Raw genomic sequence first — 57,671 nt, forward strand, 5'->3', positions numbered from 1 at the left:
GAAGCCACACTCCGCTCCGGCGGGCGGGTGACCCTGCTGCTGAACACGCCAGAGGCGGACGGCCACATGCCTCGCCCCTTCCAGCCCGGTGACCGCACTGCCCTGCAACAGTTTCTTGCCGGTCTGTCCCCCCACACATGGCCTGGGGACCGGCAGACCCTCGCCCGCCAGCTTCAGGCGCTCGCCCCGGACCTGCATGGAGCAACGGTCATCGCACTTTCCAATGGCCTGGCACAGCCGGGGGATGAGGCCCTGCGTGCCGCCCTTCAGCCTGCCCACCGGACCGAAGATGTACGCTGGCCCCGCTGCGACCTCATCCGTCTTTCCATCCGGCAGGAAAGCCAGCTGACGGCACAGGCGGAAACACTCCCCGACTGCCCGGAGCAGACACGCCGCCTGCTGGGCATGACGCTGGAAAAAGACGGACATTTCGCCGTCCTGGCCGATACGCCACTTCCTACCGGAACCTGGCGTACCCTGCCTGACCCGGACCATTTCGATGCCTTCAGCCTGCCATCCGTTTCCGGTCCGGCAGGCATGGTGCTTCTACCCGGCAGGATGGACCAGCACCGGGTTGGCCTTCTGCACATCAATGGTGATGATACACCGCTGACAGGTAGCGGCTTCTACCTGACCCGTGCCCTGCAGGCTGTCATCCCCTATCAGGAGGGCACTGTGGACAGTCTCCTGCCCCGCCACCCGGACATCATCATCGCCACGGATGGCACACTCTCCGATGCGGGGCTGAGCGACATACTCGGCTGGGTCCGCAAAGGAGGCATCCTGATCCGCTTCGCAGGGCCGGAACTGGCCCGCCAGAGCCAGCAGACCATGAAAGACGATGACGCTGCTCTTCTGCCCGTGCCCCTCCTCTCCGGCATGAGGCAACTGGGGGGCCCCATGTCGTGGGGCAGCCCGCAGAAACTGGCTCCCTTCCCGGGAGACACCCCTTTCGCCGGGCTGACCATCCCCGAAGACGCCACCGTATCCCGTCAACTTCTGGCCCAGCCCACGGGTGACCTGTCCCGGCATGTCTGGGCCACGCTGACCGATGGCACCCCCCTCGTAACTGCCCGGCAGGAAGGCGGCGGCCTGATCGTCTTCTTCCACATCACCCCGACGGCAGACTGGTCCAGCCTGCCACTCTCCGGCCTTTTCCCCCAGATGATGGAACGTCTCATCACCCGTACTCCCATCATGCAGACAAAGACAGGCACCAATCACACCACCTCGGACGCCCTGGCGCCATGGCGGGTCCTGACTCTCGACAAGACCCTCGTACCGCCATCCCCCGCCATCCGCCCGCTGCCCAGCACGACAGAACAGCCTGTCGATGCCCTCCATCAGGCCGGATTCTACGGAGGGGCTGCCCAGCATCACCCACTCAATCTGGCAGACCATCAGCCCCCTATGGCAGATGAAGCCGCTCTCGGTCCGATCAGGGCAGCAGGGCAGGCCACGCCAGAACAGCCCCTCTGGCCACCCCTCATGCTGCTGGCCCTCGGGCTGATCCTGCTGGACCTCTACCTCTCCCTCGGTCGGGCCGGACTGTTCCGCATGGCCCGCAACGCCACTCTTTCCCTGGGAGCCGGGCTGCTCATCGTGACGCAGTTGCAGGCCGCTACGACGGGGCAACCAGCCTCGGCCCCGCAGGCTCCTGTTCCTCCTGCGGCTCTGGCCATCCGTCTGGCCCATATACAGACCGGTAACGCAGACACGGATGAGGCAGTCCAACAGGGGCTTGAAGGGCTGACGCACTTCCTCAACCAGCGCAGCACCACACATCTGGACAGTCCCGTAGGGGTCGTGCCGGGACAGGATGATCTGGCCTTCTATCCTCTCCTCTACTGGCCTGTCATACCCGGCACCCATCTGGATCCAGCCGGGAAAACAGCGCTTGCCCATTACCTCCAGCACAATGGCATGATCCTGATTGATGAGATGGGCGCAGGCAGCGCCATGGACGGTACGGATGGCCAGGCTACCCGCACCGCCCTCAGACAGGCCATGGAGGGACTGCCCATCCCACCGCTTGCCAGACTGACCGACCAGCACACCCTCTCCCATACCTTCTATCTGCTGCACGATTTTCCCGGTCGCATTGCTGGACAGCCCGTCTATGTCGCCCGGCAGGGGAACAATGATGACAGCGAAACCGTAAGCCCTGTCATCATCGGCAATGCAGACTGGGCCCATGCCTGGGCCATTGACCAGAATGGAGAGCACCCTTTCGCCGTCATTCCTGATGGCGAAAATCAGCGGACACTGGCCTACCGCTTTGGTTTCAACACCATCATCTATGCCCTTACCGGCAACTACAAGAACGACCAGCGCCATTATCCAGAGATGCTGAAACGTCTCAGGAACGGGGATGATGACAGCCCTGATGACGCTGATGAAAGTGAGGCTCCATGACGGACGCCCTGTCTTCCATCATCTGGGCACCATTCCTGCCCCCTTGGCTGCTTGCAGCACTGGCGGGCCTATGCCTGCTCCCTGGTCTCTATGGTGCCCTGCGCGGAAGGCGGGATGTCCTCTGGCGGGTGGGTGCCATCCTGCTGGGGCTGCTCTGGCTGGCCAACCCCCGGCAGATACACCCCCACATGCAGACCCAGCCACAGGATGCCCTCCTCGTGGTGGATGTTTCCCCTTCCATGGACATCGGGCAACGGAAAGCCTTCGTCCAGCAGGCTCGTGCCCAACTGCTGCGCCAGGGCCGGGCACTGCATGACCTGACAATCCATGAGCTGGAAGTTTCTGGCGGGCATGGCCAGGGCACACGCCTTTTCGACGCCATGGACCATGCCGCCCTCTCCCTGAACAATCCGGCAGGCATCTTCCTGCTCACGGACGGAATGGATCACGACATTCCCGACCAGCTTCCCCCGTCCCTCAAGGACATGACAGGCCGCATCATTCCCCTGCATCTCCTGCTTTCCGCCAGAGGGGAGGAAACGGACCGGCGGCTGCGGGTTCTCAGTGCCCCCCCTTATGTCATCATCGGCCAGACGGCCCATATCCGTGTTCAGGTCGATGATCTGGGAACGCCTGGCGGGCAGCCTGTCGATATTCTGGACCATGGCCCTGACGGCCAGACGAACATCCTCGCCCATACGAAGAGCGGCCAGCCCGTGGAGCTGGATGTCCCCGTCACCCATGCCGGGCTTACCCTGAAGGAGCTCACGGCCTCCCCCCTGCCGGGTGAAGCTTCCCTGCGGAACAACAGTACCATCATCCAGCTTCAGGGCGTACGGGACAGGTTGCGTGTCCTGCTTGTTTCCGGTGTACCCAATCAGGGGGCCCGTGTCTGGCGCACCCTGCTGAAGGCCGATCCATCTGTTGATCTGGTCCACTTCACCATTCTGCGATCCCCCGATACGGAAGATGATACCCCCCTCTCCGACCTCGCCCTGATCCCTTTCCCCACGCATGAGCTTTTTGCCCAAAAGATCAACAGCTTCGACCTCATCATTCTGGATGGCTTCCGCAACCAGAACATTCTGCCGGAGAGTTATCTGGAAAATATTGCCCGCTATGTCCGCAAGGGCGGTGGGCTGCTTGTGGTTGGTGGGCCGGAAATGACACAGCCGGGCACATTGCAGGATACACCTGTCGGCGCCATCCTCCCTGCCCATGTCCCCTCTGAACAGGGTATCATGACACAGCCCTTCTCCCCCAGACGGACCACCCTCGGGCTGTCCCATCCCGTCACGCAGGCCCTGCCGGAACAGGGCCCCTGGGGCAAAGAATGGGGCCCATGGTACAGGGCACTCCGTACGGACCAGACGCAGGGCCGTACCCTTCTGGCCACACCTTCAGGGGCACCGCTGCTGGTGCTGGACCAGAAGGGACAGGGGCGTGTGGCCATGCTTCTCTCAGACCAGATCTGGCTCTGGTCCCGTGGAGAAAAAGGTGGAGGACCACAGGCCGAACTGCTGCGCCGCCTCTCACACTGGCTGATGAAGGAGCCGGAACTGGAAGAAAACCAGCTGGACGCCCATATCGAGCAGGGGCAGCTGCATGTCAGCCGCACCAGTCTGGCTCCTCTAGCCAATGTTCAGGCTGACATCATCGACCCGGATGGCCATCATGCTGTCCTTCCCCTCTCCCCCGTGCCGAGGCGTGACGGTATCTGGACAGGCAGCCTGCCCCTGCCATCACGGCCTGAGCAGAATGGCCGGATATGGACCGTCCAGCAGGGCGGGCTGAGCACGACCGTGGCCCTGCCTGAAACCAACCCGCTGGAAGACCAGGACCTGCGCAGTACCGCCACAAGGATGGCCTCCCTCGTGAGCCGCTCCGGTGGTGGCCTGTTCTGGCTCGGAACAGGGACCATCCCGGAGATCAGACAGGTCGCCGAAGGCCATCCCCTGCATGGAACAGGCTGGGCAGGGCTGCCCCTGCATCAGTCGGCCCTTGCAGCGGGCGGATCCAGCACGGCTTTTCTGCCAGGATGGCTGGCCCTCATCCTCATTCTTGCCATGATGGGCCTTGGCTGGTGGCGTGAAGGACGGTAAAATGACAGCAGTCCATGCTGTGGTGCCGTCACCCTGTGAAATTGACAGGCCCTGCCACTGCCTGACATGATGCCTGCGGCCTGTCCCCCGTAGCTGGTAGAAAAGAAAGCACTGTTCCCGATCATGCGTCCATTGAGTTCATTCCTGCCCCGTCTCGCTTTCGCCATCGGTCTTTCGGCTGCCTCCGTTGTGGTTCTGCCACACCGGGCCCATGCCCAGTCCGCCGATGAAGCCGAGGCCGAGCAGGAAGCCATGGACGCCCAGAAACAGGCCGAGGCCCGCAAGGATGCACGACGTGCAGCGCCACCTTCGGCCCTGCCCGGCGCAGAGACGGACAGCGGCGACAACAGCCATGCCCGGATGGACATCAACCCGACAGCCGCCCTGTTTGATGCCATCAACCGTGGGTCACTCATCGGCGCCAAAGAGGCCCTCAGCCGTGGTGCTGACATCAATGCCCGCAACGTGCTGGAGCAGACGCCTCTGGACCTTGCCATAGACCTTGGCCGCAATGACATCATGTTCCAGCTGCTTTCCCTGCGGACCTACAATCCCGATGGCAAGCTCATCACCAGCGCCACGCATGATGAGAACAGCAGCCATATTACCGTCAATGGCCAGGCCAGCCTTGCCGCACGTGCTCCTGCGCCTGTTGTGGAAAATCCGGGCCAGCCCGTCCCCTCGGTCGGCTTTCTGGGCTTCGGGGGGCCGGCAGCCCCTCCGGCACGGACTGGAACAGCCCATGCCCCACAGCGCAGGCCCCACGCTATCGTGCATCGCACATCCCATCCGCAGAAAGCTCCAGCCCCTCGGACTGCGCCCTGAGCCTCTTCCTTTGCTTTCACAAAGCATGACTGATCATGAAAAAAGCCCTTCCCGTGGTCTGACGGAAAGGGCTTTTTTCATGGCAGCTGCCGGATGGTCACGATGAAGCCATTAGCGGCAGAGCGCTATAATAGATGATGGAAATGCCCGCCAGACAGATGAGAAAAATCAGCAGGTCCCAACAGAAACAGACAAAAGCGGACTTCTTCTGCGGGCGCATGATGATGAAATGAAACAGAATGGCAAAAACCAAAGCTATGACGGCAATGACCAGCCCGGTATGTGTCTCCAGAAAATCCATGCGTCGTCCCTCCCCTTCACATCTCTGAAAAGCCGTTTTTCAGGCAGTTCGGCGCAGCAGATGTGTCTCCTGCCGCAATGTATCAATGGACAGGAACTGCCCGTCCCGTTCAAAATACCAGAATGTCCAGCCATTGCAGGAGGCCGCATTGGTCAGCAGGGCCCCCAGCTTGTGAATGGATCCCCGATGCTGGCCGGATACCAGCGTTCCATCCGGTGAGACACGAGCCTTCAGCCGCTTCTGGCGATCATATACCACCGTACCGGCGGGCAGGCTGCCATTCTCCACGAAAGACCCGAACGGAATGCGGGGCATCTCCCGTTTGGCCGGAGTGATCTCCAGCTGGTCTGCTGGCAGAACTTCCACCCGCTCCAGCCGGGCTTCTGCTGCCTTGATGTAATCCGGATGCCTCTCAATGGCGAGATAACGGCGCCCCAGCTTTTTAGCCACGGCTGGGGTAGTCCCTGTCCCGCAGAACGGGTCCAGCACCACATCATCTTCTACCGTTGCGGCCAGCAGGGTCCGGTGCAGCAGACTTTCCGGCTTCTGGGTCGGGTGCAGCTTCAGCCCGTGATCATTCTTCAGCCGTTCATTCCCCGTGCAGAGAGGCAGGTACCAGTCCGACCGCATCTGAAGGTCCTCATTGAGTGCCTTCATCGCCTGATAGTTGAAACGGTATTTGCTCTCCGGCCCCCGGGCAGCCCAGATCAGCGTTTCATGGGCATTGGTAAAGCGACGCCCCCGAAAGTTGGGCATGGGGTTCGACTTGCGCCAGATGATGTCATTAAGAATCCAGAACCCCAGGTCCTGCATGATCGCACCAAGACGGAAAATATTGTGATAGGAGCCGATCACCCAGATGGTTCCGTCCTTGTGCAGCAGACGGCGTGCCTCACCCAGCCAGGCACGCGTAAATTCATCATAAGCCTCATAGCCCGTGAATTTGTCCCAGTCATCATCCACGCCATCCACCACGCTCTCATCCGGGCGACGAAGCTCTCCCCGCAACTGAAGGTTGTAGGGAGGGTCAGCAAACACGCAGTTCACGCTGGCATCCGGAAGTGTCTTCATCACCTCCACACATTCCCCGCGTAAAATCCTGTTCAGGGGCATATCCGCTTTCATGCTGCGTGAACCTTTGCTGCGATCATCTGTCTCACAGGGGCAAAACTGCGCCTGTGATGGAGGGTTATCCCCTCTTCTTTCAGTCCCGTCAGATGATGTGCCGTGCCATAACCAGCATTCCGGTCCCAACCATAATTACCATGGCGCATGGCGAGACGGGTCATCAGCCTGTCCCGCACGACCTTCGCCAGGATGGAAGCTGCCGCAATGGACAAACTCCGGCTGTCACCCTTGACGACCGTCTCCACACGGCAAGGCAGAGATGGTGCCCTGTTGCCATCAATCAGGGCAACGGCGGGCCATTCTCCCAACGCCTCGGCCAGACGGACCATGGCCCGCCGCATGGCCAGATGGCAGGCCTGACCAATATTCAGCCGATCAATCTCCGGGACGGATGCCGCACCAAGAGCCGCACAGACCGTATCATCCTCCAACAGAGCGGCATAAGCCTTCTCCCGGCGGCGGGCCGTCAGCTTTTTTGAGTCATCCAGCAGTCCGGACAGCAGAGGAGATGGTGGCGCACGGAACACAACCGCAGCCGCCACGACCGGCCCAGCCAGAGGGCCACGGCCGACCTCGTCCACACCGGCTACAAGCCCGTCATACTGTTCTTCCAGGCTGTAATCCGGCATCGGGTCCTTCTTCCACTCGCCCCACACGGCACATCATCAACGTGAGGCCGATTCTGAATCACTCCGAGTCGAAAGGAAAGACCTTTTTTGAAATAAAATGAGTCAATAGGAAAAATTATGTCCTGCTGGCCGGACAGACAGAAGCCGTCTGGCCGTCAGAGCTCCACATGCCCGTTCTGGTCCGGACTTCCATCAGAAGATGCCCCGGGCCCTCCATCACCATGAGACGCCTGACCATCCTGCCGGGGAAGCTCACGAGGGGACGAAGCAACCGGTTTTTCTGCCTGTTTCAGCTTCAGGAGCGGTTCAAAACCCGGTGGAGGATTGGAGAGAAGAATTCCGGCTTCCAGGAACCCCAGGAAAAGGCAGGCAGCAAACAGCCCCACCCCACGGCGCAGCACTTTCATGCGGCACCAGAAATAACCCGGCAAGAACAGCCACCACCAGAAAGAAGGAGGTTTCACCCCAGCCCGGGCCAAGGTCTGGCGGTCCTTTATCAGCGTCAGAAACAGGATGACGTAAATACAGACACCCGTTACCGGCCGGTCCGGCGTGACCGCCCAATGTGTCCGCTGCCCGACAACGAGAAGAAGCAGGTCAACCAGCCCGGGAACCAGCATCAACCAGGCCCAGACGGACGACACCGCTCCCGCCACTCCTTCGTCCCGTGTGGATGACCGCCCACCCACGGTGACAAACAGCCGCACACCGGCGGAAGGCGACACAAGCCCAGCCTTGCTGGCCGGACGCCACTCATTCCCGAAACCCGGATGCCAGACGAGGGTTTGCGGCCGAATATGACGATGAATGATCAGCCGCACCATCTCGCTCTGCGATACTGGCCCAACCTCCCGACCATCCCGTTCGTAATACCAGTGCATGAACCCTCTCCGGCCTCCTGTTCCCTGTTTCAGCCACGCTTCCTGAAGAAGAGGCGTCCGATCACCAGCCCAACAAGGGAAACGATCCCCAGGGCAACGAAAGGACGCTCCTGAATGAAAGCGGCTACAGCCTCCAGGCGGCTTTCATTGGCATCGTAGAGATCCGCAAATTCATGTTTGGCACGACCACCCAGCTGGTCAATCTTCCCACCGGCCTGCATGGCAGCATCACCAGAGATCGCACCGACCGTGTCCTTCAGCCGACCTTTGGCTTCCTGCACGAAACCCTCGGCCTTCATCGACGTTGTATCAACCATTCCATCACTCCCAATCAGCGCCATGCATTTCCATGCACCGTTTCACCTGTGGGCCCCAGTGCACTGCATGACGGGGCCACCCCGCAGATATGTAACCCTCATGGATTTTCTTCAAGAGGGGGACAGCCGTCCTCCTCCCTCAGGAGGAAGGTATTTTTGTGACTGCCGAATGTTTAGGTGCAATTCTGGCCAATCATCTTTAATATGCGCCGGACTTTCTGACATAATGTCGATGATGTGCATGTCATGCACCGTTTCCCCAGCCTACAGGAGTGCCCTGCGACCATGAGCGCCGCCCCAGCTTCAGAAACCCGGCAGCCCGGCAGGGGGAAAAAATGGTGGATCATCGGGGCTGCCCTGGTCGCCATCCTGCTTTTCCTTGTCCTGCGTCCTCATGCCGGTGGTGGGCAGACCACCATGGCCCATGGCGACGTCGCCCAGGCCGTAGCCGTGGAGGCTGCCCACCGGGCCGATGTGCCGGTCATTCTCCAGCTGCTCGGTACGGTTGTCCCCATCACCAACGTCACCATCACACCCCGTGTCAGCGGGCACATACTGGCGGTCTATTATCAGGAAGGGCAGCACGTCCACCGTGGGGATGAGCTGGAACTGATCGACCCCCGCCCCTATGAGGCCACGCTGCACCAGTACATGGGCACCCTGGCCGCCGACCGTGCGCAGCTGGCCAAGGCCCGTGTGGACAATGCCCGCTACCAGAAGCTGATAAAGCAGAACTCCACATCGGCCATGCTGGCACAGGACCAGGCCTTCACCGTCCAGCAGCTTGAAGGGCAGGTCGCTTTTGACGAGGCCAATGTCCGCAATGCCGCACTAAATGTCCTGTACTGTCACATCGTCGCCCCGGTGGATGGCCGGGTGGGTATCCGTGCCCTGGATGCCGGCAACTATGTCACGGTCGGGCAATCCGGCGGGCTGACAACCCTGACCCAGATGCAGCCCATTTCCGTCATCTTCACCCTGCCGCAGAACAGCCTGCCGGATGTGCAGGACCAGCTGAACAGCCATCCCAGCCTGACCGTAGAAGCCTGGAGCAGCGACAACACCCGCCGCCTCGCTACCGGGACGGTCAATGCGCTGGACAGCCAGATTGATACGGCTACGGGGACCGTACGCCTGCGCGGCATCTTCCCCAACGAAACGGAGCGGCTTTTCCCCAATGAGTTCGTCAATGCCCATCTCCTCGTCCAGACACTGAAAGACGCCCTCGTCGTGCCCGGCAATGCCATACAGACAGGCCCTGACGGTGCTTTTGTCTATGCCGTACAGCAGGACATGACCGTGGCCATCCGCCTCGTGAAGACAGGCTATAACGATGACCACCACACCGTCATTCTTTCCGGTCTCCAGGAAGGGGACCAGGTCGTGACAGATGGCGTCAACCATCTGCGCCCTGGCAGCAGGGTCACCATTGCTGCCGGGCCCGGTTCCTCCCCGAACCCTGCCACCACCCAACCGCACTGATGCCTGCAAGGATGCCCACGCCCCTCTCCTGCCCGCCGACCGGAAGCCCGAGCCCGTGAATCCCTCACGCATCTTCATCGAACGTCCCGTTGCCACCAGCCTGCTCATGCTGGCCATCATGCTGGCCGGTGTGCTGGGGTACCACTTCCTGCCCATCTCGGCCCTGCCGGAAGTGGAATATCCCACCATCACGGTCTCCACCTTCTATCCCGGTGCCAGCCCGGACGTGATGAGCACCTCCATCACCGCCCCGCTGGAAACACAGCTGGGACAGATGGCCGGGCTGGACCAGATGACCTCACAGTCCTCCGGCGGCGCCTCCGTCATCACGTTGCGCTTCGGGCTGAACATGAAGATGGACATTGCCGAGCAGGAAGTGCAGGCCGCCATCAACAATGTCGGCTCCCTGCTGCCCAGCGACCTGCCTGCACCCCCCATCTATGCCAAGGTCAACCCGGCGGACACGCCTGTCATGACGCTGGGCATCACCTCCCGCATCATGCCGCTGCCGGAGGTGGAGGATTACGTCAACACACGGCTTGTCCAGAAGATCAGCCAGATTTCCGGCGTCGGGCTGGTGACGCTCTCTGGAGGCAACCGCAAGGCCTACCGGGTGCAGATCAATGTTCCAAAGCTGACCTCCTACGGCATTGCACTGGATACGGTCCGGACCATCATCGGCACAGTCAACGTCAACTCTCCGACAGGGACCTTCGATGGTCCCCAGCACGCCACCTCCCTGCGGATTGACGGGCAGATACAGTCTGTCGAACAGCTGATGGACCAGGTCATCGCCTATCAGAACAATGGGCCCATCCGCCTCCGTGATGTCGGGCGCGTGGTGGAGGGCGCAGAAAACAGCCAGCTTGCCGCCTGGGCCAACAGGACACCGGCTCTCATCCTCAACATCCAGCGGCAGCCCGGTGCCAATGTCATTGCCGTGGCGGACAATGTGCTGGCCATCCTCCCCCGCCTGAAACAGGAACTGCCACCGGGCATCGACATCATCCCCCTGACCGACCGCACGACCACCATCCGGGCGTCCGTCAAGGATGTGGGGTTCGAGCTTGTTCTGGCCATGCTGCTCGTCGTGGGGGTCATCTTCGTCTTTCTCTGCAATGTTCCGGCCACCATCATTCCGGGTCTCTCCGTCCCCCTCTCGCTGATCGGCACCCTGTCGGCGATGTACATGCTGGGCTTCTCGCTGGACAATCTGTCCCTCATGTCCCTCACCATCGCCTCCGGTTTTGTGGTGGATGATGCCATCGTGGTCATCGAGAACATTTCCCGCTTCGTGGAGGCTGGGGACGACCGCTACACTGCGGCCCTGAAGGGCGCAAAGGAAATCGGTTTCACCATCATCTCCCTGACCGTCTCCCTGATCGCCGTCCTCATTCCCCTGCTCTTCATGAGTGACGTGGTAGGCCGTCTCTTCCACGAATTCGCCATGACGCTGGCCATCACCATCACCATCTCGGCCCTGGTCTCCATCACGCTCGTGCCCATGATGTGCGCCCGGATGCTGAGCGAGCATGGCCCCACCAGACATGGCCATACCCGCCGTGAAGGTCGTCTGGCCATGTTCGCCCGAAAAACCGGCCAGATGATGGACTGGTGTATCCGCCATTATGACCATGCTCTCGGCATCGTCCTGCGGCACCAGCCCCTGACACTGCTCACCACGCTCGCCAGCCTCATCATTACCGGCCTGCTGGCCTGGTCCATCCCGAAAGGCTTTTTCCCCCCGCAGGATACGGGAGTGATCCAGGGTATTTCCATCATGCCAGCCAACATCTCTTTTGAAGGCATGAAGAAAAAGCAGGCCGAACTGGGAGCGCTCCTCCTCCAGAACCCGGATATTGTCAGCCTCTCCTCCTTCATCGGGATTGACGGCCAGAACATGACACTCAATTCCGGCCGTTTCCTCATCAATCTCAAGCCCAAGGAGATGCGGACCCACTCACTGGCAGAGATACAGGCCGGACTGGAAAAAGCCGCCACAGCCCTGCCGGGAGTTCACCTTTATACCCAACCCGTACAGGACCTCTCACTGGAATCATCCGTTTCGGCCATGCAGTACCAGTTCCTGCTGGAAACACCCGATTATGATGACTTCTCCCTCTGGGTGCCCCGCTTCCTTGATGCGCTGAAACATGAACCCTCTCTGGGAGGGGTCACCTCCGACCTTCAGGCGGATGGTCTGACCGCCATGCTGACGCTGGACCGGACCAACGGTGCCCGCTACTCCATCACCCCGCAGACGGTTGACAACCTGCTCTATGACAGTTTCGGCCAGCGGCAGGTGTCCACAATCTACACGCAGTCCAACCAGTACCGCGTGATTCTGGAGACGGACCCACGCTTCCAGAAACATGAAAGCAGCCTCTCCCAGCTCTATCTGCCCGGCATCTCTTCGGAGGCCGGAGGCAGCACGAGCGGCCCCAGCCGCCAGCCCACATCGGGACTGGTCCCGCTCCTCCAGGTCACGAGCCTTTCCCGCATCGTGTCTCCCCTGCTCATCACCCATTACGGGCAGTTCCCCGCCACGACGATCTCCTTCAATGTCGCACCGCATCATGCGCTGGGGGAGGCCACGACAGCCATTGACCATATCCGCCAGAAGATAGGCCTGCCCGCCACATTCCAGACAGCCTTCCAGGGGACAGCAGCCGCCTTCCGGAATTCCCTGACCAATGAGCTGGGGCTGGTCGTTGCTGCCATCGTGGCCGTTTATATCGTGCTGGGTGTGCTGTATGAGAGCTTCATCCACCCCGTGACGATCCTTTCGACCCTGCCCTCGGCGGCCATCGGTGCCCTGCTCGGGCTGTACGCATTCGGTATGCCGCTGGACATCATGGGCATCATCGGCATCGTGCTGCTCATCGGCATCGTGAAGAAGAACGCCATCATGATGATCGACTTCGCCCTCCAGGCCGAACGTCAGGACAGGCTGGCACCTCCCGAAGCCATACGCCAGGCCGCCCTGCTGCGCTTCCGCCCCATCCTCATGACAACCCTTGCTGCCCTCTTTGGGGCGCTGCCATTACTTCTCAGTGTCGGGACAGGGGCGGAGCTGCGCCGCCCACTGGGCGTGGCCATCGTCTTCGGGCTGATGCTGTCCCAGCTTCTCACCCTTTTCACCACACCTGTCATCTATCTCTTCATGAACCAGTGCAGCCTGAGGGTGAAGCGCTTCTTCCGGACCTCAGCCGATGACAGCGGCCTGCCTGCCGATACACCGTGAGTCTGATCCGCCTCTTCGTCACCCGGCCTGTCGGCACCATCCTCATGACACTGGCCATGTTCCTTGCAGGCTGCATCGGCTATGTGAACCTGCCTGTCTCCGACCTGCCTGATGTCGATTTTCCGGTTGTCATGGTCATTGCCAACCAGCCGGGCGGGTCTCCCTCCGAAATCGCCAGCACGATTGCCGAACCACTGGAGCGCCACCTTGGCGCCATCGCTGGAATCCGGGAGATCACCTCCCAGTCCACCGTGAACCAGACCCGGATTCTTCTCCAGTTCGATCTGTCCCGGGACATTGACGGGGCTGCCCGGGATGTACAGTCCGCCCTGCGGGCCGCCCGGCAGGACCTGCCCACCACCCTGCGCAGCGACCCAAGCTACATGAAGGCCAACGCAAACGGGCCGCCCATCATGGTCCTTTCGTTGACTTCACCCACCCGCACGCCGCAGCAGCTCTATGATTTTGCCAACAATGTCATCATGCCCGGCCTCAGCCAGGTCGAAGGGGTAGGCAATGTGGACATCCATGGCAGTGCGCTGCCTGCTGTCCGGGTGGAAATCAACCCCCTGCGCCTCTTCCGTTACGGCATCGGCTTTGAGGACATCCGGGCCGCCCTGACCTCCGCCAACGCCCATACACCAAAGGGCTTCATAGAGCTTCAGGGGCAGCGCCTCATCCTTGCCACCAACGACCAGGCCACGAAAGCAGGTGCCTACCGGTCTCTCATCATCGCCTACCGCAACGGCCAGCCTGTGCGTCTCTCCGACGTGGCTGATGTCGTGGACAGTGCAGAGGACCTCCGACAGGCCGGTTATGTCAACGGTGAGCCGGACATCATCTGTACCGTCTATCCCCAGAGCGGGGCCAATGTCATCAGAACAACCGATGGACTGAAAGCCCGCCTGCCCCAGCTGCGCACGGCCCTGCCGGGCAATACGAAACTGGACCTCCAGCTGGACAGGTCCATCACCATCCGGGCCTCTCTGGCCGATACGCAGCGCACGCTCATCCTGTCCGTCATTCTGGTCGTGTTCGTGGTGCTGCTCTTCCTGCGGGACGGTATTGCCGTCCTCATCCCGGCCATTACTGTTCCCGCCTCCATCGTCACCACATTCGCCCTGATGGATCTCCTTGGTTATCAGCTCGACATCATGTCGCTCATGGCCCTGACTATCGTGACCGGCTTTGTGGTGGATGATGCCATCGTCGTGCTGGAAAACATCACCCGCCACCGGGAAATGGGCAAGACAGCCCAGCAGGCTGCCATAGAAGGCACCGGAGAAGTCATTTTCACCGTCATTTCCATCACACTGTCGCTGATCGTCGTGTTTGTGCCCATCCTGCTCATGGAAGGGGTATCCGGCCTCTTCTTCCACGAATTTGCCATGACGATCATTCTGGCACTCTGCGTCTCCATGCTGCTCTCCCTCAGCCTGACCCCCATGCTCGGGGCCCTGCTGCTCGCCCCGGGGGACAGATACCGCCCCAGTCTGGTCCGGCGAGGCCTGCGCTGGTGTGGGACCAGGCTGGATGATGGCTTCCGGATGCTGACAGCAGGCTACATGAGGTCACTCCATGCCATCATGCGCCATCCCGTACCCGTACTGCTCTCCCTGCCTCTCAGCCTGCTGCTGGCAGGCTGGCTCTTCGTCATCCTGCCGAAGGAACTGTTTCCCCAGCAGGATGAAAGCATGCTCATGGGACGGCTGGTAGCTGACCAGGACATTTCCTTCCATGCCTTGCAGGCCCTGACCATCCGGGTGGAAAAGCGGCTGGCAAAGGACCCGGATGTCGTCAGTGTCATTGGGGGGCCGGGCAAGCGTTCCGCCAACTCCGTGAATCTCTTCGTCACGCTGAAGCCAAAAGCCGAACGGAACGATGATATTTCCGCCACGGTCAACCGGCTGAATCACATATTCCGACACAGGGCCGGTTTTTCCATCAGGTTGCGCCTGCCCAGCATGATCGGCGGGGGGGCACGATCAACAGACGGCGCTTATCAATACAGCCTTCAGGGCGACTCTGCGGAGGAGCTGTATCAATGGACACCCCGGGTCGTGACGGCGCTCTCCCACCTGCCCATGCTCTCGGACGTGACCTCCGACGTGGAGGAAGGTGGCCGTGGCATCACGCTGGCCATCAACCGGGACATGGAGGCCCGCTACAGCATCACACCACAGCTTGTCAGCAACGCCCTGTACGACGCCTTTGGCCAGCGGGCTGCCTCCATCATCTATGAGCCCCTCAACCAGTACCGTGTCATCATGGAAGCTGCGCCCGTTTTCTGGGCCGATCCCGCTTTTCTGGAACAGATGCGTGTCAGTATTACAGGGGGAACGGCCAACGGGGCCTATGCGTCCAACAACATCCGTGTCCGGGCCAGCAGCCGCCCTGCCACCATGTCGCAGAGCCAGCTTTCCTATCTGAATTCCGTGGCCAATGCTCTGGCCGGTGGCCGGTCAGCCTCCAATGGTTCGGCTGTTACCACCAGCAGCGAAACCATGGTCCCCCTGCCATTGCTCGGACCGCTGAAAGCAGTCAATGCGCCGCTTGCTGTCAACCATCAAGGCCAATTTGTCGCCACGACCATCTCCTTCAATCTGGCACCGGGGGCCAGCCTGGGACCCGCCATACAGGCGGTGGAAGGCACCATGGTCCGCCTTCACCTTCCCCACACCATACAGGGGGGATTCACCGGCAACGCCGCCAGTCTGAAAAAATCCGTCAGCCGGGAGCCACTCCTGATCCTCACAGCACTGGTAGCCGTCTATGTCGTGCTGGGCATCCTGTATGAAAGCCTGATCCACCCACTCACGATTCTCTCCACACTGCCTTCTGCCGGTGTGGGGGCTCTGTTGACCGTTGATCTGTTCGGGCAGCCTTTTTCACTTCTGACCCTGATCGGCGTCATTCTGCTCATCGGCATCGTCAAGAAAAATGCCATCATGCTGATCGACTTTGCCACCCATGCCCGCCATCAGGGCAAGACGGCAGAGGAAGCCATTCTCACAGCCAGCCATCTGCGTTTCCGCCCTATCCTCATGACAACGGCAGCCGCTGCCCTCGGAGCCGTTCCACTGCTTGTCGGTGGTGATTATGGCAGTGAAATGCGCCAGCCCCTTGGCCTCGCCATCCTGGGGGGGCTCTGCCTCAGCCAGCTTCTGACACTCTATACGACACCACTTGTCTATCTGTCACTCGACCGGCTGAGCCACAGGGTGCAGCGTTCACTCTTCAAGAAACATACATGACGTAATCTGCCCTCCGTATTGGAAAAACAAAAATCTCCTCCAATACGCCATGACAGATGTGATCGAATCATTCCCTAGAAAGAAAATTGCTTCAGAAAGACTGAAATACCTGATGGTTGTATGCATCGTATCTTATATATTCTTTTTTTGGATCAAACAGATGAAGAAATCATAAATTCAGCCATGCGTGGGGACCGACAGACCTGTGACGGAAGGAATAGGCATCCACATACAGACCTGTCATCACACCACATTCAGACAGGCTGAGCTTGTTAAAAATTCTACTGCACATCTTTTGCCATCCTGGCTCAGTCATGCAAAACATCACATCCTGCCTTTCTTTCCCCACAAGATACCGCTAGCACCTTACCGGGCTTCCCTCAGCTCGCTGATATTCTTTATTCCAAAAACGTAATAATGCTCATGAACGTGCCTCCATCTGATATAACACCTCCTCACACAACACATTACCTTATCCATCATCACGCCCGGATTTTCATGTCGCTTCCCTTTCGTGCCCTTCGCTCTGCCGTTCTGACAACAGGCCTGCTTGCTACACTGGGGGGCTGCATGGTCGGGCCGGATTATCACCGGCCAAAAGCGATCATCTCCTCACGCTTCAAAGAAGCCCCTCCACCTGAGGGCTGGACAAAAGCCAATCCGGCCATGAGTAACATGCCCAAGGGAAACTGGTGGACCGTTTTCAATGATCCCACGCTGAACGGACTGGAAGAGGAAGTCAGCCGTTCCAACCAGAGCCTGAAGCAGTATGAGGCGCAATACCGCAAAGCGCGGGCCATGATCGACTCCGTGCGGGCCAGCCTTTTCCCTACCCTCAACGGCAAATTCGGCTTCAACCGCAATTCCAGCGGGGGCAGGACCATCAGCGGCCTGAATGCCGAACCCCATACCTTCGTCAACACCACCAACACCTGGACCATGGGGCCCAGTGCCAGCTGGACGATTGACGTCTGGGGCATGATCCGGCGGCAGATAGAACAGCAGGTCAGCTCGACACAGTCCAGCGCAGCCCTGCTGGCCAACATGCAGCTCTCCTACCAGCTGGAGTTGGCCACCGATTATATGAACCTGCGTTATCAGGACAGCCTGATTGACCTCTTCACACGCAATGTCGGCCTGTACCAGCATAATCTGGAGATTCTCAGCAACCAGCTGGCCGCCGGTGTCGCCGACCCCACCAGTGTGCTACAGGCCAAATACCAGCTGGAATCAACCCAGGCCAGTCTGGCCAACGCCCATGTGGCCCGTGCCCAATACGAGCATGCCATAGCCGTGCTGATCGGCCGTCCTCCGGCTGACCTGACCATTCCCCATGCACCGCTGCCCTTCACGCTGCCACCCATTCCACAGTTCCTCCCCTCCGACCTTTTGCAAAGGCGACCAGACATCGCCCAGGCCGAGCGGGAAATGGAAGGATACAATGCTGAAATCGGGTACGAGATCGGGGCCTTCTATCCGCAGATCACCCTGTCAGCCAGCTATGGCTACAGCGGAAATCCTATCCAGCATCTGATCCAGCTGGCAACACGCACATGGTCGCTCGGTGCAGCCGCCAGCGAGACCCTCTTCAATGGTGGGGCCCGTTCCGCTGCCGTACGGGAAGCCGAAGCCGACTACGACAACGCTGTTGCCAATTACAGACAGGTCGTGCTGAAGGCCCTGCAGGATACGGAGGACCAGCTCTCCAACCTGCATTATCTCGGCGACCAGATGACCTACCAGAATCAGGCTGTAGAGAGCGCACAGCGGGCCGTGGAAGTCTCCATGAACGAGTATCTGGCCGGAACACAGATATACACCACTGTCATCACGGCGCAGCAGACAGCCCTGCAATATGAAGAATCCCGCCTTCAGATACAGCAGCAGCGCCTCAACAGTGTCATCCGCCTCATCACCGATATTGGTGGCGGCTGGAGCACAGACCAGCTACCCAGCAAGGATTCCCTCCAGACTGACAATCCCTTCCTGCCCAGCTTCATCCAGAAAGACAAAAACTGACCGCATCAAAAAAGGCGCCCTCTCCTCTGGGGAGAGAGACGCCTTTCCACGAGGACATGATTCTGTCCCGTGCCTTCAGGAAGGCTGCTGCTCCTGACAAGGCTTCTTCTTTCGGCCCAAAAGTATCCCTACGAAAAAAGCAAATCCAGTCCATCCCCAAGGATGGTCCATTACCAGATCCTCAATTACGTCCTGCACCATCCCCAGAATCGGGCTGCTTACGTCTTTCAGATTAGAACTCATGGCATTACCTGCTTTTCTATCGGGTACTCTTACCCCGTGAAAAAAGGCCGATGCCTGATGGCACCGACCTTTCCTTTATTCTCCCATTGGAGAAAAAGCTCAAGCAGCTTCCTGATCTTCTTTCTGAACAGGGCCGCTATCTTTGCCCTTGGCCTCGACATCACGCTCGACCAGCTCAATCACGGCCATGTCGGCATTGTCGCCATAGCGGACGCCAGCCTTCAGCACACGGCTGTAGCCACCTGCACGGCCTGCATAACGCTTGCTCAGCTCAGAGAAGAGCTTGGTGACGATGGCATCATCACGCAGCTGGGCAAAAGCCTGACGGCGTGCATGAAGTGTGCCACGCTTGCCCAGCGTGATCAGCTTCTCGACAACCGGGCGAAGCTCTTTGGCCTTCGGCAGAGTCGTGGAGATCTGCTCATGCTTGATGAGCGCAACAGCCATGTTGCGGAACATCGCAGCGCGATGAGTGGAGGTGACGCCAAGTTTACGTCCGCTCAGATTATGACGCATGTTGTTTCCCTAATCCTTCTACCCGAACTTCCCAGCCGGGGTTCTTAGAATGTCTCGTCGAGACGCCGGGCCAGATCCTCGATGCTCTCCGGCGGCCAGGCCGGGACATTCATCCCCAGCGAAAGCCCCATGCCTGTGAGCACTTCCTTGATCTCATTCAGCGACTTACGACCAAAATTCGGAGTCCGCAGCATTTCCTGCTCGCTCTTCTGCACGAGGTCGCCAATATACACAATATTGTCGTTCTTCAGGCAGTTTGCACTACGCACGGAAAGCTCAAGCTCATCCACCTTACGCAGAAGGTGACGACTGAACGGCAGATCATCCTGCGGCTCTTCATTCTGAACCGGACGCGGCTCATCGAAATTGATGAAGAGCTGAAGCTGATCCTGCATGATACGGGCAGCCAGTGCCAGTGCGTCTTCCGGAGTGACGACTCCGTTTGTCTCGACACTCAGCAGCAGCTTGTCATAGTCGGTGACCTGTCCAACACGGGTCGGCTCCACCTTGTAAGACACACGCTGCACCGGCGAATAGATCGCATCAATGGGGATAAGCCCGATCGGTGCATCATCCGGACGGTTGGCAGAAGCAGGGACATAACCCTTGCCCATGTTCACCGTGAATTCCATGCCAAGCTTGACATCATCGTCAAGCGTGCAGATCACCAGCTCCGGATTCATGATCTCAATGTCATGGCCCGTCTGAATCTGCCCAGCCTTCACTTCTCCCGGCCCTGTTGCCGTGAGAACCATACGCTTCGGGCCCTCACCATGCATGCGCAAAGCAAGCTGCTTCACATTCAGCACGATGTCGGTCACATCCTCACGCACACCCGCAACGGATGAGAATTCGTGAAGGACCCCGTCAATCTGGATGGCCGTAACAGCAGCACCCTGAAGGGAGGAAAGAAGAATACGACGCAGGGCGTTGCCCATCGTCAGGCCAAAGCCACGCTCAAGCGGCTCTGCAACGATGGTTGCCATACGGGAAGGAACCGGGCCAGGCTCGACTTCAAGCTTCTCCGGTTTGATGAGAGACTGCCAATTTTTCTGGAGAACCAAGATCATGGCCTTTCAAACAACGAAGCCCGCCACAGGATGGCGGTGCCAGGCCCGCACTGTCGTGCGGTACGAACTCACCAAGGTCAATCTGGCTGCACCATCCATTCGTGACAGCCAGACCTACCAGATTTTTGCGTCCAGATCAGACGCGGCGACGCTTGCGCGGACGGCAACCGTTATGCGGCACCGGCGTCATGTCGCGGATGGATGTGATCGTGAACCCGACAGCCTGAAGGGCACGCAGAGCGCTCTCACGCCCTGAACCAGGACCGGAAACCTCAATCTCCAGCGTTTCCATGCCGTGCTCGCGGGCCTTGCGCCCTGCATCCTCGGCAGCAACCTGAGCTGCATACGGGGTGGACTTGCGGGAGCCCTTGAAACCCTGTGCGCCGGAGGAGGACCAGGCGATGGCGTTGCCCTGGGCATCAGCAATCGTGATCATCGTGTTATTGAAGGTGGAAAGAACGTGAGCAACACCGGAAATGATGTTTTTACGTTCCTTCTTACGGATACGCGGTGCGGCAGCCTTGGCCATAGTATGCTTGTCCTATTAAATCTGCGATAGGGTGAAAGAAGCGGCGCCTATCAGCGCGTTGCCTTCTTCTTACCTGCAATGGCAACAGCCTTACCCTTGCGGGTACGGGCGTTGGTATGCGTACGCTGACCACGAACCGGCAGACCACGACGATGACGCAGGCCACGATAGCAGCCAAGGTCCATCAGACGCTTGATGTTCATCGCCGTCTCACGACGGAGATCACCCTCCACACGATAATCGCTATCGATCAGGTCACGAATCTTCGTCACCTCATCATCAGACAGCTCATTCACGCGCTTGGCATTGTCGATACCGAGCTTCTCACAGATAGCCTGTGCGCTCGAAGGACCAATGCCATAAACATAGCGCAGACCGATGACCACCCGCTTGTTGGTCGGAATGTTTACGCCGGCAATACGTGCCACGCCAATTCTCCCATCCACACGGCCCAAAGCCGTGTTTACAAAAATCTTTGTCTGACCGGACCATGGCCGCTCACCGGCGTCGGTCCCCAGAACGATTCCAGCCCCACCATCAGGGCCGTACGCTCACCTTATGCTGGGCGAATATACTGCCCTGCCAGACAAGTCAAACCATAAAGATCACTTTTTCGTGATCGGCTCATTCATTCAGGAGCCTGCCCGATCGAGAATGGCATCAATCGCCCTCCCGACTGTTTCGACATCCTGCATACCATCAATGCGGTTCAGACGACCATTCTGCTCATAATAGGGCAGGATAGGGGCCGTCTGCTTCCGGTACATCTCCAGCCGGGCATGGATCACCTCAGGATGATCATCAGCCCTGCGAGAGCCATCTTCATGCTGCCGTTCAGACAAACGCTTCACCAGCGCTTCCTCACTGACCTCCAGAAGAATGACTGCATCAATCTTAAGCCCCTGCTCCTTCAGCATGGAGTCCAGAATCTCTGCCTGGCTTTCAGTCCTCGGGAAACCATCAAGGATGACACCCTTTCCACAGTCAGGCTGAGCGATACGGTTTTCAATCATCTGAACGATGATCGGATCAGGAACAAAATGCCCCTTCTCCATCAACGCCTTCACCTCCATACCAATCGGTGACTGCGCCTTCACCTCGGCACGAAGCATGTCCCCTGTTGAGATCTGCTTCATGCCCCGGCTGTCTTCAAGACGTTTTGCCTGTGTCCCTTTGCCCGCACCCGGCGGGCCAAGAAGAATGATGTTCACCGTAAGTTCCTTCTTTCCTTGCCCGCCCGGCCACGGGCTCCCTTCCGGCCACGCTGCTTGCGGATGAGCCCCTGATACTGATGGGCCACCAGATGGGACTGGACCTGTGTGACCGTATCGATCGTCACGGAGACAATGATGATCAGACTGGTTCCCCCAAAATAGAACGGCACATTATATTTGTTGATCAGGAACTGCGGCAGCAGACAGACCAGCACCATGTAGGCGGCACCGATAGTCGTCAGCCTTGAGAGAATCCGGTCAAAATAACGGGCCGTATTCGCACCCGGTCGGATACCCGGTACAAAACCACCCTGCTTTCTCAAATTCTCAGCTGTCTCTTCAGGATTGAAGGTTACCGCAGCATAGAAATAGGAGAAAAAGACGATCATGAAGGCATAAAATGCCATGTAAAGTGGCTGCCCCTGGGAAAGCCACTGCCCGACATGCCCCAGAAATCCACCATTGTTATGCATGAAGCCTGACAGCGTTGCCGGCACCAGCAGAACGGATGAGGCAAAGATCGGCGGGATGACCCCGGCTGTATTGACCTTCAGCGGCATGTGCGTGGAATCGCCACCATAAATGCGGTTACCCACCTGCCTCTTGGGATACTGGATCACGACACGCCGTTGTGCCTGCTCCATGAACACGATGAAGGCAATGACAGCCAGCGCCAGCAGCAGGAAAACCACGACAAAAACCGGAGACAGCGCGCCAGTACGTCCCAGCTCCAGCAGGCTCCCCAGCGCATGAGGCAGGTTGGCCACGATACCTGAGAAAATGATCAGGGAAATACCGTTCCCGATACCCCGGGAGGTTATCTGCTCACCCAGCCACATCAGGAACAGGGTTCCCGTTACCAGCATCACGACATAAGAGACGAGGAAAGTCGGACCCGGCGAGATGACAGCACTGAGCCCTGCCTGCGTATGCATGCTGCTCAGCCCCATGGCAAAGCCATAGGCCTGCACGATGGCGATCAGCACCGTCAGATAACGGGTATACTGGTTCAGTTTTTTGCGCCCACTCTCCCCTTCTTTCTTCAGCGCTTCCATGGAAGGCAAAGCCGTGGAAAGAAGCTGGATGATGATGGATGCACTGATATAGGGCATGATGTTGAGAGCAAAAATGGTCATGCGCCCCAAAGCGCCACCCGTGAACATGTCAAACATGCCCAGGATGCCACCCTGCTGCTCCCCAACAAGCTGCCCCAGCACAGAGGCATCAATCCCCGGAACCGGGATGAATGTTCCCAGTCGATAAACAATCAACGCACCCAGCGTGAACCAGATCCGTTTTTTCAGCTCCGTCGCCTTCGCGAAGGCACCCATATTCAGGTTACCGGCCAGCTGTTCTGCGGCAGAAGCCATCTCCCCGTCCTTTCATGAAAACAGCGCCACCGCACATCGTACGGGACGCTGTTCACTAGTTCACCGTCGTCCCAGCAGGCTGGGCAGGACAGGCTCAGGCTTCAGCCTGAGCATCCTTCTTTGCGGCCAGAACCTTCACAGAGCCACCGGCCTTCTCCACTGCAGCCACAGCAGCAGCAGAGGCACCGGACACTTCAAAGTTCACGCCTTGAGACAGTTCACCTTTTGCCAGAAGACGCACACCAGCAACCTTGCGGCTACCGACCAGACCAGCCTGGTACAGTGCTTCTTCCGTCACAGGAGCAGAGGCGGAAAGCTTGCCAGCCTCCAGAGCCTTGCTCACTGCACCGATATTCACCGCAGCATATTCCTTGCGGAAAATGTTGACGAAGCCACGCTTCGGCATACGGCGATAGATCGGCAGCTGACCACCCTCAAAGCCATTGATGGCCACGCCGGAGCGTGCCTTCTGACCTTTGTGACCCTTTCCGGAGGTCTTGCCCTTGCCGGAACCGATACCACGCCCGAGACGCTTCTTGTGATAGCGTGCCCCGGCGTTGTCGCGCAATTCATTCAGGTTCATATCAACCCTCCACCTTCACCAGGTGGGACACCTTGCGGATCATGCCACGGACAGAAGGGGTATCCTCCAGCTCACGGCTGGAACCGATGCCACGCAGGCCCAGCCCCTTCACCGTTTCCGCCTGACCCGGTTTGGAACCGATCACAGAAGCGATCTGCGTCACCCGGATTGTCTTGCCTTTTGTCTCAGACATTGGCAGCCTCCGTCTCTGACTGCTCACGACGTCCGAACAGCTCGAATGTCTTCTTGCCACGGCGGGCCGCAACCTGACGCGGGCTGCTTGCACGCTCAAGAGCGTTGAAAGCAGCTTTGATCATGTTGTGCGGGTTCCGGGTCCCGAGGCTCTTGGCAACAACGTCGCTGATGCCCAGGCTCTCGAAGACAGCACGGATCGGACCACCAGCGATGATCCCCGTACCAGCCTCAGCTGCACGAACGACAACCTCACCAGCACCGAAATGGCCCACTGCATCATGATGCAGAGTCCGGCCTTCTTTCATCGGTACACGGATCATGTTGCGACGGGCGCGCTCGGTTGCCTTACGAATGGCTTCCGGCACCTCACGGGCCTTGCCAGCACCGTAACCGACACGCCCCTTCTGGTCGCCAACAACGACCAGAGCCGCGAAGGCGAAACGCCGACCACCCTTAACAACCTTGGCGACACGGTTGATGGTTACCAGCTTGTCAACCAGCTCATCACCCTGCTCGCGCTCACGACCACCACGGCCGCCTTCTCTTGGCTCACGTGCCATGTGTGATCCTCCTTAGAAAGACAGCCCGCCCTCACGGGCAGCCTCTGCCAGGGCTTTCACCCGGCCATGATAGAGATAGGAGCCACGGTCGAACACGACTTCCTTGACCCCAGCCTTGACAGCGCGCTCGGCAACGAGCTTACCGATAACGGTAGCTGCTGCGATATTCGCACCCGTTTTACCGGCTTCACGAACACTCTTCTCAAGCGTAGAGGCGCTGGCCAGCGTAATTCCACGGGCATCGTCGATGACCTGGACGTGGATATTCTTGCTGGAACGGAAGACCGACAAACGCGGCCGGCCGCCGCTCTTGCGACGAAGCTGGAAACGCAGCCGCTTGCGGCGGCGTTCCTGCAATCCTTGCAGCGATGCCATTACTTCTTCTTACCTTCTTTCTGACGCAGAACTTCGGTCTCATACCGGACACCCTTGCCCTTGTAAGGCTCGGGCTTGCGGAAGCTGCGGATATCCAGAGCTACCTGACCAACGCGCTGCTTGTCGTTACCTTCAACCAGAATGGCTGTCGGGCGGGGCGTCGTGATTTTCACATCGGACGGGATCGGATAGATCACATCGTGAGAGAAACCGAGGTTCATGACCAGATTGGAACCCTGAACAGCAGCACGGAAACCCGTACCCTGGATCTCAAGCCCCTTCTGGAAGCCCTCAGAGACACCTTTGATCATGTTGGCGAACACCGCACGGGATGTCCCCCACATCGTCCAGCTCTTGTTGGTACGACCACCCAGCGGAGACACGGTAACCTTGCCGTCGGCAATCTTCACATCAACATGAGAAGATACCGGCACGCTAAGCTCACCACGTTTACCCTTGACGCAGAACATACCGTCCTTGACAGCTGCTTCCACGCCTGCGGGGAGGTCAATAGGATATTTACCTACGCGAGACATATTCCCTCCTTAGAAGACGCGGCAGAGGATCTCGCCACCAACATTGGCAGCCCGAGCCTCGACGTCTGAAAGAACACCGCGCGGCGTGGAGAGGATGGAAACACCCAGACCAGCATAAACACGCGGCAGCTCTTTGATTTTGGAGTACACACGGCGCCCCGGACGGGACACGCGATGAATCTCGCGGATCACCGGCTGACCATCTGTGTACTTCAGCTCGATACGGAACTGGGAAATGCCCTTGCGGACTTCCTCGGTCGTGTAACCGCGGATATATCCTTCGCGTTTCAGTGCTTCAAGAACACTGGCACGCAGCTTGGACGCCGGAGCAACGCAGGCAGCATGGCGGGCACGCTGAGCGTTACGGACCCGGGTGAGCATATCACCCAAAGGATCAGACATAGACATTCAGACTACCCTTTTACCAGCTGGACTTGACCATGCCGGGGATCTGCCCCGTAGAAGCAAGGTCACGCAGAGCAATACGGCACAGTTCAAACTTGCGGTAGTTCCCACGGGGACGACCGGTCAGTTTGCAACGCAGGCGCACACGGGTCTGGGACCCATTACGCGGCAGCTTGGCCAGTTTAAGTGTCGCTTCGAAGCGCTCCTCCATGGAGAGAGAGCGGTTCTTGATAGTATTTTTGAGAGCGGTCCGCTTTTCAAGGTCACGCTGCGCCATGGCAGCACGACGATTATTACGGTTCACCGCAGAGACTTTCGCCATCTCGAATCTTCTCCCGGAACCTGTCAGGCCTATCCCGACGGTTTTCCAATCACCGGACTTGTAACGGAAACTCCCCCCTCATGTGAAGGGGGAAAGTCCATTTTCCCGTGATTGATACGAAAAATTGTCGCTCAGGACACGAACGGCAGATCAAATGCCTTCAGAAGAGCCTTCGCTTCTTCATCAGTTTTTGCCGTTGTCACAAAGATGATGTCCATACCACGGATGGCATCAACCCTGTCATAATCAATTTCCGGGAACACGATCTGCTCTTTCAGACCCATGGCAAAATTGCCACGGCCATCAAAGCCCTTGTTCGCCGGAAGACCGCGGAAGTCACGGATACGCGGCATGGCGATCGTCACCAGACGATCCAGGAACTCGTACATGCGAGCCTTGCGCAGCGTTACCTTACAACCGATCGGCAGCCCTTCACGAATACGGAAGCCCGCAACAGCCTTGCGTGCCACAGTCTTGACCGGCTTCTGACCAGAGATCAGAGCCATCTCTTCAACAGCGGCATCCAGCTTCTTCTGGTCAGCAGCAGCCTCACCGACCCCCATGTTCAGGACAATTTTCTCCAGTTTGGGGATCTGCATGTCGCTCTTATACCCGAACTGCTCACGCAGCTTGGCGCGGAGCTTGTCCTGATATTCCTGCTGCAGACGGGGCAGAACGGCACTCTTGTTATCGCTCATCGTTCGCTCCTCAGCCTTCGATCACTTCGCCGGTCACCTTGGCAACACGGACCTTGCGACCATCTTCCAGAACACGGAAACCAACACGGGTCGGCTTACCACTCTTCGGGTCGATCAGCTTCAGATTGGACAGATGAACAGGCATCTCACGCTCGATGATGCCGCCACCCTCGCCCATACGGTTCGGCTTGGAGTGGCGCTTGGCAACAGCCACGCCACGCACCACAGCCTTTTCCACCTTCGGCAGAACGGAAAGGACTTCCCCACGCACACCGCGGGAACGCCCTGTCAGGACCAGAACCTGATCACCTTTTTTGATACGTGCAGCCATTACAGCACCTCCGGAGCCAGGGAGATGATCTTCATGAACTTGCGGGCACGCAGCTCACGAACAACCGGGCCAAAAATACGCGTACCAATCGGCTCCTGCTGCTTGTTCAGCAGGACAGCAGCGTTCCGGTCAAAGCGGATGGCGGAGCCATCTGCACGACGCACCGGGTAAGATGTGCGAACGATGACAGCCTGATGGACGTCACCCTTCTTCACCTTCCCGCGGGGAATTGCTTCCTTGACGGATACGACAATGATGTCGCCGACCGAGGCGGTCTTCCTCTTGGAGCCACCCAGCACTTTGATGCACTGCACCCGACGTGCACCGGAGTTGTCAGCTACGTCAAGGTTGGTCTCGGGATGAATCATGTGTCTACCCCCTTATGCGCCGACAGAAGTCGAAGCGGCCTCGGCAACATCGACTCCATTACGGGAAACGACCGTCCACGTCTTACGCTTGGAGAGAGGTGCGCACTCAACGATGCGAACCACATCACCAACCTTGCATGCATTGGCGCCATCATGCGCTGCATACTTCTTGGAACGGCGGATAAACTTTTTATAGAGCGGATGCATGACACGACGATCAACAAGAACGGTCACCGTCTTGTCCATCTTGTCACTTGTCACCCGCCCTGTCAGGACGCGCCTGGGCATCGTCCGTCTCCTCTCAGGACTTGGCGGCGGACGTTTTTGCGCCCGCACGGTTCTTCGACTGGTTCAGCAGTGTCTTGATGCGGGCGACAGCACGACGCACGATCCTGACACGGCTGGTGTTCTCGGACTGGCCTGTAGCCGCAGAGAAACGCTGGTTGATCTGCTCACGCTTCAGATCCAGCAGGAGAGCCTTGAGCTCATCCTCGCTCTTTGCGTGCAGCTCGGCAACCTTATAGGTCGTCTCAGCCATTCTCAAGCCTCCCCGATACGCTGAATGAACTTGGTCTTGATCGGCAGTTTTGCAGCTGCCAAGCTAAGAGCCAAGCGAGCAACCTCCGGCGGCACCCCTTCAATTTCGAAGAGGATACGACCCGGCTTCACACGGGCTGCCCAGTACTCGGGGTTACCTTTACCGGAACCCATACGCACTTCTGCCGGCTTTGTCGAGACCGGAGTGTCAGGAAAAATACGAATCCAGACACGTCCGGCACGCTTCATGGCACGCGTGATGGCACGACGGGATGCCTCGATCTGACGAGCCGTGATACGCTCAGGCTCCAGAGCCTTCAGACCATACGCACCGAAATTCAGCTGCGTACCGCCCTTGGCCATCCCATGAATGCGGCCCTTGTGGGCCTTACGAAACTTTGTCCGCTTTGGAGAAAGCATGATTTTCTATCCTCACATCAAGCACCTCGGATAAAAGACGGGGGAAGCCCCCCGCCCCTTAACGCTGAGGAGCCTGCTCCGCAGCACGACGGTCCTGGGCCATCGGGTCGTGAGCCAGGATCTCACCCTTGAAGATCCAGACCTTCACGCCGCAGGAACCGTAAGTGGTGTGCGCTGTAGAAGTCCCATAGTCGATGTCGGCACGCAGCGTATGCAGCGGTACACGACCCTCACGATACTGCTCGTCACGAGCGATCTCGGCGCCACCAAGACGTCCACTGCATGTCACGCGGATACCCTGGGCACCCAGACGCATTGCAGACTGGATGGAGCGCTTCATCGCACGGCGGAAGGCCACACGGCGCTCCAGCTGCTGGGCGATGTTGTCTGCCACCAGAGTCGCATCGATTTCCGGCTTGCGGATCTCGACAATATTCAGAGCGACATCAGCCTTGGCCATGGCGCTGAGGGTCTTGCGCAGGGCATCAATGTCCTGACCCTTTTTGCCGATGATCACGCCAGGACGTGCAGCGTAGATCGTCACACGAGGCTTCTTGGCAGGACGTTCGATGACCACACGGGAAACACCAGCACCCGAAAGCTTCTTGCGCAGGAAAGAGCGCAGCTTCAGATCCTCATGGAGCAGACGGGCATAATCCCCGCCTGCATACCAGCGGCTGTCCCATGTACGATTGACACCGAGCCGAAGCCCGATCGGATTAACCTTATGTCCCATAGATCAGGCTGCCTTCTGCTCTTTTGAGTTCTTGCCGGCCTTCGGAGCTTCCTCAGCTTCAGCGCGCTCAGCAACAACAATCTTCAGGTGGCTGAAAAACTTCTCAACACGAGCAGAACGACCACGGCCCCGTGCATGGAAGCGCTTCATCACGATCGACTTGCCAACCTCAGCAGTCTTCACCACCAGCTTGTCAACATCAAGCTGATGATTGTTTTCTGCATTGGCCACGGCACTCTCAAGAGCCTTCTTGACCTGCTGGGCGATACGGCGACGGGAGAACGTCAGCGCAGCGATTGCCTTGCCTGCCGGCTGGTTGCGGATCGTGGCAGCAACCAGATTCAGCTTGCGTGGGCTGACACGGATGTTGCGGGCAACAGCCTGTGCCTCTGTATCAGCTAGGGTACGGATATGCTTAGGCTTACTCATGCTCAGCCTCGCTTCGACTTCTTATCGGAACCATGACCGGTATAAGTACGGGTGGGTGAGAACTCACCAAACTTATGACCGACCATATGCTCCGTCACCTGCACAGGCAGGAACTTCTGACCATTATAGACGCCGAACGTCAGCCCGACGAACTGCGGCAGGATGGTGGAACGACGGGACCAAATCTTGATCACCTCATTCCGGCCCGATGCACGGGCCTTCTCAGCCTTGCCAAACAGATACCCGTCGACGAACGGGCCTTTCCAGACGGAACGTGCCATCTTCTATGCCCCTCTCTTACTTGCCGGTTTTACGACGACGGATAATCAGGCTGTCCGTCTTCTTGTTGGTACGGGTCTTGTAGCCCTTGGTCGGCACACCCCACGGTGTGACAGGATGACGGCCACCAGAGGTACGACCCTCACCACCACCATGCGGATGGTCGACGGGGTTCATGACCACACCACGGTTGTGTGGACGACGCCCCATCCAGCGACGACGACCTGCCTTACCAAAGTGCTGGTTCATGTTGTCCGGGTTGGAAACCGCACCAACAGTTGCCATGCACTCGGCACGCACGATACGCAGCTCACCGGACTGCAGCTTGATCTGTGCGTAACCGGCATCCTTGCCAACGAGCTGGGCATAGTTGCCAGCCGAACGGGCCAGCTTGCCACCAGCACCGGGCTTCAGCTCGATGTTGTGGATGATCGTACCAACCGGCATGGAAGCCAGCGGCATGGCGTTGCCCGGACGGACGTCAGCATGATGGGCAGCAACCACACGGTCACCAGCCTTCACGCGCTGCGGAGCCAGGATATAGGCCAGCTCACCATCCTCATAGCGGACCAGTGCGATGAAGGCCGTACGGTTCGGGTCATATTCCAGACGCTCGACCGTGCCGACAACATCGAACTTGCGACGCTTGAAATCAACATAACGGTAGGACTGCTTGTGCCCGCCGCCACGGAAGCGCACGGTTGTACGCCCGTAGTTGTTACGGCCACCAGTCTTGTTCTTGCCTTCCGTAAGCTGCTTGACGGGCTTGCCCTTCCAGAGCTCGCTCCGGTCAATCAGCACGGTACCACGAGTGCTTGGTGTCGTGGGATTAAAGTGCTTCAATGCCATGGTATCTTACCCCGCGCCTCAACCAAGCTTCGCTGTGAGGTCAATTGACTGACCTTCAGCAAGCTGGACATACGCCTTCTTGATGTCAGAACGGCGACCCGGACGACCTTTGACGCGCTTTGTCTTACCTTTCTGGATCAGGGTGCTGACACCAGCCACCTTGACGTTGAAAAGCTTCTCGACAGCGACCTTGATCTGCGGCTTCGTTGCTTCCAGAGCCACCTTGAACACAACCTGGTTCTTCTCAGAAGCCATGGTTGCCTTTTCAGTGATCAGCGGTGCACGCAGCACATCAAACAGAGCTTCCTGAGACAGGCCAGCAGCCGCCTTGCGTGCATTCAGAACTGTTTTCGTTGTCATGCCAGACGCTCCTTGAGACCCTCAAGAGCAGCGTGGGTAATCACCAGCACATCATGCTTGAGAATATCATAAACATTTGCCCCGATCGTGGGCAGGAGATCAATCTTGGGCAGATTGGCAATCGCACGGGCAAACGGCTGGTCAGCAACCTGATCCACGATCAGCGCAGACGAGCAGCCAAGAGCCTTCAGACGGGCAGCAGCCTCACGGGTCTTCTCAACGCCAGCCAGATCCTTCAGGATGATCAGCTTGCCTTCAGAAGCCTTCTGGGAAACGGCAGAGCGCAGCCCGAGACGACGCACCTTCTTGGGGAGGTCGAAACCATGATCACGGGCGACCGGACCATGCACAACACCACCGGTACGGAACTGCGGAGCTCTCAGAGAGCCCTGACGGGCAGAACCTGTCCCCTTCTGGCGATACGGCTTCTTGGTTGTGCCAGAAACGACACCCCTGCCCTTTGTTGCGTGTGTGCCAGCACGACGTTTGGCAAGCTGCCAGTTCACGACGCGGGCCATGATGTCCTTGCGGGGAACAATCCCGAAAATCTCTTCCGGCAGTGCGATTTTACCGGCACTTCCGTTTTCGAGGGTTTTGATATCGTATTCCATATCCCTCACCCGGCGGCCTCAACGGTCGCTGCCGGATATGGCGCGTCCGCATTACGGGCCTTCTTGATTGCATCGCGAACCAGAACAACACTGTTCTTGGCACCTGGGATAGCACCGCGCACCATGATCAGGTTACGCTCTTCATCCACAGCAGCAATTTCGAGGTTTTGTGTTGTCACGCGCTTGTCACCGAGGTGACCAGCCATCTTCTTGCCCTTGAAGACCTTGCCAGGATCCTGGCGCTGACCTGTAGAGCCGTGAGAACGGTGACTGATGGACACGCCGTGTGTCGCCTCAAGACCGGCAAAGTTGTGGCGCTTCATGACACCAGCAAAACCTTTACCCTTGCTGCGGCCCGTGACATCCACTTTCTGACCAACCACGAAATGGGCAGCAGAAAGCTTCGTCCCCGGTCCCAGCAGGGCATCCTCTGCCACACGGAACTCGGCCAGCTTCTTCTTGGGCTCAACCTTCACACGGGCAAAATGCCCACGGTTCGCTTTTGTGACGTGCTTGGCCTTTGCAGCCCCCATACCAAGTTGGACAGCCGTATAGCCATCACGCTCCTGTGTACGGGCATCCACAACCTCGACAGCATCAAGGTGCAGCACCGTCACCGGCACATGTGTGCCGTCTTCTTTAAAGAGCCGGGTCATCCCCAGCTTTTTTGCAATCAATCCGGTACGCATCGTCTGGACCTTAGAGTTTAATCTCGACATCTACGCCAGCGGCGAGATCGAGCTTCATGAGGGCGTCCACGGTCTGCGGGGTCGGCTCGACAATGTCGAGCAGCCGGCGGTGCGTTCTCATTTCGAACTGCTCGCGGCTCTTCTTATCCACATGCGGTGAACGATTCACAGTAAACCGGGCAATATGCGTCGGCAGGGGAATGGGACCCCGAACCCGCGCACCCGTACGCTTCGCCGTATTGACGATCTCTTTCGTGCTGTTATCCAGCACGCGATGATCATACGCTTTAAGGCGAATGCGGATGTTCTGGTCGTCCATGATTTCACTTCATCCTTAATAAACCGGATGCCGTCCTACTGCATTTCTCCTAGAAATGGAACCCCGGCCGAAAAAAATTCGACCGGGGCACCAGATTCCGAAGTCAGCAGGGACTTAGGCGCTGATGGAAGCCACCACGCCGGCACCCACTGTACGGCCACCTTCACGAATAGCGAAGCGGAGACCTTCGTCCATGGCGATCGGAGCAATCAGCTCGACATCCATGGTAGCATTATCACCCGGCATCACCATCTCGGTGCCTTCCGGCAGGGTCACAACACCCGTCACGTCCGTCGTACGGAAGTAGAACTGCGGACGATAGTTGGTAAAGAACGGCGTATGACGGCCACCCTCTTCCTTCGTCAGGATGTAGGCCTCAGCCTTGAACTTGCTGTGCGGGGTGATGGTGCCCGGCTTTGCCAGAACCTGACCACGCTCAACATCTTCGCGCTTCGTGCCACGCAGCAGAGCACCGATGTTGTCACCAGCTTCACCGCGATCCAGCAGCTTGCGGAACATCTCGACGCCCGTAACTGTCGTCTTGACGGTAGGACGCAGACCAACGATCTCGACCTCGTCACCGACGTTGACTTCACCACGCTCGACACGGCCAGTCACAACCGTACCACGCCCGGAGATGGAGAACACGTCTTCGATCGGCATCAGGAACGGACGGTCAACCGGACGCTCCGGCTGCGGGATGTAGCTGTCAACAGCCTTCATCAGCTCCAGGATGGCTTCCTTGCCCTGTGCCGGGTTACCATCTTCCAGAACGGCCAGAGCAGAACCCTTGACGATGGGGATATCGTCACCAGGGAAGTCGTAGGAGGACAGAAGCTCACGAACTTCCATCTCCACCAGCTCCAGCAGCTCCGGATCGTCAACCTGGTCAACCTTGTTCAGGAAGACCACCAGAGCCGGCACACCGACCTGACGGGCCAGCAGGATGTGCTCACGTGTCTGCGGCATAGGGCCGTCAGCAGCGGAGACAACCAGAATGGCGCCATCCATCTGGGCCGCACCGGTGATCATGTTCTTCACATAGTCAGCGTGGCCGGGGCAGTCCACGTGAGCGTAGTGACGGTTTTCCGTCTCATACTCAACGTGAGCTGTGGAAATCGTAATACCACGAGCGCGCTCTTCAGGAGCCTTGTCGATCTGGTCGTAAGCACTGAAGGTTGCACCACCGGTCTCAGCCAGTGTCTTTGTGATTGCAGCCGTCAGCGTGGTCTTACCATGGTCAACGTGACCAATCGTGCCGATGTTAACATGCGGCTTTGTACGCTCAAATTTAGCCTTTGCCATCGTCTCTCTCCAAAACCTTGACCCACAAGGGCCAGAGGTATGACTGAAACTTCATGCTGGCCACTCTGGAAACCAGAAAATGGCCAGAAGCCTTATTACCGGTAAAAATTACCAGCGATAATGACTGAATGCCTTATTGGCTTCAGCCATACGGTGAGTGTCTTCCCGCTTCTTGACGGCTGCACCGCGGTTGTTCACCGCGTCCATCAACTCATTGGAAAGACGGTCCTGCATGGTGTTCTCACCACGCTTGCGGGACGCCTCAATCAGCCAGCGGATAGCCAGCGCCTGACGGCGTTCTGCACGAACCTCTACCGGAACCTGATAGGTCGCACCACCAACACGGCGGGAACGGACCTCAACGGCCGGCTTTACATTATCCAGTGCTGAGTGGAACATGGCCACCGGGTCCGCAGAAGACCCGCCACGCTTACGCAACACTTCCAGTGCTCCATAAACGATGCGTTCAGCAGTAGATTTCTTACCATCATACATCAGCGCATTCATGAAGCGCGTAATGACGGCATCTCCGAATTTTGGATCGGGAAGGATCTCACGCTTAACAGCGCGATGACGGCGACTCATTCCAAATACCCCTTATTTCGGCCGCTTTGCGCCATACAGCGAACGGCGCTGACGGCGTTTTGCGATACCCTGCGTATCCAGCACACCACGAAGAATGTGGTAACGCACACCGGGAAGATCCTTCACGCGACCACCGCGGATCAGAACAACGCTATGCTCCTGGAGGTTGTGCCCCTCACCCGGAATATAGCTCACCACCTCATACCCGTTGGTCAGACGCACCTTGGCGACCTTACGCAGGGCGGAGTTCGGTTTTTTCGGCGTTACAGTATAAACACGTGTGCAAACACCACGCTTCTGCGGACATCCCTGCAGAGCAGGAACCTTGTTCCGCTTTGCGGCCGGCTCACGGCCCTTTGCGATCAACTGGTTGATGGTCGGCATGCGCCCTTCCCAATCCTTGTCCATATGCTGACGGGGAAACCCCCGCCACGACATTCCGTTCTAACCGACATGCGGCTGAACCGCCTGTCTTCGCACGATTGCACAGAAGAAAGGAAAGAATCTTCCCTCCTCCAAAGCTACTTGCCTCTGGACTTAACCTTTTTTTCCAAGAAACAAAAGTAGTGCCAGATGCTATTTTTTATTCTGGGACGATTCCTTCACCTTAACAGGCGGGAACTGTCTAAGGCGCGGACCCTAAGTTGGGTTGGCCCGAGAGTCAAGCCTCTCTGCCATAACAGAGAGGCTTGACCCCAGAATTCCTCACTCAGCAGCGTCTTCTACCTCAGCTCTCCCCTTATCGAGGCGAGCCGGGGCCTGGTCTGCTGCAAGATTACGCAGACGCCGCATGGCACCGCCCGTCCCTGCCGGGATGAGACGGCCCACGATCACATTCTCCTTCAGGCCACCAAGCGTATCGATTCTGCCAGATGTGGCGGCATCGGTAAGCACACGCGTTGTCTCCTGGAAGGAGGCCGCAGAGATGAAGGACTGCGTCTGTAGAGACGCCTTGGTAATACCCTGAAGGATCGGCATGGCCTTTGCCGGCTCACGCCCCTGCTCCAGAAGCATCCTGTTGTCCCGCTCGAACTCGATCCGGTCCACAGTCTCACCAATGAGATAGGTGGAATCACCCGGCTCCAGAACCTCAACCTTCTGCAACATCTGACGGACGATCACTTCAATATGCTTGTCGTTGATCTTCACGCCCTGCAGGCGATAGACGTCCTGAATCTCATTGACCAGATAGTCGGACAGGGCTTCCATCCCCATGACCTTGAGGATGTCATGCGGCACACGGGGACCATCGACCAGCGGGTCACCCTTCTGGACAAAGTCACCTTCCTGCACGGAAATATGCTTGCCTTTGGGTATCAGGTAATCCGTCCGCTCACCCGTCTCGTCATTATGTACGATGACACAACGCTTCGACTTGTAGTCCTTGCCGAACTCGATGCGGCCATCACCTTCGGCAATGATCGCATGGTCCTTCGGACGGCGGGCTTCGAACAGCTCGGCCACACGTGGCAGACCACCGGTAATGTCACGGGTCTTGGAACCCTCGCGCGGAATACGGGCCAGCACATCACCGGCATGGACCACGGCCCCATTCTCCACGGACAGAATACTGTCAGGAGACAGGAAGTAGCGGGCCTCGTTGCCATTGGCGAGACGGACCACATTGCCATCCGCATCCTTGAGCTGGAGGCGGGGACGCAGATCAACACCCTTGGCGGCCTGCTTATAGTCCACGACAACACGTGAGGTCAGACCGGTCACCTCGTCAACCCGCTCGACCAGCGTGATGCTGTCGATCAGGTCCTGATATTCGACCGTCCCAGCCTGCTCCGTGATGATCGGCAGCGTGTAGGGATCCCACTCTGCCATCTTGTCACCACGCTTGACCTCCTGCCCTTCGGACACCATCAGGCGGGCACCGTAAGGCACACGGTAGCGGGCCTTCTCCGCCCCGGTTTCGTCAATCAGCAGAATCTCACAGTTCCGGGACATGACCACAGGAACGTTCTGGGAATTCTGGACGACGTTGCGGTTACGGATGGTCACCTTGCCGTCACGGAAAGCCTCGACCATGGACTGCTCGGCACCACGGGTCGCCGCACCACCAATGTGGAAGGTACGCATCGTCAGCTGCGTTCCCGGCTCACCGATGGACTGGGCAGCGATCACGCCAACGGCTTCACCGATGTTGACCGGCGTACCACGGGCCAGATCACGGCCATAACAATGAGCGCAGATGCCTGCCTTGCTGTCACAGGTCAGGACAGAGCGAATTTCCACCGCTTCAATCCCGGCACCTTCGAGCATCTCGACATCAGCTTCTTCCAGCAGACGGTTGCGCTCCAGCAGTTTCTCACCCGTCATCGGATGGAACACATCCTGGGACAGGGTCCGCCCGAGGGCACGCTCTGCCAGAGAAGCCACGACCTCACCGCTATCCGTCACCGCACGGACAACGAGGCCACGCTCGCTACCGCAATCAGTTTCGGTAATGATGCAGTCCTGCGCCACGTCGACAAGACGACGTGTCAGGTAACCAGAGTTGGCGGTCTTCAGCGCCGTATCAGCCAGCCCCTTACGGGCACCATGGCTGGACGTGAAGTAATCGAGAACTGACAGACCTTCTTTAAAGTTGGCCACAATCGGCTGCTCGATGATCTCACCAGACGGCTTCACCATCAGGCCGCGCATACCGGCAAGCTGCTTCATCTGGGCCGGTGACCCACGGGCCCCGGAATGGCTCATCATCCAGACAGAGTTTGTCGGCTTGCCCGGTACCTGCTTGGAAATCTCCTTGAGCATGGCCGCCTGCACTTCATCCGTACAGCGGGACCAGGCATCCACCACCTTGTTATAGCGCTCACCAGCGGTGATCAGACCTTCCTGATACTGCTGCTCGAACTCCTTCACCTCTTCGGTGGTTTTGTTGACCAGAGTGGTCTTTTCGGCTGGAACGATCATGTCGTCCTTGCCGAAGGAGATGCCAGCCTTGGCAGCGTGGCGGAAACCAAGAGCCATGAGACGGTCACAGAAAATGACAGCCTCTTTCTGCCCGCAGTGACGATACACGGTATCAATCACGTCGGACACCAGCTTCTTCGTCAGCTGACGATTGATCAGGCTGAACGGAATGGCCGGATGCTTCGGCAGGATCTGGGCAATCAGGGCGCGACCCGGTGTCGTCAGGATCATCTGACGGACCGGCTTGCCTTCCTCATCCTGAGCATCCAGACGCAGACGGATCTTGTCATGAAGCTTCAGCGCACCGGAAAGCAGGGCCGCCTCAATCTCGGCCACGGCCGCATAGGCAGGCGGAGCCGCCTTGATGACCTTGCCATCCTTGATCTCGGCTTCATCCGGCGTCAGACGGTACTCGGGCACCTCGAGGCTCAGATAGTACAGGCCAAGCACGATGTCCTGGGAAGGCACAATGATCGGCTTGCCGTTGGCCGGGCTGAGGATGTTGTTGGTGGACATCATCAGCACACGGGCTTCCAGCTGGGCTTCCAGCGAAAGCGGTACGTGCACGGCCATCTGATCACCGTCAAAGTCCGCATTGAAGGCGGTGCAGACCAGCGGGTGCAGCTGGATGGCCTTGCCTTCCACGAGGCTCGGCTCAAACGCCTGGATGCCGAGACGGTGCAGGGTCGGCGCACGGTTCAGCATCACCGGATGTTCACGGATGACCTCTTCGAGGATATCCCAGACTTCCGGACGCTCTTTCTCGACCATCCGCTTTGCGGCCTTGATGGTCGTGGCGTGCCCGTACTTCTCCAGCTTGGAATAAATAAAGGGCTTGAACAGCTCCAGCGCCATCTTCTTGGGAAGACCACACTGATGCAGCTTCAGCTCCGGCCCCACCACGATCACGGATCGGCCGGAATAGTCAACACGCTTGCCGAGCAGGTTCTGACGGAAGCGGCCCTGTTTCCCCTTCAGCATGTCGGACAGGGACTTCAGCGGACGCTTGTTGGCCCCGGTGATGGCACGGCCACGGCGGCCATTGTCGAACAGCGCATCAACGGCTTCCTGCAGCATGCGCTTTTCATTGCGGACAATGATGTCCGGCGCACGCAGCTCGATCAGCCGCTTCAGACGGTTGTTACGGTTGATGACACGGCGATACAGGTCATTCAGGTCGGAGGTGGCGAAACGCCCACCATCCAGCGGCACGAGCGGACGCAGCTCCGGCGGAATCACAGGCACGATGTCCATGATCATCCATTCCGGACGGGCACCACTCTCGACGAAGGATTCGACCATCTTGAGGCGTTTGACCAGCTTCTTGCGGGCTGCCTCGGATGTCGCCTTGCGCAACTTCTTGCGCATGACCGTTTTTTCCGAATCGCCGTCCATCACCTCGGCGTCGTAATCGAACGGATCCGGCTCGCCACGCTCCCGGGCAGCACGGCTCAGCTCGGCCTCCTGAGCGTTCGGCAGACCCCAGTCATAGCTGGACAGCGCACGCTTGATGGCCTCGGCACCGATACCGACATCCAGACCGTCATCAGCGAATTCATCCATCAGCTCTTCGCAACGGATTTCATCCAGCAGATACTGGTCACGACGCTTGCCGTGCTTGTAGGACTCGACCTGATCGGACTCGCAGACGCCCTTGTCGAGCACCAGGAACTTCTCGAAATACAGGACCGGCTCAACATCCTTGAGCGGCAGGTCCAGCATCGTGGCAATGCGGCTCGGCAGGGACTTCAGGAACCAGATATGAGCGACAGGTGAAGCAAGGTCGATATGGCCCATCCGCTCACGGCGGACCTTGGCCAGCGTCACCTCGACACCGCACTTCTCACAAACGATCCCACGGAACTTCATCCGCTTGTACTTGCCACAGAGGCACTCGTAATCCTTGGTCGGACCAAAAATCCGGGCACAGAACAACCCGTCACGCTCCGGCTTGAAGGTACGGTAGTTGATCGTCTCCGGTTTTTTGATCTCGCCATAGGACCATGAGCGGATCTGCTCACTGGAGGCGAGCTGGATGCGGATCTGGTCAAACGTGCCTGACTGACCAGACTGACCCAGAATCTTCATGAGTTCGTTCATTTGCCGAAACCCCACTGTGCCGGGCGGCGTCCCGCCGGCACGTTAAACATGAACAATGAAGAAGAAGCGGAAAGCACTGCCCTCACAGCCCTCCCTGCTCAAGTTCGACATTCAGACCAAGCGACTTCAGTTCCTTCACCAGAACGTTGAAGCTCTCTGGAATACCAGCTTCAAAGTCGTCCTGCTCACGAACGATCGCCTCATACACCTTCGTCCGGCCGGACACATCGTCCGATTTCACCGTCAGCATTTCCTGCAGCGTGTAGGCAGCACCGTAAGCCTCCAGTGCCCAGACCTCCATCTCACCGAAACGCTGACCACCGAACTGGGCCTTACCACCAAGCGGCTGCTGGGTGACCAGCGAGTAAGGACCGATCGAGCGGGCATGAATCTTGTCATCAACAAGGTGATGCAGCTTCAGCATGTAGATGTAGCCCACCGTGGACTGACGCTCGAACTTCTCGCCCGTACGCCCGTCGATCAGCTGGGACTGACCACTCTCGCTGACACCAGCCTTCTTCAGCATCTCCTCGATGTCAGGGATGGAGGCACCATCAAACACCGGAGTTGCGATCGGCACGCCCTTGCGCAGGTTGTTGGCCAGCTCGATCAGCTGATCGTTGTCCATCGTGGCGATATCTTCATCGAAGATCTTCTCACCATAGACATCTTTCAGACGGTCCAGCAGCTCCTGCCGACGCTCACCCGTGCGCTGATATTCATCAACCATCGCACCGATGCTCTGGCCGATATTGGCACAGGCCCAGCCCAGATGCGTCTCCAGAATCTGCCCCACATTCATGCGGGACGGCACGCCCAGAGGATTCAGCAGCAGATCAACCGGCTGACCATTCTCGAGGAACGGCATGTCCTCGACAGGAACGACACGGGACACCACACCCTTGTTACCGTGACGGCCAGCCATCTTGTCACCCGGCTGAAGCTTGCGCTTCACGGCAATGAAGACCTTGACCATCTTCATCACACCAGGCGGCAGCTCGTCACCACGCTGGAGCTTCTCGACCTTGTTGTCGAAGCGGTTGTTGATGCGCTTGATGGCACCATCAAACTCACGGCACAGCGTTTCCAGCTCGGCCATGACAGCCACGTCGGCAACAGGAATGTTGCGCCACGTCACACGGGGATGCTCACCCAGCAGCTCGGCCGTGATCGGTGTGCCAGCCCGCACGCCCTTGAAGCCTGCAGCAGCTTCCTGCCCGACCAGACGCTCCTTGAGGCGGTTGTAGAAACTGCGCTCCTGGATGGCACGCTCGTCATCACGGTCCTTGGCCAGACGCTCGATCTCGGCCCGCTCAATGGCCATGGCACGCTCGTCCTTGTCCACACCACGGCGGGAGAAGACACGGACATCAACCACCGTCCCGCTCGTGCCCGGAGGCAGCTTGAGGGAGGTGTCACGTACATCAGAGGCCTTTTCACCGAAGATGGCACGCAGAAGCTTTTCTTCCGGTGTCATCGGGCTTTCACCCTTCGGCGTCACCTTGCCGATCAGGATGTCACCCGGATTGACCTCGGCACCGACATAGACAATGCCGGCCTCATCGAGGTTGCGCAGGGCTTCCTCACCGACATTCGGGATGTCACGGGTGATTTCTTCCTGACCCAGCTTGGTATCACGGGCCATGACCTCGAACTCTTCAATGTGAATTGAAGTGAAGATGTCATCCCGGGCGATACGCTCGGAGATCAGGATGGAGTCCTCGAAGTTGTACCCGTTCCACGGCACGAAGGCCACGAGCACATTACGGCCCAGAGCCAGCTCACCCAGTTCGGTGGACGGACCATCAGCGATGATGTCACCGGCAGCGACCAGATCGCCAACCTTCACCAGCGGACGCTGATTGAGGCAGGTAGACTGGTTGGAACGCATGTATTTGCGCAGACGGTAGATGTCCACGCCCTGGGTGGCCCCCTGCTCGTCCGTCGCACGGATCACGATACGGGCACCATCCAGCTGGTCCACCACACCGCCACGCTTGGCAATGATGGTCGCACCAGAGTCGTGCGCCACAGGGCCTTCCATGCCGGTACCGACCAGCGGGGCATCAGCCTTCACCAGCGGCACGGCCTGACGCTGCATGTTGGAACCCATCAGCGCACGGTTGGCGTCGTCGTTTTCTAGGAACGGAATAAGCGCAGCAGCCACGGAAACCAGCTGCTTCGGCGACACGTCACAGGCGGTAACCTGTTCCGGCGGCACAAGACGGAAGTCACCGGTCTGGCGGACAGCCACCAGCTCATCCGTCAGACGATTGTCGCTCTGCTTGGCATCGGCCTGCGCCACCAGAAGGCGTTCTTCCTCCATGGCGGAGAGATACTTCCAGCCGTCCTGGAAAACGCCATCCTTCACCAGACGATACGGCGTCTCGATGAAGCCGTACTTGTTCACCTTGGCATAAGTGGCCAGGGAGTTGATCAGACCGATGTTCGGCCCTTCCGGCGTCTCGATCGGGCAGATACGGCCATAATGGGTCGGATGAACGTCACGGACTTCAAAGCCTGCACGCTCACGGGTCAGACCGCCCGGACCAAGGGCCGACAGGCGACGTTTATGTGTCACCTCGGAGAGCGGATTGGTCTGATCCATGAACTGGCTGAGCTGGGAGGAACCGAAGAACTCACGTACGGCAGCAGCAGCAGGCTTGGCGTTGATCAGGTCATGCGGCATGACCGTGTCAATATCGACAGAGCCCATACGCTCACGGATGGCACGCTCCATGCGCAGCAGGCCGATGCGGTACTGGTTCTCCATCAGCTCGCCGACGGAACGGACACGACGGTTACCGAGGTTGTCGATGTCATCGACCTGACCACGACCATCCTTGAGATCGCAGAGAATCTTGACCGTCCGCAGGATGTCTTCCTTGCGCAGCGTCCGCAGCGTATCGGGCGCATCCACATCCAGCCGCATGTTCATCTTTACACGGCCAACGGCAGACAGGTCATACCGGTCCTGCGAGAAGAACAGACCATGCAGCATGGCTTCTGCCGTCTCACGGGTCGGCGGCTCACCAGGGCGCATGATGCGATAAATATCGATCAGCGCCTCTTCCCGCGTGGTGTTCTTGTCCGCCATCAGGGTGTTGCGGATCCACGGGCCATGCGTCCCGTCAATTGCGAGAAGCGGAAGCTCCTTCAGGCCCAGCTCTTCCAGCTCGGCCAGTTTCTCTTCCGTCAGCTCCTCGCCAGCCTCGGCATAGATTTCACCGGTCTTTTCATTGACAAGGTCATGGGCAATGAAGCGACCCAGAATATCCAGACGCCCCACCTGCACAACACGGGTCTTCTCGGCGATCTTGCGAACGACACGGGCTGTCAGTTTGGTCTCGGCATCTGCCACAACCTCGCCGGTATCAGCATCCACCAGCGGGCTGAGCAGCTTCAGGCCACGGAAGGCATCCGGCTCAAACGGGCGGGCCCACTCGCCACCCATGCGGGTGAAGGGCACGACATCGTAGAAAGTGGAGAGAATCTCGTCCTCATCCATACCGGCAACTTCGAGTGTATCGACGTCACCACCCTCGGCCAGCTTGGCTTCACGAGCCTTGAGGTAATTGTCACCTTCCAGTGCATAGAGCAGCGTGGTAACCGGCAGCTTGCGCTTGCGGTCGATGCGGACATGGATGATGTCCTTGGCATCGAACTCGAAATCGAGCCAGGAACCACGGTAAGGGATGATACGGGCAGCAAAAAGATACTTCCCGGAAGAGTGTGTCTTGCCCTTGTCGTGATCGAAGAACACGCCGGGACTACGATGCATCTGGGAAACGATGACACGTTCCGTCCCGTTGATGATGAAGGTCCCGTTGTCCGTCATGAGCGGCATGTCGCCCATATAGACCGGCTGCTCCTTCAGGTCGTGAATGGAGCGGGTCCCCGTATCCTCGTCAATATCCCACGTTGTCAGACGCAGAATGACCTTCAGCGGGGCCGCATAGGTCAGGCCACGCTGGATGCACTCTTCCACATCGTATTTCGGTTCTTCGAATTCATAATACTGGAAATCCAGCCGCCCACGGCCAGCAAAATCATGAATCGGAAAAACTGAACGGAACACCTCCTGAAGGCCAGCCGGCTCCCGGCTGTCGGGGCGCACATTCATCTGCAGGAAAGCTTCATAGGAAGCCCGCTGCACGTCAATCAAATTAGGCATCGGCGCAATTTCGGGAATGCGCCCGAAGCTCTTGCGGATCCTCTTACGCCCTGTGAACGATTTTGTGATCGCCATCTTATCCTGCCTCTGAACCAGACCTTCAAGTCGTCCGCTATGTGACCATCCCATTAACCCCATGGAATATCAGACGACTTGAACGGCTGGCTTAATCCTGTCTATGACGCGTGACGGAATGCCTTACTATAGACAACTTCCCTGTCAACGGCAAATGGGGCGGGCACCATAAAGCACCCGCCCACTCGCTCCAACGGCTCCCCCAAAGGGGACCGCATGGATACAGCTCTTACTTGATCTCGACGGTAGCGCCGTTCTCTTCCAGAACCTTCTTGATCTTCTCGGCCTCGTCCTTCGTGGCGCCTTCCTTGATGGTCTTCGGAGCGCCCTCGACCAGGTCCTTGGCTTCCTTCAGGCCCAGACCCGTGATGCCACGGATTTCCTTGATGACGTTGATCTTCTTGTCACCAGCCTTGGCCAGAACAACATCGAACTCTGTCTTCTCGGCAGCAGCTTCACCACCAGCAGCCGGAGCAGCAGCAACAGCAGCAACCGGAGCAGCAGCGGAAACGCCCCACTTCTCTTCGAGCAGCTTGGACAGCTCGGCAGCTTCCAGAACGGAGAGAGCGGACAGTTCGTCAACCAGTTTTGCCAGATCGGCCATGATAATATCCTCTAAGATGCGTAAATGTCAGGCGGCGTCGCTCATGCGGGCCACCCCGTTAATCAAGCGGCTTCCGTGTCGCCTGTTCTGGCATAGGCACCAAGAACGCGAGCAAGCTGCCCAGCCGGAGCCTGGGTGACGCCTGCGATGCGGGTTGCCGGGGTACTGATCATACCAACCAGCTGTGCACGCAGCTCGTCCAGAGATGGCAGGGAGGCCAGTGCCTTGACGCTATCAGCCGTAAGGGTCTGATTGCCAAGGGCACCACCAAGTACCACCAGCTTGTCATTCTTCTTGGCGAACTCGACCAGCACCTTCGCCACGCCAACCGGCTCATCCGACCAAGAAATGGCCGTCGGGCCTTTAAGCAGCGGCGCAATGCCGTCGAACTGGGTCCCATCCAGAGCACGGCTGACCAGCCGGTTCTTCGCAACCCTGTATGTCGCACCTACAGCGCGGATGTTGCGGCGCAGTTCTGTCGCATCGGCAACCGTCAGACCCAGATTCTGGGTGACGACAACCATGGACGTGCTACCAAACACCTTGCTGAGGGACTCGACAAAGGCCCGTTTTTCCGTACGGTCCAAAACCTGTCTCCTCGTTAGTCCGATTGCTCGGACCAGGTTACCCATAGGCCCTGCCCTACCCAAAGGCACAACAGAGCCCGCTCGCCTGTCCATGATAAGGAAGACCGCATCGCACCCAGAGGGCCTGATACGCTCTGCCCGTCTCACGCCTGCGCCCGAAAAGGGCTTTAAGGGATGACACCCACATGCGTTCTAGGACAGGAAAGGAGCAGCCTGGGCTGCTCCAGAACACCACCCTGGAGGGTGGCGATTCCATGATCTCCCCTCAATCAGCCTTCAAAGCTGGAGAGATCAATACGCACACCTACCCCCATTGTGGAGGAAAGTGAAGCCTTTTTCAGATAAGTCCCCTTCGCACCGGACGGACGGGCCTTCTGGAGTGCGTCCACCAGAGCCTTCACGTTCTCAGCCAGCTGGGACTCGGAGAAAGAAGCCTTACCGACGCCAGCATGAACGATACCGGCACGCTCGGCACGATATTCCACCTGACCGGACTTGGCAGCCTCAATGGCACCCTTGACGTCCATCGTCACGGTACCGAGACGGGGGTTCGGCATCAGGCCGCGCGGACCAAGAATCTTACCCAGACGTCCAACCAGAGCCATCATGTCCGGGGTGGCAATGCAGCGATCGAACTCGATCTCACCAGCCTGCACCTTCTCGGCCAGGTCTTCCGCACCGACAACCTCGGCCCCGGCGGCGGCAGCTTCCTCAGCCTTCGGGCCACGGGCGAACACACCGACACGCAGCGTCTTGCCCGTACCGTGCGGCAGGGAGATCAGACCACGGACCATCTGGTCAGCATGACGGGGATCAACACCGAGACCGATGGAGAATTCAACCGTCTCATCGAACTTGGCCGTTGCGTTGCTCTTCACCAGAGCGACAGCGTCGTTCAGGGAGTACAGCTTGTCACCATCAACCTTGGCGCGCAGGGCGGCAATACGTTTGTTCTTGGCCATGTTCTCAGCCCTCCACCACATCAAGACCGATGGAACGGGCAGACCCTGCCAGCATACGCACGGCACCATCGATGTCGTTTGCGTTCATGTCCTGGAACTTCTTCTCAGCAATCTCACGCAGCTGGGATGTCGTCACGGACCCGACGGAAGACGCACGGCCAACCGTCTGGGAACCCTTGGTGATCTTCGCTGCCTTCAGCAGGAAGTAGGTGTTCGGCGGCGTCTTCGTAATGAAGGTGAAGGTACGGTCCGCATAGGCGGTGATCACGACCGGGATCGGCATCCCCGGCTCAAGACCCTGCGTCTTTGCGTTGAATTCCTTACAGAACTGCATGATGTTCAGACCGCGCTGACCCAGCGCCGGACCGACCGGCGGAGACGGGTTAGCCTTGCCAGCCGGAATCTGCAGTTTGATGTAGCCAACTACTTTTTTGGCCATATCCGGGACTCCCTAATTTACAGTTCCCGAACCGTGGTTGAGACGGCAGGGATCATCCCCGCCTCCCACGTTCGACTGAGAGGGTGCCTAGACCATTCCCCCCATACCGTCAAGCAGGAATCAGGGGTGCGCTGGCACGGCAGCTGCCCCCGTCAGGTCACGTTCCGCAACGGGTGGTTCGATCTCAGAACCCTTCTGCGGGGTTCCCACCGGCACCTCACCGGCGGGGCGGGCATGGTGCAGCCCCTCATACTGCAACGGCCCAATCGGATCGATGCTCTTTATGTCCGGCAGGAGCCTGTCCGACCAGCCGCCGCCAAGGGCACGGATGAGCCTGACCGTGGACTGGAGCTGCCGTGTCTGCGCCTGCACCTCCAGCAGGCGGGCCTTCAGCGCATCCTGCTGGGCCACCAGTGCATCCAGATAGTTCGTCAGCCCCCCCGTATAAAGAGCCATCGTCATGGCCTGTGTCCGCAGTGCAGCATCCACTGCCTGATGCTGCTGGAGCCGTTCCTGATGGTACAGGGCTGTCTGGCTCAGCCCATCCTCAACATCCTGAAAGGCCGCCAGAACCGTCGCCCGATAGGCGTCCACGCGTTCCCGATATTGCGACCAGGCCCGTTGCAGGGCCGCACGCCGCATCCCCCCCGTGAAAAGCGGCTCCACAGCCTGCACGGCCACCCGCCAGAACGCCTTGGAGATGCTGGCCAGATCAAACCCAGCATCCTCGAAGCCACCCGTCGCACTGATGGTGATATGGGGATAGAAAGCTGCCCGGGACACACCAATGGCCCGTGCAGCGGCAGCCATCTGCCGCTCGCTCATGGCCACGTCGGGCCGTCTCTCCAGCAGTGTGGATGGGATACCTTCCTTCACCCGGATGGTATCAAAATGCAGCCGGAAATCCTTGACCGGCTGGATGTGGAAACTGGCAGGCACCATGTTCACCATGACAGCAATGGCATGTTCCTGCACCTGCCGGGTCGCCTCCAGATAGCTCCTTGCCGCCTGTGCGGAGTACAGCTCATTCTCCGCACGGGAGACATCCAGCCCCGCACCAATGGCCCCACCCTGCCGCAACCTCGTGATCTCCACGGCCGTACGGAAATACCGGATGGAATCATCATAAACAGCCAGCTGGGCATCAATCCCACGCAGTGCCATGTAGTTTGATGCCAGCTCGGCCTGGAGACTCAGCCTCGTCAGTGCATATTCAGCAGCCCCGGCCTGCGCCAGATTTTTCTGCATGTGCGTCTGGTTGCGGATGGCATCCCAGAAATCCGGCTCCCACGTGGCGGCACCGCTATAGGCGACGTTGGATTCATAAATGGGCGTATTGTTGCTCCGCCGCAGGAAGAGCCGCCCATCAGACTGCTTGTTCCGGCTCATCTGCGCCCCACCGGCCAGCTGCGGATACAGACGACTTTCCGTCTCACGGGCGATGTCACGCTCCTGCGTGAAAACCTCCGCCGCTGCCTGAAGGTCCGGATTATAGACGTTCAGCCGCTCTTCCAGCTCATCAAGCTGGGGATCGTGGAACAGCTTCCACCATTCTCCCCGCACGACTGCATCGGCCGGCTTGGCATCCCCCATGATGCCTTTGCCTGCCCACCCCTCCGGGTAAATGAAATGTGGCCTGTGATAGTTCGGAGCCAGATCACATGATGTCAGAAAAAAAGAGAGCCCTCCTGCCAGAAGGGAGACTGTCTTCCACACCCCTGTTGCCATCAGTGCTGCCCCTGTTCCTGTCTGACAGGCGCAGAATCGGATGCCGTTGCCCCTCTTTCGCCCGGCTTTGCCTGATCATCAGGGCTGTTTTCCTCCGGTGGTGGCATCGCACCGACACGCCTCAGATCATTCGATGTCACATTCGGCACTGGCTTCTCAGTATCCTTGGGTTTGACATCATTATATCCACGGGTGGGTGTCACAACCCGGACCTCATCACCATCCAGCATGTCGGCTGTCGGATTGGCCACAATCTCATCATCCAGGGACATGCCGGAAAGAACCTGTGTCGTCATGCCAAAATTCGTACCGACCTGCACAGTCTCCAGCCGGACATGATGATTCACAACCTTGGCCACCTGCATCCCCTGGGCACGGAAGATGAGAGCACTGGTAGGCACGATCAGCACGTTCGGGTCGCCAGGAGCCTGGATATGCGCCGTGGCATAAGAATTGGGCCAGAGCAGTCCATCAGGATTGTCCAGCACCAGCTCGGTCGTCACGGTCCGGGTTGCAGCATTGAAGGCATTGGCCGTGGCCAGAAAACGGGCCTTGAACACACGCCCCGGATATTGTGGCACGCTGAGCTCCGCACTGATGCGGGGCGAAATGACACTGGCAAAATCCTGCGGTACCGATACGAACACACGGATCCGATGCACATCCGCCACGGAAAACAGCTCGGCGATCGCCCCCCGTGAATTGAGATTGCCCCCGGCCGCGTTCACATAATCCCCGACATTGACCAGACGGGACGTCACGATCCCATCAAAAGGGGCTACGATACGTTTGAAATTCTCCAGCGCCTCCACCCGTTCAACTTCATGGGCGGCAGCGTCAAGCTCGGCCTTCTGGGCAGCGGCATTGGCAGCCTGCACATCCACCTCCTGCCGGGAGACGGCCTGTGTCCCCCGCAGGGCTGTCCAGCGCTGCGTGGTAATCAGCGCCAGTTTGTAACGGGCATTGATGACCTCATAATGCGCCTTGGCCGCCGCGTACTGGGCATCAATGCTCGGTGTGCTGACCTCCGCCAGAAGGTCGCCCCGCTTCACATGGGCCCCGTAATCCTTGTACCACATCTTCACATAACCAGAGACCTGCGCATAGATCGGCGCCTCATACCAGGCTGCCAGATTGGCAGGCAGGTCCACGGTCCGGGTGGCAGGACCCGGCTGCGCCTTTATCAGCACGACACGGGCAATGGCACTGTCCTGCGTCTCCCGCACCAGCTCTCTCCTGTGCAGGGCACGCTGTACAAGCCCCAGTACAACCAGCCCTGCAAGCACCGCCAGAAGGATGAGAATCAGCAGGCGCCCCCTGCCACGAGCCGGAGATGGAGTCTGATGGGGGGACGGATTCATGAAGGTTCTCCTTCTGGAGTGGCCCGGTCACTCTTCGGGGCACCACCATGGATCAGGGCAAAAACGCAGGGGACAAACAGCAGCGTAGCCACCGTGGCCATCATCAGCCCGCCGATCACGGCCTTGCCCAGTGGCGCATTGGAGGAATTGCTGATGGACATGGGGATCATGCCGATCATCATGGCAAGGGCTGTCATCAGCACGGGCCGGATGCGTTCAAATCCGGCTTCCGAGGCGGCAAGAACGGCATTGCCGTGTTCCTCCAGCCGCTCCCGGGCAAAAGCCACAACCAGCACGGCATTGGCCGTGGCTGTCCCCATGCACATGATGGCCCCTGTCAGCGCCGGAACGGACAGGGTCGTATGGGTCAGGAACAGGCTCCACGCAATCCCGCCCAGAGCGGCAGGCAGAGCCATGACAATGACGAACGGATCCAGCCACGACTGAAAGTTCACGACAATGATCAGATAGACCAGCACGATGGAAAGCAGCAGCCCGCCAATCAGCTGGACATAAGCATTGTTCATCGTCACGACCTGCCCACGCACCACCATGCTGGACCCATGCGGCAGGTCAGGCCGGACGCTTTCCACCTCCCGGTTCACAGCACGGGACAGAGCCCCGAGGTCGATCCCCTCTGCCGCCACGTAGATGTCAAACACCGGCATGATGTTGTAATGGGAGACTTCCGCCGGTGTCCCTGTCTGTTCGATATGGCTGACACCACCCAGTATCTGCATGGTCCCGTTCTGCGGGTTGCCATCCCCCTTGTCGAGCGGCATCTTCTCCAGGTCATTGAGGGTCTGGAGATACATGGCCGGGGCCTGCACGTCGATCAGCTGTGAAGTGCCCTGCGGGTTGAGGTAATAAGTCTGCCCGACCTGCGAACTCCCCGAAAGGGTTGTCAGCACATTGAAGGCGATATCACGCTCCGTGATGCCGGTGCCCATGGCGAAACTGCGATGGGCATTGATGAGCATGGTCGGCTGGGTCATGGGTTGCTGGACACTGACATCCACCGCACCGGGAATTCTGCGCAGACGCTGGGCCAGACGGACGGCGAAGGCATAATTATGCTGGAGATCCCGCCCGACAATCTGGACATCAATGGGAGATGGCAGGCCAAAATTGAGAATCTTGGCTGTCAGATCGCCCGGCTGGAAGGTGAAGCCTATCCCCGGGAAAGCCGTGCTGAGGGCCGTACGCAGGCGCTTGCGGTATTCGGCGATCGGACTTTCATCATCCTCCAGCTGAATGGTGACATCACAGTCCTGTGTTCCTGTCGTGGGAGAGGGCACCATGGCCTGGTTCATCTGGCTCATCGGCAGGCCGCAGTTATTGACGATCAGCTTCACCTGACCCGGCAGGGCCTCACGGATTTTCTTTTCAATCAACCCGCTGAGTTTGGCACTTTCCTCAATACGGGTTCCGACCGGAGCCCGGAAATGCATCTGCATGGTCCCGGATTTGATCTCCGAGAAAAAATCCTGCCCGACAAAGAAAAGCAGAAGAAGAGACGCCAGCGCACCGGAGAGGAAAAGAATGATGAACCGGGTCCGTATCGCCAGTACGGCCAGAAGAACATCATGATAACTTTGGCGGAACCGCTCGAAATATGCCTCAAACCTCTCCTGGAACCTGCCAAAGAAACCCTTTTTCCGGCTGGCATGGTCAGGATGGCGCTGCTGCTCCACCTGTGCGGCCAGAAGCCAGTTCGCCATCGTCGGGACGAGCGTTCTGGAAAGAACGAAAGAGGCGATCATCGCAAAAATGATGGCCTCGGCCATCGGCATGAACAGCCATCCCGCCACACCTGTCAGCTCAAAGAGCGGGAACCAGACAATGCAGATGCAGGTGGTCGAAACGAATGTCGGGATGACGATCTGGTTGGCAGCATCGACAATGGCAGGCTCAAGCTCCTTGCCCATATGAAGGTGGGCATCAATATTCTCGATCATCACCGTGGCATCATCCACGAGAATACCGACAGCCAGAGCCAGACCGCCCAGCGTCATCACATTGATGGATTGCCCGGCCAGGCTGAGGCCAATCAGAGCCGAAAGCATGGCCAGCGGAATGGAAACCGCTACGATCACGGTCGAACGCCACGACCCCAGAAAGAGCAGAACCGTCAGGCTGGTCAGGATGGCAGCGGTGATCATTTCCCGCACCACATCGACCACGGATTCCTTCACGAAGCTGGATGCATCGGTGAGAATATCCATGCTTGTGCCGGGGGGAAGCGTCTTCTGGATATCCGGCAGAAGTTTCTTCACCCCGCTCACCACATCCAGCGTGGAAGCGTTCCCGCTCTTCAGGATGACGATCATCACCGCCTGCTTGCCTCGCACCAGCACGGCGTTCGTCTGCGGCGGCCCACCCTTGTGGACCCAGGCCACATCCCGCAGATAGATGACGGAATTACCCACCTGCTTGATGGGCATCCGGTTGAAAGCGGCAATATCCATGGGGGCAGAATTGGTCCGCACCATGAAATCCATGGCACCGACCTTCTGATCCCCGGCCGGAAGCACGATATTCTGCCTGTTCAGGGCGCTGGCCACATCCACGGCAGAGAGACGGTGCGCCAGAAGCTTCACCGGGTCGATATCCACCATGATGTCCGCTGCCACACCACCATAAGGATTGGGGATGGCCGTCCCCGCTACGGAAACCAGCTCCGGCCGTATGAGGTTGGAGGCCATGTTATAGACCTCCGAAGCGGACATGTTGGGATTGTTGACCTGCAGGGTCAGGACAGGGACGGATGATGCATCCAGTGCCAGAATGAGCGGCGGCGTGGCCCCGGTGGGCAGCTGCTTGATGACCGTCTGGGACACGGAAGTGATCTGCGTCTGGGCAACGCTGGTATCCGTACCGGGCTGGAAGAAGATTTTGACAATCCCACGCCCGTAATAGGAGTTGCTCTCAATGTGCTCGATATTGTTGACGGTCGCCGTCAGGGCGCGCTCATAATAATAGACGATACGGCCGGAGACTTCCTCTGGCATCAGCCCTGTATAGGACCAGACAGCTGCCACCGTCGGAATCCTGATGTTGGGGAACACGTCCGTCGGCGTGCCCAGGATGGCCCTCACCCCGAAAATCAGGATCATGATGGACATGACCACAAACGTATAGGGCCGCCGCAGGGCGGTCAGAACAATGGCATTCATGACGGGCAGGACCCCATGTCGGATAGGGGCAGTCCCAGCATGAAGGCCCCCTCACCCATCCCCGCTTTCATTCGATAGGCTGTCTTCTCTGTCTCGATACTGCTGGGCAATCTGTCTCTCCACCTGGACGGGCCACAGGTGCCCGAAGGCCCCAACCCTGCGTCCGGGGGATTATAACGACGCAACCCAAAGAAAAAATGCTTTTCATCTGAAAAGATTTTTAAGAACACGGTTCCGTTACCAGCCTTTTATCTGCCACGGCCCATCACACCTCACCCTGCGCACTGGGCCTGTTCAGGAACCGGGAAAACAAGACGGAACACGGTTCCGCTGCCAACATCCCCCTGACGGTTCTCATCAATCACGAGACGGGCCTCATGCAGCCGGACGATGGCCGCCACAAGGCTCAGCCCCAGCCCGCTGCCGGGCACGTGGCGGCTCTTGTCTGCCCGGTAGAAGCGGCCCATCACGGCATCACGCTCCTCCACCGCAATACCAACCCCGGTATCCCGCACCTCGAACCACGGTTCCCCCAGCTCGTTCCGCCCTGCCCGTAGAGTGACAGCTCCCCCCTCCCCCGTGAATTTCAGAGCATTGTCCAGAAGATTGGCCAGAACCTCGTTCAGCAGGTCGGCATCCCCCCAAAGCTCCACGGGGCCTTCATGAGGTATCACGGACAGGGTCAGCCCCTGCGTTTCTGCATTGGGCTCGTACAGATCAGCCATGTCGGCAATGAGAGGCATGATATCCATGCGCCTGAAACCAGCCCTGCGCTGACCATTTTCAATCTCCCCGATCCTCAGCAGGGCCGTAATGACAGAAAAACACTGCTCGAGATCCCTCTGGCACAAAGCCATTGCCTGCTCGAAGCGGAGCTCCTCCTCCGGGGTCGATGTCAACGCCTGTACAAAACCGTTCAGGCGATCCAGCCGGGCCTGGACACGGGCCAATGGTGTACGGAGATCATGGGCAATGTCGTTGCCAACATCCCGCATTTCACCCATCAGCTGCTCCAGACGATCCAGCATTCTGTTGACCGACCCGGCAAGACGGTCAAGATCATCATGACCGCGCCCGACAGGCAGGCGCTCCCGAAGCTGCCCCTTGACGATCTGCTCGATGGAATGATGCATCTTGGTGATGCGCCCCAACGCACGGCGGCTGAGGATCATCCCCGCCATGAGAGCAAACAGTACGACCGGAACCATGGAGAACAGGGCGCATTGCCGGGCCACACGCCGCAGCTCATCCACCATGTGGCGGGAGCGCCCCAATACCAGAAGGCGGGTCTTCCCCGGCTGCATCCCCGGCACTTCCACCACAAGAAAGCGCATGACCGTCACGGAATGATCCGGCAGGACAAAGGAGAGATTCTGGGTAGAAGGACTGGCCGTAAGCCCTGCGGGCCACGTTGTCATGTCCCCGGCTATGGGGTGATGGTCCCTGTCGAACAGGGCGGCAGCATTCAGGAAGATGCGCAGCTCGCTCGTGCTGCGTTCTTTCAGCCGGACCTCCAGATCACCCGGGGCCTCCTGCATCAGGACCGAAGCAGAACGGCGCAGCAGGTCGTTGGTGCGCAGCTGCTCATAAGTACTGATCTGCCCATAAAGCAGGATCAGCTCCAGCAGCATCCCCAGCACGACGACACAGACAAGCCCCAGCGTCAACCGGAACGCCGCCGTGCGAAACAGGTCACTCCGGGACACGCAGGCAGAACCCGGCACCACGGATGCTGTGGATCAACGGCTCCTCGCCATCCCGGTCCACCTTGCGACGCAGCTTGCCGATATGCACGTCCACCAGATTGGTGCGGGGGACGAACCGGTAATTCCAGACATCCTCCAGCAGCATGGTCCGGGTCAGCACCGTATTGGGGCGGCGGATCATGTATTCCAGCAGCCGGAACTCCCGTGGCAGAAGGTCGATCTCCCGCCCGTCCCGTCGCACCCGCCGTTCCAGAAGGTCCATCTCCAGCGGCCCCAGCTTCAGCATGGAGGTACGGCCATAGATGGGACGGCGCAGCAGGGCTTCCAGCCGGGCGGCCAGCTCTTCCATCACGAATGGTTTTGTCAGATAATCGTCCCCGCCCGCCTTCAGGCCACTGATGCGGTCATCCACGGCTGACAGGGCCGACAGGACCAGAACCGGCATGGTCATGCCCTGCTCCCTCAGGGTCTCCAACACGCTCAGCCCGTCCATGCCCGGCAGCATGCGGTCCATCACCAGCAGGGCATAATCATCCCGGCGGGCCATCTCCAGCCCCTCGGTCCCTGTTGCTGCACGTGAAACCTCATAGCCACGCCCGCACAGATCCCCCACGATCTCTTCCGCAAGACTGTCGTCATCCTCGACAAGAAGGAGCTTTACCGGGGCCTGTCCCTCACCCTCCAGCGGAGCATCGCTGGGCCATGGCTGCCGTTCCATCTTCTTCATCTTCTTTTCCGCCGCCATCGCATCGCCCCTCCTCTGGCCACCATCACACACCAGACCGCCCTGCCGCAGCCTGTCCGGCCGCCACGCCACTGGCCCAGGCCCACTGGAAATTGTACCCTCCCAACCAGCCTGTCACATCCACGGCCTCTCCGACAACATACAGCCCCGGTACCGTGCGGGCCTCCATGGTCTGGGAGGACAGGTCTCTCGTATCCACACCGCCCCGCATGACCTCTGCCTTGGCGTAACCCTCCGTACCCGCCGGGTGGAGAACCCAGTCACTCACCTGCGCTGCCAGGGCACGCACCGCCTTCGCTGGCTGTTCCGCCAGCGGGCGGTCATCCAGCATTCCAGCAACCAACACCTTCACCAACCGGGCGGGCAGGGCCTCCAGCAGGGCGGGCGCATGAGCCTTCGGGCGCTGCTGGCAGATACCCCGCATATCCTCATGAACATCACGCCCCGGAGCCAGATTCAGGCGCAGGGCTTCATGCCCGTCCCACCATGACGATATCTGAAGGATGGCCGGGCCGGACACACCCCGATGGGTGAAGACCATCCCCCCCGTGAAGACCGGCTTCTTCCGCCCGGCCAGCGAAGCCGTGACCTGAAGGGACACACCGGCAAGATTCGGCTGGGCCGCTTCAAGACGAAAGGGCACGAGGGCCGGAGCGGGTGGCACAATCCGCAGGCCGAACTGCCGGGCCAGCTTCAGGGCAATGTCGGTGGCGCCCAGCTTGGGCAGGGCCAGCCCCCCCGTTGCCAGAATGATGGACCGTGCCCGCACCGGCCCCTGTGATGTCTCCAGTGTGAAACTGTGACCATCATGGCTCACATCACTCAGGGAACAGCCCAGCTGGAACGTAACCCCGCCAACCCGACATTCATCTTCCAGCATGGAAACAATCTGCCGGGCCGATTCATCGCAGAAAAGCTGTCCCTCTTCCTTCTCATGCCAGCGAATGCGGTATTTCTCGACAAGGGACAGAAAATCCTGCGGGCGGTACCGGGCCAGAGCGGAGCGGCAGAAACGGGGATTTTCAGAGCGGTAATATGTCCAGTCCGCCTTCAGGTTGGTGAAATTGCACCGCCCACCACCAGAAATGAGAATTTTCCGCCCCGGCTGATCGGCATGGTCCAGAAGGACAGTCCGTGCGCCCCTCTGCCCTGCCGTGGCAGCCGCCATCATGCCAGCTGCCCCCGCCCCCATGACGGCCACATCCCACATCACCATGTCTGCCCCACGCCCTTCATGACCCGTCAGAAATCAAGATCGGCATAATGGGCAGGTGGCTTCACGCCGCTGACACGGTCACCCAGAAGATCACGGAAACAGGGGCGGGACTTTATGCGGGCGTACCAGTCCCGCACGCACGGAGCCCGGCGCCAGTCGATATCACCCAGAAAATCCAGGGCGGAAATATGGGCCGCAGCCGTAAAATCTGCCGCTGTCAGAACAGAACCCCCCAGCCATGTCCGTGTTTCGGCCAGATAGCCAATGTAATCCAGATGGAAACGGAGATTCTTGTACCCTGCCTGAAGAATCTTCCCATCAGGATGCCCCTGCCCGAAAAGACGCTTCTCCACCTTTTCCCCCAGAAGGTTGACCATGACTTCCTGCTGGAAGAGCCGCTCAAACCAGTCCATGAGGCGGCGGACTTCCACCCGTTCAGCCAGATTGCGCCCCAGAAGAGAGGTCTCCGGGTAGGCATCCTCCAGATATTCGGCAATCACACGCCCGCCAGGCACGACCATGCCACTGTCCTCCACCAGAACGGGCACCTCGCCTGCCGGATTCAGTTCGTGAAACCGTTCGTTCTGCTCCCACGTCTTTTCCACGACGAGCTCAAACGGCAGCTTCTTCTCTGCCAGCATGAGCCGCACAAAACGCGATTGCGGAGACAGGGGTAAGTGATGCAGTATACGCATATGTTTTTCCTACGGCATTTTTGCATCAGGGAACAGAGACCATTCCAATCAGTCCAGACACAACCACGGTGATCCACAGTTCATGTCCAGCCCATCAGCATCTCCGTCGTTTCATCCGTCAGATGCGTCCGCAGTGCAAGCCCCAGGTAC

55 protein-coding genes (1 of these 55 only partly in view) are annotated in these 57,671 nt (G+C 58.9%); 7 read left to right on the forward strand and 48 right to left on the reverse strand.

Annotated elements, in window-relative coordinates:
* From ASO19_RS00930 to ASO19_RS00940, 3 genes are all read left to right on the forward strand, one after another.
* A protein-coding gene (locus ASO19_RS00930; protein WP_103765213.1) for a DUF4159 domain-containing protein crosses the window boundary here: on the forward strand, window positions 1-2,415 show its 3' portion. It extends 342 nt beyond the left edge of the window; only the last 2,415 of its 2,757 coding nucleotides appear in the window; its start codon lies beyond the left edge, outside the window; its stop codon occupies window positions 2,413-2,415.
* Window positions 2,412-4,517: a glutamine amidotransferase gene (locus ASO19_RS00935; protein ID WP_103765214.1), complete on the forward strand. Its 2,106-nt coding sequence runs from the start codon at window positions 2,412-2,414 to the stop codon at window positions 4,515-4,517. The genes ASO19_RS00930 and ASO19_RS00935 overlap by 4 nt, the downstream gene beginning before the upstream one ends.
* Window positions 4,518-4,640: 123 nt before the next feature.
* Window positions 4,641-5,342: an ankyrin repeat domain-containing protein gene (locus tag ASO19_RS00940; RefSeq protein ID WP_081562862.1), complete on the forward strand. Its 702-nt coding sequence runs from the start codon at window positions 4,641-4,643 to the stop codon at window positions 5,340-5,342.
* A gap of 97 nt (window positions 5,343-5,439) precedes the next feature.
* Here the strand turns inward: ASO19_RS00940 and ASO19_RS00945 are convergent, their stop codons facing one another.
* From ASO19_RS00945 to ASO19_RS00965, 5 genes are all read right to left on the reverse strand, one after another.
* On the reverse strand, window positions 5,440-5,643 hold the full coding sequence (locus ASO19_RS00945) for a hypothetical protein (RefSeq protein WP_043557871.1): 204 nt from the start codon (window positions 5,641-5,643) through the stop codon (window positions 5,440-5,442).
* A gap of 39 nt (window positions 5,644-5,682) precedes the next feature.
* Complete coding sequence (locus ASO19_RS00950) at window positions 5,683-6,768, reverse strand: site-specific DNA-methyltransferase (protein WP_043557870.1); 1,086 nt, start codon at window positions 6,766-6,768, stop codon at window positions 5,683-5,685.
* Window positions 6,765-7,400 carry a ribonuclease HII gene (locus ASO19_RS00955; protein ID WP_081562861.1) on the reverse strand — a complete coding sequence of 212 codons (636 nt, stop codon included), beginning with the start codon at window positions 7,398-7,400 and terminating at the stop codon, window positions 6,765-6,767. The genes ASO19_RS00950 and ASO19_RS00955 overlap by 4 nt, the downstream gene beginning before the upstream one ends.
* Window positions 7,401-7,555: 155 nt before the next feature.
* The gene (locus ASO19_RS00960) at window positions 7,556-8,281 is read right to left on the reverse strand and encodes a DUF4339 domain-containing protein (RefSeq protein WP_103765215.1); all 726 of its coding nucleotides are present in this window, start codon (window positions 8,279-8,281) and stop codon (window positions 7,556-7,558) included.
* Between the two features lie 29 nt (window positions 8,282-8,310).
* On the reverse strand, window positions 8,311-8,622 hold the full coding sequence (locus ASO19_RS00965) for a CsbD family protein (RefSeq protein ID WP_227449673.1): 312 nt from the start codon (window positions 8,620-8,622) through the stop codon (window positions 8,311-8,313).
* A 261-nt stretch (window positions 8,623-8,883) separates the two neighbouring features.
* Here ASO19_RS00965 and ASO19_RS00970 point away from each other — a divergent pair, with 261 nt between their 5' ends.
* The 4 genes from ASO19_RS00970 to ASO19_RS00985 all read left to right on the forward strand — a co-directional run bounded on the left by ASO19_RS00970 (window position 8,884) and on the right by ASO19_RS00985 (window position 18,597).
* On the forward strand, window positions 8,884-10,080 hold the full coding sequence (locus tag ASO19_RS00970; RefSeq protein ID WP_103765216.1) for an efflux RND transporter periplasmic adaptor subunit: 1,197 nt from the start codon (window positions 8,884-8,886) through the stop codon (window positions 10,078-10,080).
* A 55-nt stretch (window positions 10,081-10,135) separates the two neighbouring features.
* On the forward strand, window positions 10,136-13,324 hold the full coding sequence (locus tag ASO19_RS00975; protein WP_103765281.1) for an efflux RND transporter permease subunit: 3,189 nt from the start codon (window positions 10,136-10,138) through the stop codon (window positions 13,322-13,324).
* Complete coding sequence (locus ASO19_RS00980; RefSeq protein WP_103765217.1) at window positions 13,321-16,578, forward strand: efflux RND transporter permease subunit; 3,258 nt, start codon at window positions 13,321-13,323, stop codon at window positions 16,576-16,578. Before ASO19_RS00975 ends, ASO19_RS00980 begins: the two co-directional genes overlap by 4 nt.
* A 498-nt stretch (window positions 16,579-17,076) precedes the next feature.
* A complete protein-coding gene (locus ASO19_RS00985) occupies window positions 17,077-18,597 on the forward strand; it encodes an efflux transporter outer membrane subunit (protein WP_043558323.1) in 1,521 nt (506 codons plus the stop codon).
* 342 nt (window positions 18,598-18,939) lie between these two features.
* Here the strand turns inward: ASO19_RS00985 and rplQ are convergent, their stop codons facing one another.
* The 43 genes from rplQ to ASO19_RS01200 all read right to left on the reverse strand — a co-directional run bounded on the left by rplQ (window position 18,940) and on the right by ASO19_RS01200 (window position 57,521).
* Window positions 18,940-19,356, reverse strand: a complete 417-nt coding sequence (gene rplQ, locus ASO19_RS00990) for a 50S ribosomal protein L17 (RefSeq protein WP_043557864.1) — start codon at window positions 19,354-19,356, stop codon at window positions 18,940-18,942.
* Between the two features lie 44 nt (window positions 19,357-19,400).
* The gene (locus tag ASO19_RS00995) at window positions 19,401-20,420 is read right to left on the reverse strand and encodes a DNA-directed RNA polymerase subunit alpha (RefSeq protein WP_043558320.1); all 1,020 of its coding nucleotides are present in this window, start codon (window positions 20,418-20,420) and stop codon (window positions 19,401-19,403) included.
* A 142-nt stretch (window positions 20,421-20,562) separates the two neighbouring features.
* Window positions 20,563-20,955, reverse strand: a complete 393-nt coding sequence (rpsK, locus tag ASO19_RS01000) for a 30S ribosomal protein S11 (protein ID WP_043557862.1) — start codon at window positions 20,953-20,955, stop codon at window positions 20,563-20,565.
* A 50-nt stretch (window positions 20,956-21,005) separates the two neighbouring features.
* A complete protein-coding gene (gene rpsM, locus ASO19_RS01005; RefSeq protein ID WP_043558318.1) occupies window positions 21,006-21,383 on the reverse strand; it encodes a 30S ribosomal protein S13 in 378 nt (125 codons plus the stop codon).
* A gap of 204 nt (window positions 21,384-21,587) precedes the next feature.
* A complete protein-coding gene (locus ASO19_RS01010) occupies window positions 21,588-22,166 on the reverse strand; it encodes an adenylate kinase (protein ID WP_086442052.1) in 579 nt (192 codons plus the stop codon).
* Window positions 22,163-23,539 (reverse strand): preprotein translocase subunit SecY, encoded by a 1,377-nt coding sequence (secY, locus tag ASO19_RS01015; RefSeq protein ID WP_043557860.1) that lies wholly within the window; start codon window positions 23,537-23,539, stop codon window positions 22,163-22,165. The genes ASO19_RS01010 and secY overlap by 4 nt, the downstream gene beginning before the upstream one ends.
* Window positions 23,540-23,633: 94 nt before the next feature.
* Window positions 23,634-24,122 (reverse strand): 50S ribosomal protein L15, encoded by a 489-nt coding sequence (rplO, locus tag ASO19_RS01020; RefSeq protein ID WP_043557858.1) that lies wholly within the window; start codon window positions 24,120-24,122, stop codon window positions 23,634-23,636.
* A gap of 1 nt (window position 24,123) precedes the next feature.
* Window positions 24,124-24,315, reverse strand: coding sequence for a 50S ribosomal protein L30 (gene rpmD / locus ASO19_RS01025; RefSeq protein ID WP_043557856.1), 192 nt, complete (start codon window positions 24,313-24,315; stop codon window positions 24,124-24,126).
* Window positions 24,308-24,877: a 30S ribosomal protein S5 gene (rpsE, locus tag ASO19_RS01030; protein ID WP_043557855.1), complete on the reverse strand. Its 570-nt coding sequence runs from the start codon at window positions 24,875-24,877 to the stop codon at window positions 24,308-24,310. Before rpsE ends, rpmD begins: the two co-directional genes overlap by 8 nt.
* Window positions 24,878-24,889: 12 nt before the next feature.
* A complete protein-coding gene (gene rplR, locus ASO19_RS01035; RefSeq protein ID WP_043557853.1) occupies window positions 24,890-25,252 on the reverse strand; it encodes a 50S ribosomal protein L18 in 363 nt (120 codons plus the stop codon).
* The gene (gene rplF, locus ASO19_RS01040) at window positions 25,252-25,788 is read right to left on the reverse strand and encodes a 50S ribosomal protein L6 (protein ID WP_043557852.1); all 537 of its coding nucleotides are present in this window, start codon (window positions 25,786-25,788) and stop codon (window positions 25,252-25,254) included. The genes rplR and rplF overlap by 1 nt, the downstream gene beginning before the upstream one ends.
* Window positions 25,789-25,797: 9 nt before the next feature.
* A complete protein-coding gene (gene rpsH, locus ASO19_RS01045) occupies window positions 25,798-26,196 on the reverse strand; it encodes a 30S ribosomal protein S8 (protein WP_043557850.1) in 399 nt (132 codons plus the stop codon).
* Window positions 26,197-26,209: 13 nt separating this feature from the next.
* Window positions 26,210-26,515: a 30S ribosomal protein S14 gene (gene rpsN / locus ASO19_RS01050; RefSeq protein ID WP_043557849.1), complete on the reverse strand. Its 306-nt coding sequence runs from the start codon at window positions 26,513-26,515 to the stop codon at window positions 26,210-26,212.
* Between the two features lie 131 nt (window positions 26,516-26,646).
* Window positions 26,647-27,213 carry a 50S ribosomal protein L5 gene (gene rplE, locus ASO19_RS01055; RefSeq protein WP_043557848.1) on the reverse strand — a complete coding sequence of 189 codons (567 nt, stop codon included), beginning with the start codon at window positions 27,211-27,213 and terminating at the stop codon, window positions 26,647-26,649.
* A 10-nt stretch (window positions 27,214-27,223) separates the two neighbouring features.
* A complete protein-coding gene (gene rplX, locus ASO19_RS01060) occupies window positions 27,224-27,544 on the reverse strand; it encodes a 50S ribosomal protein L24 (RefSeq protein WP_081562857.1) in 321 nt (106 codons plus the stop codon).
* A complete protein-coding gene (gene rplN / locus ASO19_RS01065) occupies window positions 27,544-27,912 on the reverse strand; it encodes a 50S ribosomal protein L14 (protein WP_043557844.1) in 369 nt (122 codons plus the stop codon). The genes rplX and rplN overlap by 1 nt, the downstream gene beginning before the upstream one ends.
* 12 nt (window positions 27,913-27,924) lie before the next feature.
* The gene (rpsQ, locus tag ASO19_RS01070) at window positions 27,925-28,200 is read right to left on the reverse strand and encodes a 30S ribosomal protein S17 (RefSeq protein ID WP_043557843.1); all 276 of its coding nucleotides are present in this window, start codon (window positions 28,198-28,200) and stop codon (window positions 27,925-27,927) included.
* Window positions 28,201-28,213: 13 nt separating this feature from the next.
* The gene (rpmC, locus tag ASO19_RS01075) at window positions 28,214-28,450 is read right to left on the reverse strand and encodes a 50S ribosomal protein L29 (protein WP_103765218.1); all 237 of its coding nucleotides are present in this window, start codon (window positions 28,448-28,450) and stop codon (window positions 28,214-28,216) included.
* 2 nt (window positions 28,451-28,452) lie between these two features.
* A complete protein-coding gene (rplP, locus tag ASO19_RS01080) occupies window positions 28,453-28,869 on the reverse strand; it encodes a 50S ribosomal protein L16 (protein WP_043557840.1) in 417 nt (138 codons plus the stop codon).
* Between the two features lie 58 nt (window positions 28,870-28,927).
* Window positions 28,928-29,605, reverse strand: a complete 678-nt coding sequence (rpsC, locus tag ASO19_RS01085; RefSeq protein WP_043557839.1) for a 30S ribosomal protein S3 — start codon at window positions 29,603-29,605, stop codon at window positions 28,928-28,930.
* Window positions 29,606-29,608: 3 nt separating this feature from the next.
* A complete protein-coding gene (rplV, locus tag ASO19_RS01090) occupies window positions 29,609-30,034 on the reverse strand; it encodes a 50S ribosomal protein L22 (protein WP_043557837.1) in 426 nt (141 codons plus the stop codon).
* 2 nt (window positions 30,035-30,036) lie between these two features.
* Window positions 30,037-30,315, reverse strand: coding sequence for a 30S ribosomal protein S19 (gene rpsS, locus ASO19_RS01095; protein WP_043557836.1), 279 nt, complete (start codon window positions 30,313-30,315; stop codon window positions 30,037-30,039).
* A gap of 16 nt (window positions 30,316-30,331) precedes the next feature.
* Window positions 30,332-31,162 carry a 50S ribosomal protein L2 gene (gene rplB, locus ASO19_RS01100; RefSeq protein WP_081562856.1) on the reverse strand — a complete coding sequence of 277 codons (831 nt, stop codon included), beginning with the start codon at window positions 31,160-31,162 and terminating at the stop codon, window positions 30,332-30,334.
* An 18-nt stretch (window positions 31,163-31,180) separates the two neighbouring features.
* Window positions 31,181-31,477 carry a 50S ribosomal protein L23 gene (locus ASO19_RS01105; protein ID WP_181005181.1) on the reverse strand — a complete coding sequence of 99 codons (297 nt, stop codon included), beginning with the start codon at window positions 31,475-31,477 and terminating at the stop codon, window positions 31,181-31,183.
* 41 nt (window positions 31,478-31,518) lie between these two features.
* Complete coding sequence (rplD, locus tag ASO19_RS01110; RefSeq protein ID WP_043557831.1) at window positions 31,519-32,133, reverse strand: 50S ribosomal protein L4; 615 nt, start codon at window positions 32,131-32,133, stop codon at window positions 31,519-31,521.
* Window positions 32,134-32,138: 5 nt separating this feature from the next.
* Complete coding sequence (gene rplC / locus ASO19_RS01115; RefSeq protein WP_103765219.1) at window positions 32,139-32,822, reverse strand: 50S ribosomal protein L3; 684 nt, start codon at window positions 32,820-32,822, stop codon at window positions 32,139-32,141.
* A 10-nt stretch (window positions 32,823-32,832) separates the two neighbouring features.
* Entirely contained in the window at window positions 32,833-33,141 is a 309-nt protein-coding gene (rpsJ, locus tag ASO19_RS01120; RefSeq protein WP_018980179.1) for a 30S ribosomal protein S10, read from the reverse strand.
* 114 nt (window positions 33,142-33,255) lie between these two features.
* A complete protein-coding gene (tuf, locus tag ASO19_RS01125; RefSeq protein WP_043557828.1) occupies window positions 33,256-34,446 on the reverse strand; it encodes an elongation factor Tu in 1,191 nt (396 codons plus the stop codon).
* A gap of 108 nt (window positions 34,447-34,554) precedes the next feature.
* Window positions 34,555-35,031, reverse strand: a complete 477-nt coding sequence (rpsG, locus tag ASO19_RS01130) for a 30S ribosomal protein S7 (protein WP_043557827.1) — start codon at window positions 35,029-35,031, stop codon at window positions 34,555-34,557.
* Between the two features lie 12 nt (window positions 35,032-35,043).
* The gene (gene rpsL, locus ASO19_RS01135) at window positions 35,044-35,415 is read right to left on the reverse strand and encodes a 30S ribosomal protein S12 (RefSeq protein WP_023979007.1); all 372 of its coding nucleotides are present in this window, start codon (window positions 35,413-35,415) and stop codon (window positions 35,044-35,046) included.
* Between the two features lie 321 nt (window positions 35,416-35,736).
* Window positions 35,737-40,053 carry a DNA-directed RNA polymerase subunit beta' gene (gene rpoC, locus ASO19_RS01140; protein WP_043557824.1) on the reverse strand — a complete coding sequence of 1,439 codons (4,317 nt, stop codon included), beginning with the start codon at window positions 40,051-40,053 and terminating at the stop codon, window positions 35,737-35,739.
* Window positions 40,054-40,135: 82 nt separating this feature from the next.
* Complete coding sequence (gene rpoB, locus ASO19_RS01145) at window positions 40,136-44,302, reverse strand: DNA-directed RNA polymerase subunit beta (RefSeq protein ID WP_103765220.1); 4,167 nt, start codon at window positions 44,300-44,302, stop codon at window positions 40,136-40,138.
* 229 nt (window positions 44,303-44,531) lie between these two features.
* Window positions 44,532-44,906 carry a 50S ribosomal protein L7/L12 gene (gene rplL, locus ASO19_RS01150; RefSeq protein ID WP_043557822.1) on the reverse strand — a complete coding sequence of 125 codons (375 nt, stop codon included), beginning with the start codon at window positions 44,904-44,906 and terminating at the stop codon, window positions 44,532-44,534.
* Between the two features lie 62 nt (window positions 44,907-44,968).
* A complete protein-coding gene (gene rplJ / locus ASO19_RS01155) occupies window positions 44,969-45,493 on the reverse strand; it encodes a 50S ribosomal protein L10 (protein WP_043557820.1) in 525 nt (174 codons plus the stop codon).
* A gap of 269 nt (window positions 45,494-45,762) precedes the next feature.
* Window positions 45,763-46,455, reverse strand: coding sequence for a 50S ribosomal protein L1 (gene rplA / locus ASO19_RS01160; protein WP_043558313.1), 693 nt, complete (start codon window positions 46,453-46,455; stop codon window positions 45,763-45,765).
* Between the two features lie 4 nt (window positions 46,456-46,459).
* Window positions 46,460-46,894: a 50S ribosomal protein L11 gene (gene rplK / locus ASO19_RS01165; RefSeq protein ID WP_043557819.1), complete on the reverse strand. Its 435-nt coding sequence runs from the start codon at window positions 46,892-46,894 to the stop codon at window positions 46,460-46,462.
* Window positions 46,895-47,014: 120 nt separating this feature from the next.
* Entirely contained in the window at window positions 47,015-48,622 is a 1,608-nt protein-coding gene (locus ASO19_RS01170) for an efflux transporter outer membrane subunit (protein WP_043557818.1), read from the reverse strand.
* The gene (locus ASO19_RS01175; protein ID WP_052348862.1) at window positions 48,622-49,983 is read right to left on the reverse strand and encodes an efflux RND transporter periplasmic adaptor subunit; all 1,362 of its coding nucleotides are present in this window, start codon (window positions 49,981-49,983) and stop codon (window positions 48,622-48,624) included. Before ASO19_RS01175 ends, ASO19_RS01170 begins: the two co-directional genes overlap by 1 nt.
* Entirely contained in the window at window positions 49,980-53,159 is a 3,180-nt protein-coding gene (locus ASO19_RS01180) for an efflux RND transporter permease subunit (RefSeq protein WP_043557817.1), read from the reverse strand. The genes ASO19_RS01175 and ASO19_RS01180 overlap by 4 nt, the downstream gene beginning before the upstream one ends.
* Window positions 53,160-53,431: 272 nt before the next feature.
* On the reverse strand, window positions 53,432-54,865 hold the full coding sequence (locus ASO19_RS01185) for a sensor histidine kinase (protein WP_043558309.1): 1,434 nt from the start codon (window positions 54,863-54,865) through the stop codon (window positions 53,432-53,434).
* Complete coding sequence (locus tag ASO19_RS01190) at window positions 54,852-55,583, reverse strand: response regulator transcription factor (protein ID WP_052348917.1); 732 nt, start codon at window positions 55,581-55,583, stop codon at window positions 54,852-54,854. The genes ASO19_RS01185 and ASO19_RS01190 overlap by 14 nt, the downstream gene beginning before the upstream one ends.
* Before the next feature lie 52 nt (window positions 55,584-55,635).
* Window positions 55,636-56,820 (reverse strand): BaiN/RdsA family NAD(P)/FAD-dependent oxidoreductase, encoded by a 1,185-nt coding sequence (locus ASO19_RS01195; RefSeq protein WP_103765282.1) that lies wholly within the window; start codon window positions 56,818-56,820, stop codon window positions 55,636-55,638.
* A gap of 32 nt (window positions 56,821-56,852) precedes the next feature.
* On the reverse strand, window positions 56,853-57,521 hold the full coding sequence (locus tag ASO19_RS01200; RefSeq protein ID WP_043557811.1) for a glutathione S-transferase family protein: 669 nt from the start codon (window positions 57,519-57,521) through the stop codon (window positions 56,853-56,855).
* Window positions 57,522-57,671: the final 150 nt, after the last annotated feature.

It is taken from the genome of Parasaccharibacter apium, from assembly GCF_002917995.1.
Lineage (GTDB): Bacteria > Pseudomonadota > Alphaproteobacteria > Acetobacterales > Acetobacteraceae > Bombella > Bombella apis.

Coding starts and splice junctions, on each gene's coding strand:
- ASO19_RS00935 (WP_103765214.1), top strand. CDS start 2,412: ATGACGGACGCCCTGTCTTCCATCATCTGGGCACCATTCCTGCCCCCT.
- ASO19_RS00940 (WP_081562862.1), top strand. CDS start 4,641: ATGCGTCCATTGAGTTCATTCCTGCCCCGTCTCGCTTTCGCCATCGGT.
- ASO19_RS00945 (WP_043557871.1), bottom strand. CDS start 5,643: ATGGATTTTCTGGAGACACATACCGGGCTGGTCATTGCCGTCATAGCT.
- ASO19_RS00950 (WP_043557870.1), bottom strand. CDS start 6,768: ATGAAAGCGGATATGCCCCTGAACAGGATTTTACGCGGGGAATGTGTG.
- ASO19_RS00955 (WP_081562861.1), bottom strand. CDS start 7,400: ATGCCGGATTACAGCCTGGAAGAACAGTATGACGGGCTTGTAGCCGGT.
- ASO19_RS00960 (WP_103765215.1), bottom strand. CDS start 8,281: ATGCACTGGTATTACGAACGGGATGGTCGGGAGGTTGGGCCAGTATCG.
- ASO19_RS00965 (WP_227449673.1), bottom strand. CDS start 8,622: ATGGCGCTGATTGGGAGTGATGGAATGGTTGATACAACGTCGATGAAG.
- ASO19_RS00970 (WP_103765216.1), top strand. CDS start 8,884: ATGAGCGCCGCCCCAGCTTCAGAAACCCGGCAGCCCGGCAGGGGGAAA.
- ASO19_RS00985 (WP_043558323.1), top strand. CDS start 17,077: ATGTCGCTTCCCTTTCGTGCCCTTCGCTCTGCCGTTCTGACAACAGGC.
- rplQ (WP_043557864.1), bottom strand. CDS start 19,356: ATGCGTCATAATCTGAGCGGACGTAAACTTGGCGTCACCTCCACTCAT.
- rpsK (WP_043557862.1), bottom strand. CDS start 20,955: ATGGCCAAGGCTGCCGCACCGCGTATCCGTAAGAAGGAACGTAAAAAC.
- secY (WP_043557860.1), bottom strand. CDS start 23,539: ATGGCTTCTGCCGCAGAACAGCTGGCCGGTAACCTGAATATGGGTGCC.
- rplO (WP_043557858.1), bottom strand. CDS start 24,122: ATGAACCTGAATGAATTGCGCGACAACGCCGGGGCACGCTATCACAAG.
- rpmD (WP_043557856.1), bottom strand. CDS start 24,315: ATGTCTGAGACAAAAGGCAAGACAATCCGGGTGACGCAGATCGCTTCT.
- rpsE (WP_043557855.1), bottom strand. CDS start 24,877: ATGGCACGTGAGCCAAGAGAAGGCGGCCGTGGTGGTCGTGAGCGCGAG.
- rplR (WP_043557853.1), bottom strand. CDS start 25,252: ATGGCATCGCTGCAAGGATTGCAGGAACGCCGCCGCAAGCGGCTGCGT.
- rplF (WP_043557852.1), bottom strand. CDS start 25,788: ATGTCTCGCGTAGGTAAATATCCTATTGACCTCCCCGCAGGCGTGGAA.
- rpsH (WP_043557850.1), bottom strand. CDS start 26,196: ATGTCTATGTCTGATCCTTTGGGTGATATGCTCACCCGGGTCCGTAAC.
- rpsN (WP_043557849.1), bottom strand. CDS start 26,515: ATGGCGAAAGTCTCTGCGGTGAACCGTAATAATCGTCGTGCTGCCATG.
- rplE (WP_043557848.1), bottom strand. CDS start 27,213: ATGAGCGATAACAAGAGTGCCGTTCTGCCCCGTCTGCAGCAGGAATAT.
- rplX (WP_081562857.1), bottom strand. CDS start 27,544: ATGGCTGCACGTATCAAAAAAGGTGATCAGGTTCTGGTCCTGACAGGG.
- rplN (WP_043557844.1), bottom strand. CDS start 27,912: ATGATTCATCCCGAGACCAACCTTGACGTAGCTGACAACTCCGGTGCA.
- rpsQ (WP_043557843.1), bottom strand. CDS start 28,200: ATGCCCAGGCGCGTCCTGACAGGGCGGGTGACAAGTGACAAGATGGAC.
- rpmC (WP_103765218.1), bottom strand. CDS start 28,450: ATGGCTGAGACGACCTATAAGGTTGCCGAGCTGCACGCAAAGAGCGAG.
- rplP (WP_043557840.1), bottom strand. CDS start 28,869: ATGCTTTCTCCAAAGCGGACAAAGTTTCGTAAGGCCCACAAGGGCCGC.
- rpsC (WP_043557839.1), bottom strand. CDS start 29,605: ATGGGACATAAGGTTAATCCGATCGGGCTTCGGCTCGGTGTCAATCGT.
- rplV (WP_043557837.1), bottom strand. CDS start 30,034: ATGAGTAAGCCTAAGCATATCCGTACCCTAGCTGATACAGAGGCACAG.
- rpsS (WP_043557836.1), bottom strand. CDS start 30,315: ATGGCACGTTCCGTCTGGAAAGGCCCGTTCGTCGACGGGTATCTGTTT.
- rplB (WP_081562856.1), bottom strand. CDS start 31,162: ATGGCATTGAAGCACTTTAATCCCACGACACCAAGCACTCGTGGTACC.
- rplD (WP_043557831.1), bottom strand. CDS start 32,133: ATGGAATACGATATCAAAACCCTCGAAAACGGAAGTGCCGGTAAAATC.
- rplC (WP_103765219.1), bottom strand. CDS start 32,822: ATGCGTACCGGATTGATTGCAAAAAAGCTGGGGATGACCCGGCTCTTT.
- rpsJ (WP_018980179.1), bottom strand. CDS start 33,141: ATGGACGACCAGAACATCCGCATTCGCCTTAAAGCGTATGATCATCGC.
- tuf (WP_043557828.1), bottom strand. CDS start 34,446: ATGGCAAAGGCTAAATTTGAGCGTACAAAGCCGCATGTTAACATCGGC.
- rpsG (WP_043557827.1), bottom strand. CDS start 35,031: ATGAGTCGCCGTCATCGCGCTGTTAAGCGTGAGATCCTTCCCGATCCA.
- rpsL (WP_023979007.1), bottom strand. CDS start 35,415: ATGCCGACCATCAACCAGTTGATCGCAAAGGGCCGTGAGCCGGCCGCA.
- rpoC (WP_043557824.1), bottom strand. CDS start 40,053: ATGAACGAACTCATGAAGATTCTGGGTCAGTCTGGTCAGTCAGGCACG.
- rpoB (WP_103765220.1), bottom strand. CDS start 44,302: ATGGCGATCACAAAATCGTTCACAGGGCGTAAGAGGATCCGCAAGAGC.
- rplL (WP_043557822.1), bottom strand. CDS start 44,906: ATGGCCGATCTGGCAAAACTGGTTGACGAACTGTCCGCTCTCTCCGTT.
- rplA (WP_043558313.1), bottom strand. CDS start 46,455: ATGGCCAAGAACAAACGTATTGCCGCCCTGCGCGCCAAGGTTGATGGT.
- rplK (WP_043557819.1), bottom strand. CDS start 46,894: ATGGCCAAAAAAGTAGTTGGCTACATCAAACTGCAGATTCCGGCTGGC.
- ASO19_RS01170 (WP_043557818.1), bottom strand. CDS start 48,622: ATGGCAACAGGGGTGTGGAAGACAGTCTCCCTTCTGGCAGGAGGGCTC.
- ASO19_RS01175 (WP_052348862.1), bottom strand. CDS start 49,983: ATGAATCCGTCCCCCCATCAGACTCCATCTCCGGCTCGTGGCAGGGGG.
- ASO19_RS01180 (WP_043557817.1), bottom strand. CDS start 53,159: ATGAATGCCATTGTTCTGACCGCCCTGCGGCGGCCCTATACGTTTGTG.
- ASO19_RS01190 (WP_052348917.1), bottom strand. CDS start 55,583: ATGGAACGGCAGCCATGGCCCAGCGATGCTCCGCTGGAGGGTGAGGGA.
- ASO19_RS01195 (WP_103765282.1), bottom strand. CDS start 56,820: ATGTGGGATGTGGCCGTCATGGGGGCGGGGGCAGCTGGCATGATGGCG.
- ASO19_RS01200 (WP_043557811.1), bottom strand. CDS start 57,521: ATGCGTATACTGCATCACTTACCCCTGTCTCCGCAATCGCGTTTTGTG.